This is a genomic window from Nostoc sp. CHAB 5836 (genome assembly GCF_020829445.1).
Lineage (GTDB): Bacteria > Cyanobacteriota > Cyanobacteriia > Cyanobacteriales > Nostocaceae > Nostoc.
In genome coordinates this window covers 1-42,536 of record NZ_JAIVFV010000050.1, presented here as the reverse complement: position 1 = coordinate 42,536, position 42,536 = coordinate 1, and the positions used below count along the sequence as shown (strand labels likewise).

Annotated in this window: 39 protein-coding genes; 15 read left to right on the top strand and 24 right to left on the bottom strand. The window is 42.4% G+C overall.

Features of this window, described 5'->3' with window-relative positions; genetic code table 11:
- Positions 1–96: transposase (locus LC605_RS12645; RefSeq protein WP_369010353.1), on the bottom strand; the 96-nt coding region annotated here is incomplete at its 3' end.
- Between the two features lie 110 nt (positions 97–206).
- Here LC605_RS12645 and LC605_RS12640 point away from each other — a divergent pair.
- Positions 207–650 (top strand): transposase, encoded by a 444-nt coding sequence (locus LC605_RS12640; protein WP_229547885.1) that lies wholly within the window; start codon positions 207–209, stop codon positions 648–650.
- A 306-nt stretch (positions 651–956) separates the two neighbouring features.
- Here the strand turns inward: LC605_RS12640 and LC605_RS12635 are convergent, their stop codons facing one another.
- Positions 957–1,586: a hypothetical protein gene (locus tag LC605_RS12635; protein WP_229547884.1), complete on the bottom strand. Its 630-nt coding sequence runs from the start codon at positions 1,584–1,586 to the stop codon at positions 957–959.
- A gap of 279 nt (positions 1,587–1,865) precedes the next feature.
- Between LC605_RS12635 and argB the strand changes: the two genes are divergently transcribed.
- From argB to LC605_RS12620, 3 genes are all read left to right on the top strand, one after another.
- Positions 1,866–2,762 carry an acetylglutamate kinase gene (gene argB, locus LC605_RS12630; protein ID WP_229547883.1) on the top strand — a complete coding sequence of 299 codons (897 nt, stop codon included), beginning with the start codon at positions 1,866–1,868 and terminating at the stop codon, positions 2,760–2,762.
- Positions 2,763–2,844: 82 nt separating this feature from the next.
- Positions 2,845–3,387, top strand: coding sequence for a tetratricopeptide repeat protein (locus LC605_RS12625; RefSeq protein WP_229547882.1), 543 nt, complete (start codon positions 2,845–2,847; stop codon positions 3,385–3,387).
- 41 nt (positions 3,388–3,428) lie between these two features.
- The gene (locus LC605_RS12620) at positions 3,429–4,331 is read left to right on the top strand and encodes a DUF3153 domain-containing protein (RefSeq protein ID WP_229547881.1); all 903 of its coding nucleotides are present in this window, start codon (positions 3,429–3,431) and stop codon (positions 4,329–4,331) included.
- Between the two features lie 68 nt (positions 4,332–4,399).
- Here the strand turns inward: LC605_RS12620 and LC605_RS12615 are convergent, their stop codons facing one another.
- Positions 4,400–4,540 (bottom strand): hypothetical protein, encoded by a 141-nt coding sequence (locus LC605_RS12615; RefSeq protein ID WP_229547880.1) that lies wholly within the window; start codon positions 4,538–4,540, stop codon positions 4,400–4,402.
- Positions 4,541–4,599: 59 nt separating this feature from the next.
- Positions 4,600–5,244 carry a pyridoxamine 5'-phosphate oxidase gene (gene pdxH / locus LC605_RS12610; RefSeq protein ID WP_229547879.1) on the bottom strand — a complete coding sequence of 215 codons (645 nt, stop codon included), beginning with the start codon at positions 5,242–5,244 and terminating at the stop codon, positions 4,600–4,602.
- A 687-nt stretch (positions 5,245–5,931) separates the two neighbouring features.
- Here pdxH and LC605_RS12605 point away from each other — a divergent pair.
- A complete protein-coding gene (locus LC605_RS12605; protein ID WP_229547878.1) occupies positions 5,932–6,741 on the top strand; it encodes a segregation/condensation protein A in 810 nt (269 codons plus the stop codon).
- Positions 6,742–6,971: 230 nt separating this feature from the next.
- On the top strand, positions 6,972–8,141 hold the full coding sequence (locus LC605_RS12600) for a sugar phosphate nucleotidyltransferase (protein ID WP_229547877.1): 1,170 nt from the start codon (positions 6,972–6,974) through the stop codon (positions 8,139–8,141).
- Between the two features lie 107 nt (positions 8,142–8,248).
- On the opposite strand, the gene speA is transcribed toward LC605_RS12600, so the two are convergent.
- Positions 8,249–10,261, bottom strand: coding sequence for a biosynthetic arginine decarboxylase (gene speA / locus LC605_RS12595; RefSeq protein ID WP_229547876.1), 2,013 nt, complete (start codon positions 10,259–10,261; stop codon positions 8,249–8,251).
- A gap of 275 nt (positions 10,262–10,536) precedes the next feature.
- Here speA and ndk point away from each other — a divergent pair, with 275 nt between their 5' ends.
- Complete coding sequence (gene ndk / locus LC605_RS12590) at positions 10,537–10,986, top strand: nucleoside-diphosphate kinase (RefSeq protein ID WP_229547887.1); 450 nt, start codon at positions 10,537–10,539, stop codon at positions 10,984–10,986.
- Between the two features lie 229 nt (positions 10,987–11,215).
- Here the strand turns inward: ndk and LC605_RS12585 are convergent, their stop codons facing one another.
- From LC605_RS12585 to hemE, 4 genes are all read right to left on the bottom strand, one after another.
- Entirely contained in the window at positions 11,216–11,938 is a 723-nt protein-coding gene (locus tag LC605_RS12585; protein WP_229547875.1) for a TerC family protein, read from the bottom strand.
- A gap of 111 nt (positions 11,939–12,049) precedes the next feature.
- Positions 12,050–12,199 carry a hypothetical protein gene (locus tag LC605_RS12580; RefSeq protein ID WP_229547874.1) on the bottom strand — a complete coding sequence of 50 codons (150 nt, stop codon included), beginning with the start codon at positions 12,197–12,199 and terminating at the stop codon, positions 12,050–12,052.
- A 366-nt stretch (positions 12,200–12,565) separates the two neighbouring features.
- On the bottom strand, positions 12,566–13,522 hold the full coding sequence (locus LC605_RS12575; RefSeq protein ID WP_229547873.1) for an NAD(P)-dependent oxidoreductase: 957 nt from the start codon (positions 13,520–13,522) through the stop codon (positions 12,566–12,568).
- A gap of 357 nt (positions 13,523–13,879) precedes the next feature.
- Positions 13,880–14,941, bottom strand: a complete 1,062-nt coding sequence (gene hemE, locus LC605_RS12570) for a uroporphyrinogen decarboxylase (RefSeq protein WP_229547872.1) — start codon at positions 14,939–14,941, stop codon at positions 13,880–13,882.
- Positions 14,942–15,211: 270 nt separating this feature from the next.
- On the opposite strand from hemE, the gene LC605_RS12565 reads away from it, so the two are divergent.
- Positions 15,212–15,949 (top strand): hypothetical protein, encoded by a 738-nt coding sequence (locus tag LC605_RS12565; protein WP_229547871.1) that lies wholly within the window; start codon positions 15,212–15,214, stop codon positions 15,947–15,949.
- A 281-nt stretch (positions 15,950–16,230) separates the two neighbouring features.
- On the opposite strand, the gene LC605_RS12560 is transcribed toward LC605_RS12565, so the two are convergent.
- The 3 genes from LC605_RS12560 to LC605_RS12550 form a co-directional block, all read right to left on the bottom strand.
- The gene (locus LC605_RS12560) at positions 16,231–17,547 is read right to left on the bottom strand and encodes an ABC transporter substrate-binding protein (RefSeq protein WP_229547870.1); all 1,317 of its coding nucleotides are present in this window, start codon (positions 17,545–17,547) and stop codon (positions 16,231–16,233) included.
- 139 nt (positions 17,548–17,686) lie between these two features.
- Entirely contained in the window at positions 17,687–18,844 is a 1,158-nt protein-coding gene (locus LC605_RS12555; RefSeq protein ID WP_229547869.1) for a glycosyltransferase, read from the bottom strand.
- A 37-nt stretch (positions 18,845–18,881) separates the two neighbouring features.
- Positions 18,882–19,541, bottom strand: coding sequence for a glycosyltransferase family A protein (locus LC605_RS12550; protein WP_229547868.1), 660 nt, complete (start codon positions 19,539–19,541; stop codon positions 18,882–18,884).
- A gap of 1,082 nt (positions 19,542–20,623) precedes the next feature.
- Here LC605_RS12550 and LC605_RS12545 point away from each other — a divergent pair.
- Positions 20,624–21,430 carry a class I SAM-dependent methyltransferase gene (locus LC605_RS12545; protein WP_229547867.1) on the top strand — a complete coding sequence of 269 codons (807 nt, stop codon included), beginning with the start codon at positions 20,624–20,626 and terminating at the stop codon, positions 21,428–21,430.
- Between the two features lie 107 nt (positions 21,431–21,537).
- On the top strand, positions 21,538–22,311 hold the full coding sequence (locus LC605_RS12540) for a putative sugar O-methyltransferase (RefSeq protein WP_229547866.1): 774 nt from the start codon (positions 21,538–21,540) through the stop codon (positions 22,309–22,311).
- 533 nt (positions 22,312–22,844) lie between these two features.
- Here the strand turns inward: LC605_RS12540 and LC605_RS12535 are convergent.
- The 3 genes from LC605_RS12535 to LC605_RS12525 all read right to left on the bottom strand — a co-directional run bounded on the left by LC605_RS12535 (position 22,845) and on the right by LC605_RS12525 (position 26,186).
- Positions 22,845–23,750: an LD-carboxypeptidase gene (locus tag LC605_RS12535; RefSeq protein ID WP_229547865.1), complete on the bottom strand. Its 906-nt coding sequence runs from the start codon at positions 23,748–23,750 to the stop codon at positions 22,845–22,847.
- A 293-nt stretch (positions 23,751–24,043) separates the two neighbouring features.
- Complete coding sequence (gene dacB / locus LC605_RS12530; RefSeq protein WP_229547864.1) at positions 24,044–25,507, bottom strand: D-alanyl-D-alanine carboxypeptidase/D-alanyl-D-alanine-endopeptidase; 1,464 nt, start codon at positions 25,505–25,507, stop codon at positions 24,044–24,046.
- Between the two features lie 220 nt (positions 25,508–25,727).
- Positions 25,728–26,186, bottom strand: coding sequence for a tellurite resistance TerB family protein (locus LC605_RS12525; RefSeq protein ID WP_229547863.1), 459 nt, complete (start codon positions 26,184–26,186; stop codon positions 25,728–25,730).
- A gap of 329 nt (positions 26,187–26,515) precedes the next feature.
- Between LC605_RS12525 and surE the strand changes: the two genes are divergently transcribed.
- Positions 26,516–27,196 carry a 5'/3'-nucleotidase SurE gene (gene surE, locus LC605_RS12520; RefSeq protein ID WP_229547862.1) on the top strand — a complete coding sequence of 227 codons (681 nt, stop codon included), beginning with the start codon at positions 26,516–26,518 and terminating at the stop codon, positions 27,194–27,196.
- A 156-nt stretch (positions 27,197–27,352) separates the two neighbouring features.
- Positions 27,353–27,736: a DUF4346 domain-containing protein gene (locus LC605_RS12515; protein WP_229547861.1), complete on the top strand. Its 384-nt coding sequence runs from the start codon at positions 27,353–27,355 to the stop codon at positions 27,734–27,736.
- A gap of 68 nt (positions 27,737–27,804) precedes the next feature.
- Here LC605_RS12515 and LC605_RS12510 read toward each other — a convergent pair whose 3' ends face one another.
- From LC605_RS12510 to LC605_RS12495, 4 genes are all read right to left on the bottom strand, one after another.
- The gene (locus LC605_RS12510) at positions 27,805–28,542 is read right to left on the bottom strand and encodes a photosystem II repair protein Psb32 (protein WP_229547860.1); all 738 of its coding nucleotides are present in this window, start codon (positions 28,540–28,542) and stop codon (positions 27,805–27,807) included.
- 752 nt (positions 28,543–29,294) lie between these two features.
- The gene (gene ilvB / locus LC605_RS12505) at positions 29,295–31,208 is read right to left on the bottom strand and encodes a biosynthetic-type acetolactate synthase large subunit (RefSeq protein WP_229547859.1); all 1,914 of its coding nucleotides are present in this window, start codon (positions 31,206–31,208) and stop codon (positions 29,295–29,297) included.
- Positions 31,209–31,340: 132 nt separating this feature from the next.
- Entirely contained in the window at positions 31,341–32,603 is a 1,263-nt protein-coding gene (locus tag LC605_RS12500) for an MFS transporter (RefSeq protein ID WP_229547858.1), read from the bottom strand.
- An 85-nt stretch (positions 32,604–32,688) separates the two neighbouring features.
- The gene (locus LC605_RS12495; protein ID WP_229547857.1) at positions 32,689–33,327 is read right to left on the bottom strand and encodes a hypothetical protein; all 639 of its coding nucleotides are present in this window, start codon (positions 33,325–33,327) and stop codon (positions 32,689–32,691) included.
- 65 nt (positions 33,328–33,392) lie between these two features.
- Between LC605_RS12495 and LC605_RS12490 the strand changes: the two genes are divergently transcribed.
- Positions 33,393–34,046, top strand: coding sequence for a PAP/fibrillin family protein (locus LC605_RS12490; protein ID WP_229547886.1), 654 nt, complete (start codon positions 33,393–33,395; stop codon positions 34,044–34,046).
- A gap of 112 nt (positions 34,047–34,158) precedes the next feature.
- On the opposite strand, the gene LC605_RS12485 is transcribed toward LC605_RS12490, so the two are convergent.
- Positions 34,159–34,461, bottom strand: coding sequence for a hypothetical protein (locus tag LC605_RS12485; protein ID WP_229547856.1), 303 nt, complete (start codon positions 34,459–34,461; stop codon positions 34,159–34,161).
- A 799-nt stretch (positions 34,462–35,260) separates the two neighbouring features.
- Between LC605_RS12485 and LC605_RS12480 the strand changes: the two genes are divergently transcribed.
- Entirely contained in the window at positions 35,261–36,373 is a 1,113-nt protein-coding gene (locus LC605_RS12480; protein ID WP_229547855.1) for a ferrochelatase, read from the top strand.
- 444 nt (positions 36,374–36,817) lie between these two features.
- On the opposite strand, the gene LC605_RS12475 is transcribed toward LC605_RS12480, so the two are convergent.
- Positions 36,818–37,363 carry an NADPH-dependent FMN reductase gene (locus tag LC605_RS12475; RefSeq protein WP_229547854.1) on the bottom strand — a complete coding sequence of 182 codons (546 nt, stop codon included), beginning with the start codon at positions 37,361–37,363 and terminating at the stop codon, positions 36,818–36,820.
- Positions 37,364–37,688: 325 nt separating this feature from the next.
- Here LC605_RS12475 and ftsH point away from each other — a divergent pair, with 325 nt between their 5' ends.
- The gene (gene ftsH / locus LC605_RS12470) at positions 37,689–39,590 is read left to right on the top strand and encodes an ATP-dependent zinc metalloprotease FtsH (protein ID WP_229547853.1); all 1,902 of its coding nucleotides are present in this window, start codon (positions 37,689–37,691) and stop codon (positions 39,588–39,590) included.
- 482 nt (positions 39,591–40,072) lie between these two features.
- Here the strand turns inward: ftsH and LC605_RS12465 are convergent, their stop codons facing one another.
- From LC605_RS12465 to LC605_RS12455, 3 genes are all read right to left on the bottom strand, one after another.
- Positions 40,073–40,897, bottom strand: a complete 825-nt coding sequence (locus tag LC605_RS12465; protein WP_229547852.1) for a glycosyltransferase family 2 protein — start codon at positions 40,895–40,897, stop codon at positions 40,073–40,075.
- A gap of 40 nt (positions 40,898–40,937) precedes the next feature.
- A complete protein-coding gene (locus LC605_RS12460; protein WP_229547851.1) occupies positions 40,938–42,242 on the bottom strand; it encodes an NAD(P)/FAD-dependent oxidoreductase in 1,305 nt (434 codons plus the stop codon).
- A gap of 90 nt (positions 42,243–42,332) precedes the next feature.
- A partial coding sequence (locus LC605_RS12455; protein WP_229547850.1) for an EamA family transporter occupies positions 42,333–42,536 on the bottom strand: 204 nt, incomplete at its 5' end.

Sequence of the window (42,536 nt, the reverse complement as noted above, 5' to 3'; positions counted from 1 at the left end):
TTCACGCTTGCGACCACCGGGTTTTGGTTCTGGAATCATGTCACTCAGAAATTCATATTGGGCGAGGGTCAGATTGCTGGGGTATGCTTTACTCATGTCGCTCTCTCGGTGCTGTCTATTATCTATTCACAGCGTATACCCAGAGAGCTTTTTTACCATCTCTCCGACTTTTCAAACAACCTCTTAGATCTGGTCTTGGCACTCTAGTGATTGGGTGGAACGAAGGCTTTAAGGAAGCTGCCAACATGGGTAGAGTGAACAACCAAAAGTTTGTTCAAATGCCTTTGGGTAAGCTCAAAGACCGATTAAAACAACTGTGTAATTTACACGGAATTAGATTTCAGGAAACCGAAGAAGCCTACACTTCCAAATCGAGCTATTTAGATGGAGACTCCCTACCCAAATACGGTGAGAAACCTATTGGTTGGAAAGCATCTGGAAAGCGAATTGAACGTGGTTTGTATCGGTCGGCCAATGGTTCAATTCTAAACGCCGATTTGAACGCTAGCGCGAATATTTTACGAAAAGTAGCCAGCAATCTAAGCATTGACTTAGGCTTACTGGGTAGGCGGTGTTTGACGACCGCAGCGAGAGTTAGACTTTGGATTCTTCCGAATTCTTCTTTGTCCGCAGAATCTCAGTCCCTTTAGGGCTGAGAGTGTCAATCCCTAGCTTCAGCCGAATGATTTCAATTCTAGAGGTTTGAAGGAGCGATCGCTTCCACAGCTATTGAACATGGTAAGTAGGTCGGCGCAATTAAAGATAACTGGTAATGGCTGTCATTTGTCCTTTGTCATTCGTCCTTGGCAAGGGTTTCAAGCCCGTTTACGTTTCGTCACATAGTTTGATTTATTTTCACCGACTTACTTAGGTTAATTTGGGCAATTGATGCCTACAGCCAGAGGGTGTCACGGGACTTTGCTGTATGTTCCGTGTTGTCTCAATTGTGAGCAAACTCATGCGCCATTTACCAAAGTACTGTAGTCCAAAGAGCTATCTGCAAAGAGAAATTTCTCTCCGGTATTAATACTGCCACCGTTAGTGATACCAGTTCCCTTACCGCCGTATGCGACGCCTGAGGAGTTGTAGGTGCGAATGTCGGTGAAGCCGTTGCCACCGATACCGGTGCCAGTGATCGTGTTTTCTCCATCTCCGGTATTAATACTGCCACTGTTAGTGATACCAGTTCCAGTACCGCCGTTTACGACGGGTAAGGCGTTGTAGCCGAAGCCGCGGACGCCGTTGCCGCCATTGCCTGTGGCGGTGATCGTGTCGTTTCCTGAGCCTGTATTCAGAGTGCCATTATTAGCGATGCCAGTGCCAGTACCGCCGTCGCCGCCGTATTCGTCGTCGCCAACGTTACCACCAGTACTACTACCACTGCCCTTAATGGTGTCGTTTCCTGAGCGTGTATCAATGGAACCTGGACTTAAAATCTTAATTCCAATTGCCCCTGGACTTAAAATCTCAATACCTGAATTTAAAATCTCAATTTCAATTCCGAAAGATGTATTTAACTCTTCCCCGACTATATTGTCCGCACTGTCAGTGCCGATGAAATTGGGTGGAACGTTTACTCTAGGCATGGTCAAAATCCTCCTTCATTAGATTTATAACGTCAGCACGAATTCAATTGATCACTCTCTCAAAAAAATTCCCCGAATCCTTTCTCTAAATGTCCTACTACAGCCAGAATGCTGGGATCTTTGACAAACTGCGTCGCCACCTGTTGAGCTAAACTGGGATCATTGTCATCGCTTTGCCCCTGGAGCCTCTTTTGACCAATGCCCCTTCTGTTATTGTTGCAGGTTCCAAAGTCTTCTACACTGACTGAAATAGGTTTTAATTTTCAACGGCGGCTCCTCATGACGGTCAACGATTCTGAATACATCAGGCAAGCTGAAGCCACTCGTGTACGTGTACTCAGCGAAGCACTACCTTATATCCAACAATTCGCCGGTCGCACTGTTGTTGTCAAATATGGTGGCGCAGCAATGAAAGATAGCACACTCAAAGACAAAGTTATCCGCGATATTGTATTCTTATCATGCGTGGGCTTGCGTCCAATTGTAGTACACGGCGGTGGCCCAGAAATTAACAGTTGGTTAGATAAGCTGGGCATCGAACCACAATTTAAAAATGGTCTGCGAGTCACTGATACCTCCACAATGGATGTGGTGGAAATGGTTTTAGTTGGTCGAGTTAACAAAGAAATTGTCGCCCTAATTAATCAAGCTGGTGGATTGGCGGTCGGGCTTTGCGGTAAAGACGGTAATCTATTTACAGCCCGTCCCCAAGGTCAAGAAGGCATCGGTTTTGTGGGGGAAGTCAGCAATGTCAATATCAAGATTTTAGACACCCTCGCTAGCAATGGCTATATTCCGGTAGTGTCTAGCGTCGCCGCAGATGAGACAGGGCAAGCTTATAATATTAACGCCGATACTGTAGCGGGAGAAATCGCTGCTGCATTAGGAGCAGAAAAGTTAATTTTACTGACCGACACCAGTGGAATTTTAAAAGATTACAAAGACCCATCTACTTTGATTCCGAAAGTAGATATCCGCGAAGCCCGCGAGCTGATTGCTGATGGTATAGTCAGTGGTGGGATGATTCCCAAAGTGAATTGCTGTGTGCGATCGCTTGCTCAAGGAGTCCGTGCAGCACACATCATTGATGGTCGCATTCCTCATGCCCTGTTACTAGAAATCTTTACTGATGTTGGGATTGGGACGATGATTCTTGGTTCGCAGCTTACCTTGTAGAGGAAATTAAAAGTTTAGAAAAGATTCCAAAAAAATTGCTGGCATTGGCAAAATTAAAACAGTGCTGATTTGTGTATAAGACGTGAGTGCAGAAAGTTTAGAAATTGCTAAAACCCGTTACCAGAATGGGAAAGTTGCCTTTGAAAATGGGCAATACCGCGAAGCTATAGAAAATTTAGAAAAGGCTAGCGCCCTGTTAGCTGGTAATTCTCGCCTTGGGGGCGAAGTAGAAATTTATCTGGTGACAGCTTATGAAGCCGTTGGACGTAGCGATGATGCGATCGCTCTTTGCGAAAGACTCAAACGCCATCCCCATTTTGAAACCAGCAAACAAGCGCGACGGATGCTTTACATCTTAAAAGCACCAAAGCTAAAAAGACCCAGCGAATGGATGACCGAAATCCCCGATTTGGCCGCATTAGCCGATAATGAACTCAAAATTTCTGTAGCTGCTAAATCTACTAAATCTTCTGGCGAACAAAAGCCTAAACCTCCAGAGCCAGAATTCGTTGACCTCAGTCAGGTCAATACCAGAGATAATCGCTTTATCTGGGTGGCGCTAATTGCCATTGCCTTAACCATCTCCTACTTGGTTTGGTTGAGTTTTTCAGGAATCCCTGGCTGATGCCAATTTTGGATTGTTGACTTTTGGGGAGACTTATAGTTATGAATTCTTCAATTTTCGGAAAGATTTTCCTGTGGTTAATCAGACCATTTAGTTTTGCGTTGACGAAGAAGAAATTTCCCTCACCACTGAATGGTCGAAATCGAATGAACCGCGTCTTTCCCATCGGAAATCCTATTTTGTGGGTAGTTTTGTTAACATCTCTGCTACTGACTGGCTGTGTTAAGTACGATGTGGGAATTAACTTTGACAACTCAAATAGTGGCGAACTAGTACAGCATATTAAGTTGGGAGAACGACTAACCAGCTTTAGTGGCGATTCTGTGTATGAATGGTTAAATAGCATAGAACGCCGTGCCCGTCAACTTGAAGGTAAAGCGCAACGAGTTTCCCAAGAAGAAATCATCGTCACAATTCCTTTTAGTAATGGTAGGGAATTGCAAGAGAAGTTCAACGAATTTTTTAATTCGCGTGTGAATCAACCCTCTGAGTCTGTGCAGAGCGAATCTAACTCAGAACTGCCGAAAATTGAATCAAATGTCCTCTTGGAGCAGAATTATTTTTTACTTTTAGTCCGAAATCGGTTGATTTATGATTTGGATTTGCGATCGCTGTCTCTAATTGCCAGCAAAGGTAACGTCTTGAGTAATGCTGGTTCAATTCTCGATTTAGAATTTAGCTTGAAGACTCCTTGGGGAGCCAAAAATATTCAACTAACTGAAACGGCAATACAGCCAGAAAAGAATGGCAATCAACTACTGTGGAAACTCCAGCCTGGTGAGCTAAACCACATAGAAGCTGTTTTTTGGCTTCCTAGTCCCCTTGGTATTGGTACATTGTTAATTGTCCTGTTTGTCTGGGGAGGATTGTACTTAAGATACAATTTCATGCCAGATCCCAGAATTCAGTTTCCTCCCAAAGCAGCCACAGTTCAAGAACAATAGACTATTCATCTCGAAAAAAGTAAAAGCAAAAATCCTCGCTAATCAGGAGATATTTGGTGGTAAATATTCTACATATTGATTCCAGCCCTCATGGTGAACGAGCCAGGGGGAGATGAGGGAGCAGGGGGAGATGAGGGAGCAGGGGGAGATGAGGGAGCAGGGGGAGATGAGGGAGCAGGGGGAGATGAGGGAAGTAAATTCTTCCTCATCCCCCTCATCCCCCTCATCCCCCTCATCCCCCTCATCCCCCTCATCCCCCTCATCCCCCTCAAGGTGACAACCGCTCAATATTCCAAGTGCCATTATCTAAACGGGTATAGAGCAAGCGATCGTGTAACCTACTAGGGCGTCCTTGCCAAAACTCAATTTCTGTGGGAATCACTCGTAAGCCTCCCCAATGAGGCGGTCGGGGAATCTCCTGATTTTCATATTTACTCTGGAATTCCTGCAAGCGTCTTTCAAGAACCTCTCGGCTTCCTATCACCTCACTTTGATTGGATATCCACGCACCCAGGCGACTGTTGGCAGGGCGAGTGTGAAAATATCGGTCAGACTCAGTTTGGGAAACTTTTTCCACATACCCCGAAATTCGGACTTGACGCTCCAGTTCTGCCCACCAGAAGACTAAAGCCGCCTGGGGATTTTCTGCCAGTTCTTGTCCTTTGTGACTGTTGTAGTTGGTAAAGAAGGCAAAGCCCCGTTCATCAAAATCCTTAAGCAGCACCATTCTGGCTGAAGGCTTACCGTCTGGGGTGGCGGTAGCAATGGTCATGGCATTTGGTTCCGGAAGTTCTGCTGCTAGAGCCTGAGAAAACCATTTTTTAAATTGGATAAAAGGATTGAGGTCTACTTCAAGTTCGCTCAAACCTTCCAAGGTGTAGTCTTTGCGAAGGTCAGCTATGGTTTTGTCCATTTTGATTTGGTTCCTTGCTATCAGATACGCTTATACATATCTTTGTTAAAAATATCTATGATGATCAGATTAATGATCAGCCCCATCAAGAATTTTACCAAGCCCCTTCTCTACGAGAGGGTGCGCCAACGGGGCGGGAACTCTTATAGCGGTTCTCGCTTGGATGCAGTACAGTTTTGACCTCTCTCCAAACCTCTCTCCTAAGAGGAGAGAGGCTTTGAGTCTTACTCCCCTTCCCTTGTAGGGAAGGGGCTGGGGGTTAGGTCTGTATTCCATGCAATTGAGAAGCGCATATTTCCAGGTGCCGTACTCTCAGCTTTAACGCACCCGACAATTTAAGGTTTACTTTATAAATGGTCTCTTAGGCTGCACTTCGACTTACCTCGACTCCGCTCGGCACAAGTCGCTCAGTGACCACGCCAAGGAGACGCACTCGCGTTCACTACAAACTCCAAATAATATGACAGTTGCGTAAGTCCTAATCTAAAATTGGCACGGTCAAAAGTTGCACAATCTGATCTCACAATTCACAATGGGGATTGATTACAAATTTCAGAGGATACTGCCAGCAGGCAATTCCTGATTCAAAGAAGTGCAAGCAAATGTATAAAGTACACGCTTTGCCAATAGTCAATGAGTTTAGTGTTGAATTTACTTGATTCTGATTAATTAATTTAGAACCCGTTGATGGAAGCTTCCGAGCTATTAGAAACAATCACACTCTTGATTTATCAAGCCCAGCAGGGAGAAATTGATCCTTGGGATGTCCAAGTGATTGAGGTGATTGACCGTTACTTAGAACTAATGGCACCGGAGTCAATCGGAAGAGGCTATGAAGCGGACTTGTCTCAATCTGGACAGGCTTTTTTGTCAGCATCAATGCTGGTATTGTTCAAAGCTAATACCTTGATGCAATTGTCAACAGTAGGGGATGCAGAAGAGGATGTAAATAATGATTCCTTGTTTTTAAGTGAAGACGGTGTATCACATCAGGGTCATCGTCTACCATTAGAACGGCAATTGCGTCGTCGTCCAGCGGCAATGCCGCCACCAAAGCGCCGGGTGACTCTGCAAGAGTTAATCGAGCAATTGCAGATTATGGCGAACCAACTGAAACTGGTAGAAAAAGTCAGCAAACCAATCCGTCCCAGGCGTCAACCTAGCGTCCAAAGTATGCGGGAGGCGCTAGAGTTAGCTCACCAAGAAAATCTGACAGAAGTCGCTAGGCAACTGGAGCAGGTGTTGAAGATGTCGGCAAGAGAGCTAAATTTAGAACAACTTGTAGAGTTATGGACTCAGACAAAGCTTCTCAATCAAAATGACTCTGGACATGAGTCTGAACACAGTCAACTAGTTAGCGTTTTCTGGGCGCTACTATTACTCTCGGCTCAATCGAAAGTAGAGCTATTTCAAGAAGAGTTTTACCATGAGATTAAAATTCGTTTACTTACAGATTCAGCCAATATCTGCAAACCCTTTGAACACCCAATGAACTGAGGAAGCCAAAAGTAGCTCTACAGATAATTTACAGATTTGTGCTTCAGTCCCAAAATCCGAGTAAATTGAAAAGATAAGCGATCGCTTGTCATCCAAGTATAACTATGGTTGTAATAACCACTAAATTCCTGTTATCCCTGTTTGGGGACAACTTAGAGCAGAAATAAAAACTGATGATAAAGTATCACTCGATGAAAGTAAACTGGCTTGTGGTTGAGGAATAAATTTTTATGAAAGCGATGATTCTCGCGGCTGGTAAGGGTACTCGCGTGCGTCCGATTACCTATACAATTCCCAAACCGATGATTCCCATCCTGCAAAAGCCAGTGATGGAGTTCTTGCTGGAACTGTTACGCCAACATGGATTTGACCAAATTATGGTCAACGTTAGTCATTTGGCTGAGGAAATAGAAAACTATTTCCGTGACGGTCAGCGATTTGGGGTGCAGATTGCCTATTCGTTTGAAGGGAAAATTGGTGACGACGGTAAATTAGAGGGAGAAGCAATCGGTTCAGCTGGAGGGATGCGCCGCATCCAAGACTTCTCGCCGTTTTTTGATGATACCTTTGTGGTTTTGTGCGGTGATGCATTGATTGACTTGGATTTAACTGCGGCAGTTAAATGGCATAAAGCTAAAGGTGCGATCGCTACTATTATCACGAAATCTGTCCCCAAGGAAGAAGTTTCTAGCTACGGTGTGGTTGTCACTGACGAAGATGGTCGCATCGAAGCTTTCCAAGAAAAGCCTTCAATTGAAGAAGCCCTCAGCACCAATATCAACACAGGTATTTACATCTTTGAGCCAGAGGTTTTTAATTATATCCCCTCTGGTGTCGAATATGACATTGGTAGCCAATTGTTTCCCAAATTGGTAGAAATCAAAGCTCCCTTCTACGCCATCCCTATGGACTTTGAATGGGTAGATATTGGTAAAGTACCAGACTATTGGCGGGCAATTCGCGGTGTGCTGCTAGGTGAAATCAAAAATGTGCAAATCCCCGGTCATGAAGTTGCCCCTGGCATCTACACTGGCTTAAATGTCGCCATCAATTGGGACAAAGTGGATATCACAGGCCCAGTTTACATTGGCGGCATGACGAGAATCGAAGATGGAGCTAAAATTGTCGGCCCTGCGATGATTGGCCCCAATTGTTGGATATGTAGTGGTGCAACAGTAGAAAACAGCGTGATTTTTGAATGGTCACGCTTGGGCCCCGGAGTCAGGTTAGTCGATAAGCTGGTATTTGGACGTTATTGCGTGGATAAAACTGGCGCCGCGATCGATGTTCAAGCTGCTGCTTTAGACTGGCTGATTACCGATGCTCGTCAGACAGTGCCATCACAGACCCCTGTTGAGCGACAAGCGATAGAGGAATTGTTGGGGACAAGCGCAAATTAAAGTTAGGAGTTGGGAGTTGGGAGTTGGGAGTTGGGAGTTGGGAGTTGGGAGTTTGTATTTCACTCTTCACTCCTAACTCTTCACTCCTAACTCTTCACTCCTAACTCCTAACTATTTAAGTACGTATATCTTCGGAGACTCTGCTCGTAGGTTTGCAGCAGTCGCTGAGATTCTGCTAGGGTGATGCGCTTTTCTTCTAATGCTTTCTCACAACGCTGGCGAATGTTTTCCACCATATCTTCGGAGTCATACTGGACGTAGCTGACTACTTCGCTCATGGTGTCACCTTTGACAACGTGTTCAATCTGGTAGCCTTTGGGCGTCAATTGGATGTGAACGGCGTTAGTGTCGCCAAACAGGTTGTGCAAATTGCCCATAATTTCCTGGTAAGCTCCATTCAAGAACATCCCCAAATAATAGGGTTCTCCGGGCTTATAGGTATGTAGTTCTAAAACTGACTTGACATCGCGCAGGTCTATAAAGCGATCGATTTTGCCGTCACTGTCGCAGGTAAGGTCTGCTAAAATTCCCCGCCGCGTTGGTTCTTCATCCAAGCGGTGGATTGGCATGATCGGGAATAGCTGGTCGATCGCCCAGCAATCTGGTGCCGATTGAAATACTGACATATTCACGTAGTAGATGGAAGCCATGATTTTTTCTAGGTCTTCCAGTTCATCAGGTACGTATTCTTGCTGTCTAGTGATGTTAAGAATTTTTTGACAACAAGCCCAGTAGAGGCGTTCGGCCTTGGCTCGTTCTCTGAGGCGTAAAATTCCTAAGTTAAAGCGGCTGATGGCTTCTTCTTTGAATTGTGCAGCGTCGTGGTAGAATTCTTGATAGTTCTCTTGATTGATGGATTGGTAAGTTTCCCAAAGATAATTAATAATTGGCGATTCTCCCTCTTGCGGTGGCTCTGGGATGTCGAGGGGAACATCGCTAGTGCTGAGAACATCAAAAATCAGCAGCGACTGATGGGAAGCCAGCGCTCGTCCACTTTCACTAATCAGTGTTGGTACGGTAATCTGCCCCTCTGCACAGGTATCTTTTAACTCTGCCACGATGTCGTTGGCATAGTTCTGCATATTGTAATTTTTCGATGCGTAGAAGTTGGTTTGGGAGCCATCATAATCTACGCCCAAGCCGCCACCAACATCAAGGTATTTCATATCCGCCCCCAGCATCGCCAATTCGACGTAAATGCGGCTGGCTTCTTGGATAGCATCTTTAATCACATTGATGGCAGAGATTTGTGAGCCAATGTGGAAGTGCATTAACTGCAAAGAATCGAGCAGGTTAGCTTCTCGTAACTTGTCAACAGCCTCGATGACCTCAGGCATTGTCAAACCAAATTTAGCGCGATCGCCACTAGAGGCTCCCCAACGTCCCATACCTTGGGTACTGAGTTTAGCACGAACACCTAATATCGGCTTAATACCTAACTGGCGATTGGCATCAATCACCAAATCAACCTCTTCAATCTGTTCTAAGACGATGATTGGTGTTTGCCCTAGTCTTTGGGCTAGCATTGCCGTTTCGATGTATTCTCGGTCTTTGTAGCCGTTGCAAACTAACAATGCTCCTGGTGTATCCAACACAGCCAGAGCAATCATTAATTCTGGCTTGGAACCGGCTTCTAAACCAAATTGATGAGGCTTGCCAAATTTCACTAAATCCTCAATCAGATGCCGTTCTTGGTTACACTTGACGGGAAAGACGCCACGGTAGACACCAGGGTAGTTGTAGCGGGCGATCGCTTTGGCAAAACAAGCGTTCAACCGTTCAATTCGGTCTTCCAAAATATCAGAAAAGCGAATCAACATGGGAAGCCCCAAGTTGCGCTGTTTCATGGCATTGACCAATTCAAACAAGTCTAGCGAACCCCCGCGATCGCCCTTGGGTGCTACGGTAACGTGACCAGCAGCGCTAATGGAAAAATAGGGTTGTCCCCAACCTTCAATGCGGTATAGTGCTTCACTATCCTCAATTTTCCAGGAGCGAGGTAAATCTCCTGTGGTAGGACTAGGTGGTAACAGTTTTTTGTGCTTATGATTTTTCACTTCTTTGTGTCCATTGGACGGTAGTACCACCTCGTCAGATGTAGCAGTTGAATCAACACCCATTTCTTCCTAACCTCTGTTTTTCACCCACAAATTAACAATTTAACGCATTCATTTGGGAACGTATATGCGCCTAAAGATAATTTCTAAGATAAACTCTGATTGGTCAAGAGTCATTGGTCAAGAGTCATTGGTCATTGGTCATTGGTCATTGGTCACTTGTACTGAGCGAAGTCGAAGTATTGGTCATTAGCAAAGGACAAAGGACAAATGACAAAGGACAAGCGACAAATGACAAAGGACTAAATAAAAAATTCATTAAGTTTTGGGAGATAGCAATGGAACGCACATTCTTAGCAATTAAGCCTGATGGAGTACAACGGGGACTGGTGGGGGAAATTATCCGTCGCTTTGAAACTAAAGGTTTTACCCTAGTTGGTTTAAAGTTCCTAAAAGTTAGTCGGGAATTGGCCCAACAACACTATGGTGTTCACCGGGAACGTCCCTTTTTTGGTGGTCTAGTGGAATTTATCACTTCTAGCCCAGTGGTGGCGATGGTATGGGAAGGTGATGGTGTCATTGCATCTGCCAGAAAGATTATTGGTGCGACAAACCCCTTAACAGCAGAGCCGGGAACGATTCGCGGCGATTTTGGGCTGAATATTGGTCGCAACTTAATCCACGGTTCTGATGCTCCAGAAACCGCGCAACAGGAAATAGCCTTATGGTTTAAGGATGAAGAATTGGTCAGTTGGCAACCACATTTAACGCCTTGGTTGCACGAGTAATAGGGAGTTAGGAGTTAGGAGTAGAACTTACGCAAGTGTCACAAAAAATAAAAGCTTTTAGTTTGTAGTAAGGGCTACCCTACGGAAACGCTCCGCGAACAGCCCTGATGAAAGAGGACTAAAGTCCTCACTACAAACTAAAAATAATATGCCAGTTACGTAAGTCCTAAAAAGTTAAGAGTCAGGAGTTAAAGATTCATTTAATAACTCCTCACTCCTCACTCCTCAATTACTTAGAGACTTCGCTCTTTTCTGGTTCTACCTGGGGCAATTCAGTGCCAACACGCTTGGAAAATCCCCAGCCTAAAATTAGGAAGATGGCAGCAATCATTATCCATTCTGGTGGAACTAAACTATCGTTCACCACTTTTAACAACAAGCGCAAGCCTACAAACGCTACAGTTATGTAGCCTGCATCCTCTAGGTTTTCATATTCGTCTAGCCAACGGATAAACAATCCCGCCATGAATCGCAGCGTAATAATACCAATTGTTGCACCCGTCAGCACTAGCCATTTTTCTTGAGAAACTGCGATCGCAGTTGTCACGCTATCCAAAGAAAATGCCAAATCTGTAAATGCAATCACGGGTATAGCTTGCAACAACGAATTAAAACGCGGCCCGTGATGGTGATCGTCTTCACTTTGTTGAGAGCTAAAGTGCTGGAATACCAACCACAGTAGGTAAGCAGCGCCCAATAATTCAAATTGCCAGAATTGTTGCACCCAAGTGGCAGTTAAAATTAGGGTGATTCGTAGCACATAGGCAACGACTAAACCAAAGTTGAGGGCCTTACGCTCAAGTTCTTTGTCTTCTAGCCCTTGAGCGATCGCAGCCAGGGCGATCGCGTTATCGGCAGATAACACCGCCTCTAAAAATATCAGGATCAGCAGAACTATGGGGGCTTCAACGCTGAAATGAAAGTTGAGGTAATCAAAAATTCGGTCTAGCATTCCGGGTTTCTCAAACAGAAAAAATTAAAATTTCACAAAAACAGAGATTTTAGTCTTAAAAAGCGCAATAAATTGCTACTTTAATTCAGCTTAACGTGGTTATGGTGCATTTTAAAGAGAGTTGAATGTATGCGATCGCCGTGCCATAAAGATATTTTTGGTATGATTCAATACACTAAAAGTTTTAACATCTGACTCAATGCGATCGCAATGGACTGCTGTGATTTCGCATCTAGAATTAGAATATGTTGGGTTTAGCAACGTGCTAAACCTCTACGACAGATGAAGTTTAAGTAGGGTGCGTTGCAATACTGCGTAGGTTTTGGCAAAAAAATAAAAAATGTGTAGGTTGGGGAGCCACTGCGCCCTTGCGGGTTAAGAGACTTGTTCGCTTTTAGCGTTCCCGCAGGGTAGCACGTGGCGTTTGAGGAACGAAACCCAACCGAAGAGCGGGGTTTGTTGGGTTTCGCATTGCGCTCAACCCAACCTACAAATATTAAAAACCTACGCAGTATTGGGTAGTAACGAGTCCCCTAAATCCCCAACTAAATCTGACTTTCCGCATTTAGCCCTGATTATTATCTTTCCAGAATTGCGATCGCTGAATTGTTAAGAGTGTCAAATACCTTAGTTCACACCTTCAACACCACTAATTTTTAAAACATCACTCATGGTTGCACAATAATTTGGCAAGCCAAAACTATCGGGATTGATGAATTTTTCATAGGTGAAATGCCGATAGTTCATGCAAAATCTGTCCCAAGCGGCCATCTGAATTCTGAACAGAACAATAATCAAATTAGCCAATGCTATAGATATGGGAATACGAAAGTAAATCTTTTTGCCTAAATAAGCACAAACTTCTTCCACTGCTTGATTAGCAGTTAACTCTACCTGACCTAAAACAAGCCGACGTGGTTGATCGTTTTCCGGAGGACGATCAATTAAATATCGTACTACAGTGGCAATATCTCGTGCGTGGATAAAGTGAAAACTACCATCTGCTTCTAAAAAGCGAATCAAATTGATATATTTCGTCACTTCTGTAATACCAGATGTGACAGCAGAATAAGGTTTATTCGCATCACCGCCCAATACTAAAGTGGGAAATACTGTCGTAATTTTGGGTGCGATCGCTAATTTTTCTTTTTTCTGTAAGCACTCATATTTAGAACGGATATAATCTGTCCCAATTTCTCCAGCTTCTTTTAATGGTTGATTGTAGCGATCCAAAACGCTAGCTGTCGAAAAATAAATTACCTGCTGACAACGTTCTGGATCTAGGAGTTGAAGCAACTCTATAGTCTTGACGACATTAATATCAAATGTCTCATCACCACCCCAAGCTGTGGCTGTGAGTACCGCCGTATCAATTGTGGATAGCAAATCGGCAAACTGGTGAATATTTTGCATATCACCTTGTAAAACGTTGAGGCCTAAACGCGCATTGGTATCAACTTGCAGTTTGCTTGGGTTCCTAACTAGTAGATACAGTTCGTAATCTGTTTCCTTAATTAAGGCTTCTGTTAAATAATGACCTATACAACCACTTGCACCAGTCAATAAAATCCGTTTCTGGCTCATACTAAGATTTTAATAAGTTAGCAGTTAGGAGTTAGCAGTTAGGAGTTAGCAGTTAGGAGTTAGCAGTTAAAAGTTAGGAGTTAGGAGTTGGGAGTTGGGGGTTAGGGGTTAGGAGTTAGGAGTTAGGAGTTGGGAGTTGGGAGTTGGGAGTTGGGAGTTGGGAGTTGGGAGTTAAGAATTAAGAATTAAGTTAAAAGTTCCCAATCAGGAATCATTAATAAAGTTAGGAGTTAGAAGTGAGGAGTTAAGAATAAAAGATAACTTTGCACCTCGCAACTGATAACTTTATAGTTTATAACTCCAAACTCCTAACTCCAAACTCCTAACTCCAAACTCCTAACTCCAAACTCCTAACTCTCAAGCCTTAACTCCTGCAAGATTAAGTTCTTTTGCGGTTTCAAAGAAGAAAGCGACATTTTCTTCGGGAGTTTCTGGTAGGACACCGTGACCGAGATTGAGAATGTGACCCCAATTACCAGCTTTGCGAACGGTATCGAGAATGCGATCGCGGATAAACTGTTTAGAGCCGAATAACACGCCTGGGTCAAGATTTCCTTGAACTTTGACTTGCTTACCCAATCTGGCTCGTGCGTCTGCCATATCCACAGCCCAGTCTACACTGACAATATCCGCGCCAGATTGTGCCATTCTTTCCAATACACCCGCACTACCACTAACTAACAAAATCAAAGGTGTATCGGGGTGGGTTTGCTTGACTTGTTGGAAAACTCTCTGCTGATAGGGGAGAGCAAAGGTGTCATAATCTTGAGGACTCAATTGACCCGCCCAAGAATCGAACATTTGCACAACTTGAGCGCCAGAGTCAATTTGGTAGCGGGCATAGATAGCGATCGCATCTGCTAATTTAGCTAATAGTTGATGCAATATGGTCGGATCGGAAAATGCCATGTTTTTGATGATGGAATAGGTTTTAGAACCTTTTCCCTCCACTGCATAAGCTGCTAAAGTCCACGGCGCACCCACAAAGCCCAACACCGTTGATTTATCGCCGACTTCCGAACGCAACGCTTGCAAAATTGTTTTGATAAATGGTAGATCTGCTTCTGGTTGTAAAGGACGCAAGCTATCAATTTGTTCTTGAGTCCGGAGGGGTGAGTGAATGATTGGCCCTTTACCTTCGGCAATATCCATGTCAATACCCAAACCAGGTAATGGGGTGACAATATCAGAAAATAAAATTACTCCATCTGGCTGGAAAGCTCTCCACGGTTGCAAGGAAACTTCAATTGCTACATCTGGAATTTCCGAGCGATCGCGAAACGAAGGATACTTATCTCTTAAGTCTCGATATGCTTTCATGTATCGTCCCGCTTGTCGCATCATCCATACAGGGGGACGATCTACTACTTCACCACGAGCCGCCCGTAAGAGATGAGGAGTCGTTGAATAAACACCCATTTATCACTTCATCCTAAGTCACAATTTTTATGCCACTGTTTAGCTTATCATTCTGGGATTACGCTTTTTTAGCAGGTTTGGAGTAAAAGGGGAGTGGGAAGTAGAGAGTAGCGGCTAGAGAGTGAGGAGTGAGGATTACGAAATAGGATAAAACAAGAATCAATATTGAACCGGGGATTGCGCATTAGCCATTAGACATGATTATTCTTCTTATCCCCTCATCTCCCTCATCCCCCTCATCTCCCTCATCCCCCACATCCCCCACTCCCTATGCAAACTGACTCTAACACTCCCGATCATGTTGCATCTGCTAATAATGAGCCTAACCCAGGAAAGTTTTTGATTCCGCGATCGCAGCGACAGAGGTTCTTTGTTCAGTTTACCTTAATGACCCTGATCGGATGGGTTGTGGGTGGCGTTGCTAGTATCGCCTTAGAGAAAATTATTCTTCAAAGTCTCTCAGCTAGCGTTGCTATGCAACCACAAACATGGAACACTTTGGTTAGAAGTCTCAGTAACGTTGTATTTGCGGTGATTTTCGCTGCTGACCAGAGCCTTGTTCTTTACCGATATTTACCGGGTTGGCAATGGCTATTTGCTACTAGCATCGGTTGGCTGATTGCCAACAGCGTTTCTACAGCTTGGATTAACTACATTTCAATTATTGCCTCATCATTTCCTGAAGATACTTTGATTTTAGGAATTTTGTCTGCGATCGCATATATTATTTCTGGTATTTGGCTAGGTATTTGCCAATGGCTGGTATTGAAGCGATATACAGCAGACATTTGGTGGTGGAATTTTTTACCCTCAATCTCTTTTTTCTTAATCACTATTTTGGTTTGGTTACTTTTTCTGATCCAAAATTTGATTCCAGAAACCTACCGTACTCCCATCTTATATTGGAGTGGACAAGGACTTACAGCAGTGATTTTGGGAGCCATCCCAGCAATTGGCTTGTGTACATTGAAAAGAAATTTACATCCCAAAACTGAAGTTTCTCCCTGAATTTTGTCGATATATTCCATTTACTAAGTAGAGCGACGCAAATAAAGCTAACTGGCTAAGTACAATATTTCATAAATTCGTAGCGAATTCTCTTTGCGTTCCTACCCTGCGGGAAGGCGAAGCGCCTATGCGCTTCCCTTTGCGTTTAAATTTCAACCCTCAATTCACCACGAATTAATGCTGCATCTGTACTAAGACTGTCATTTGTCCTTCTTCATTTATAAGGGTTTAAAGTGTATTTACGTTTCGTAATATAGTTTGGTTTATTCTTGCCGACTTACTTAATCATGCCAAATCAACTCTAAACGCTCTTGTGCTGTCTTGAGGGCTTTTTCAGCAGACTCTCCTAGCAATGTCGCTTCTATAGCTCGACCAAGACTGTCAGAAAGACGGCTATATCCAGCAATAATCGGTTGAGAACGTGCCACAGATAGTTGGTCAAAAAACACTTTTAACACTGGTTTATCGGTGAGAAATTGTTGATAAGCTTTGCTTTGAGCTGACTTGAGCGTAACTGGCAAAAAACCCGTCCCCATACTCCATTCTATTTGGAATTCCTCACTCAAAACATATTCCAAAAATTTGAATGCTGCTTGCTCTCTCGCTGGTGTGGTCTTCATCACAAAAAAATTTCCAGTACCTGTGACTGTAGCAGCTTTGACACCTGCGGGTATGGGTAACACCTGATGATCAACCTCAGATTTCATGATTAACGTCCAAGGGCCTGTGATCTGCATTGCAACACGACCTGTAAGAAAAGCTTCCTCTTCATAACCTTGTTCTGGGGCAGAAAGCATTACGGAACCATCTTTGATCAATTCTTCCCAAAATTTTAAGGCGGCGATCGCACCTACATTTGTTAAATTGGGGCGATTATTGGTTACAATTTCACCTCCGGCACTATATAAAAACGGCAACCAACTAATCACAGTCCATCCACCTTTTCCTAAAGGCAGTAATATGCCATACTGTTCGGGGCGGCGATCGCCATTGCGGTCTATAGTTAATTTTTTGGCAACTTGTCTCAACTCATCCCAGGTTTTGGGTATTTCTGTGATTCCCGCAGCTTCAAAAAGTTTAGGACGGTAAAAAATCCCAATATTACTGGTGTGCATTGGCACTGACCAAATGTGACCGTCCAACTGCATTTCTGACAATAAGTTAGGTCTAATGTCTGACTTGAGCGGCGATTTATCCAACCAATCTTCTAAAGGTCGAAGTGCGCCTAATTCCACAAATTGACCTGTAAATTCACTGTGGAATGACACGATATCTGGGGGCACATTCGCAACAACTGATGTTAATATTTTTGGTAAATTAGGTTCCGGTTCAAAGATAGACTCAACCTGAATATCAGGATGAGTTTGATTAAATTTATCGACTAATTTTTCAAAAATATCTCGATGTGCAGGGGGATTAATCGATTGCCAAAGTGTCAGATGAATTACTCCATTGTCCTTTGGTCTAATTTGCTGACAACTCGATAAAAACATCAGAGACAAACTCAGAATAATTCCTATAAGCGAAAGTTGCCGAGCAGAATTGATCAAAGAATGCCAAATATCTCTAATTTTGGGAGCTATCAAATTAATATTCATGCAAATTGTTTATAAGTCAATACGCTTGGCTTTGTGGATAATTGTAGGTTGGGTTGAACTTTAGTGAAACCCAACAAACCCCGCTCTTCGGTTGGGTTTCGTTCCTCAACCCAACCTACGCAATACAAGGTTTTTGACGCTAACTGAACAGTCCTTGAGAAACAACTTGCTGAATTAAACTTTCTAACTGATTTCCACAGCTAGTCTCACTAAAAAATTGTGCAATTTGCTCAGAGCGATCAATCTTCTGCTGAGGAGTTTTTACATGGTCAATGATAGCTTCTGCTAATGCATCAACATCACTTGGTGGTACTATCGTTCCACATTTCAGGATTTCAGAAATCTCACGAGGGCCAACTGGACAATCACTAGCAATAAACGTTACCCCACTGGCTACAGCTTCTACAAGAACCAGTGGTAAGCCTTCAAAATGAGAAGCAAGTATAACTGCCCTAGACAGTGAGAAGTAAGCCCTAGGATTGGGGACAGATCCTGCAAAAAGAACAATATTATTAATAGCTAAAGAATTTGCCAAAACTTGTATTTCTGTCTCTAATTCACCGTCTCCTAGCAAAATCAGCCGGATATTTAAGTTATTTTCACTAGCTTTAGCAAATGCTTTGAGTAAGGTTTTATGGTCTTTTTGATGATGAAATCTGGAAGCACATACAAAGGTAATTAACTGAGAGTTGTTTAACCAGGAATTGGCTGTAGGATTAAGAGGCTCGTTATTTGTATCATCTATGGCTGGATTGTAGGATATTACTATTCGATGGGGATTTAAACCAAAGTTTGAGAATCTTTCATAAAGAGCTTTGCAAACAAAAACTAGTCCATTAGCTTGTTGAATAGCACGCAGATCAATCCACCTAGAAATACTTGTAGATAAGTTTTGGATTAATCCAGTAATGGAATCTGTTTGACGTTCAATCTGCGATTCAGAAATGTAATCACTATGAATATAACTAATATATGGAACAGATAAACTTCCCAGAATAAATTGAGATAAATAAAAGAGCTTAGTGATAAATACAGTATGACAAATAATAATATCTGGTTTCTGTTCAGCAATGATCTTATTTAATTGTATCGCTACCCATATTTGGTGTATTGCTCCGCCAATATAAAATAAAGTTCCGGCAATTTTCATCACAATGACTCTATGGGCTGATTTAAAAGATAAGATCCATCGTGAATCTAAATCAGTCAGGATCACAGCAGAAACCTCATAGCCAGCCTTGACCTGAGAAGAAATTAGCGAATTCGCAACTTTTGGCGCTCCACCAATGTTATTCAAAACTATATGACAAATATGCATAACCGAATTAAAGTTTTTAGGTTAATGAGCGCTGTTCCAAGACATTCTTGGTAATGCTTGTTTCTGCTCTTGTATAAACGTAGGTTTGTGGTTCTGTGACTTTTTGAGTTTTGAAAATTTTCTCTGCCCGTTTCCAAAAGTCTGTATCTTCTCCATAGGAAATATTATTAAATCCCTGCAAATCAAAAAATACTCTCCTCTTCCCAAAAAATGTAGGGCCTAAAACACATTCGCGTAAATTAATTATTTGATCTGATTTAAAATAATCGGCGACAAAAATCTCTTCATCAGAGAAAAATCCTCCTTCAATCAAGTCAATTTCTGGATGAGATTGCATACATTGAAGTCGAGACTCTAGATGGTTGGGTCTGTATGTATCATCGCTGTCAAGAAAGGTGATATATTTGCCAAATGATGCTTGAATCCCAGCATTTTTAGAGTACCCTAATTTTTTATTTTGGTGTTTCAAATAACGAATATTCTGGAAGTTTTGCACATAAGAATTGACAATTTCAAAAGTATTATCTTGGCTACCATCATCAACTATAATTAGTTCCCAATCTTTCAACGTTTGATTGATAACACTATTAATGCTATTATCTAGATATTCGGCGCGATCGTAAGTACACATTACAACTGATATTTCTGGAATTGGATCAAATTTTATTGGACTCATAATGGATTGCCAGGAAATTTAAGTATTAGTAGCGAAAAAAGGGCTGTTAGTACACATTAAAAATGCAGCCATCAAATTAATAACCCATCCTCAAATGACCACGAGCAAATCAACAGACATCTGGTAAAAATTAAATATGCGTTACCCAGAACCCTTGTAGAGATGTAGCAGTGCTACGTCTCTCTACATTCTTTTTCACTCCTATGTCTAACTTACTAAAGCAAGGTTCACACCTGACTCATCAATATCATATTTTTGACCATCTAATTTGCAAAACTGTACGTATATACTGTGACCAGTGACAATCTTTCTTAATCCAGCTTTTAAAAAGTATCCATAAAAAGGAATTGTATACCGATTAAAAATAATTTTTCCTAAAGGTGAAATACTGCAAATATGATTGCCGTATGAATGCAAATAAGTATTCATCGTTAATTAGTGTATCTGCTGCTATAGTTTTTAACCAAGTAATATCGGTTTTACCTGTCAAAGGGCTTTGAATATTCATACTAAAAAAACATCAGCTAAATTATTCATTTGGATGATCCGCAAGTAATAAAAGTCTTTTTCAAAACCTGAGTTTTGTTGCCAATGCTAATCTTACAAAATGTGGGTGCTGCCAAAACTACCTCTGGCACAGATGATACCACGGGAATCGGGATCTTGCTATCCTGATGCTAGGTGGTAGTGGTGGTTTTGGTCTGCTCTTGCTAGATAACCATGCGATCGCCAAACTTACACCTCGTGCGTAAATACCTCTAGTAGGCATAATTCCCCTAAAAATTGTGGGATCACCCTCCTTGGAGCATTGTATCAATTCTGAAAATTATAGGACTCATATTTGATTTTTGAAAATATACGTGGGGTGTGTTAACGCAGAAAGTACGGCACCATTCTTAAGGGTTTGGTGCGTTACGCGAAACGCTAACGCACCCTACAAATACCTAATTTTGTTCAAAAATCAAATCGGATTCCTGTATGATTTTCCTCAGTATTAACTATTCAACCATAATATGGTACTATGTTGCGTTGGTAAAACTGACAAAATTCGTAGATGACAAATTCTTTAGAGAAGAACAGATATGACTGAAACTAATGAAATTATTAAAAATGTCTCACTGTCAACTTGGGACTATATTTCACCTGGTTTGGAGATAATTCATCCTGATTCCTCCTTCCCCAATATGATTATTGGAGAGGCTAATAGTTCTTATTGGAATTATTTACGTGCAGAGATTCTCCATCGCTGGTACGTCGATAGACAAAAGCCATCTGTAGGGTTCCTTAATCGAGATGAAGCACATATTTTATATAATACAGCACTCCAATTTGCCGGAAAAAAAGCTTTAGAAATTGGTTGTTGGCGGGGTTGGTCTGCTTGTCATCTGGCATTAGCAGGAGTGCAATTAGATGTAATTGATCCTATTTTAGCTGAAGAAGATATTTATGAAAGTGTAACTAGTTCTCTGCGACTTGCTAATGTTCTCGACTCAATTAATCTAGTAGCCGGTTATAGCCCACAAAAGGTAGAGGAATTAGCTAAACAATTACAACGCAAGTGGTCATTGATTTTCATTGATGGCGATCATCAAGCACCAGCCCCTCTCAATGATACGATTATCTGCGAACAATTGGCTGAGGCGGATGCTTTAATTTTATTCCATGATTTAAATTCTCCTGATGTCACACAAGGCTTAGACTATTTAAAGCAAAAAGGCTGGAACACAATCATCTACCAAACTATGCAAATTATGGGAGCTGCTTGGCGCGGAAATGTTGAACCAGTAAAACATCAGCCAGATCCGAAAATTAATTGGAATTTACCAGAGCATTTAGCAGATTATTCTGTAAGTGGATTAGAAAATCAAGTGATACGCCAAAGGCGATAGCGCCACGGAGAGCGAGTCTGCGTTACGCGCTGCTTTAACGCATCCGGCAATTTTAGGTTTACTTTATAAATGGTCTCTAAATAGATTAAATCAAGGCATAGGTGAGCATGAACAAAAAATATGAGACTTTCCAGACCAGCATTACTGATAATTTTGACTATCCTGAATTCTGTTTAAAAGCTAGTTTAGATTCTTCAATATTCAGAGATTTTCGTCGGAATGAAATATACAATTCGGCATTAGAACACGACTCTTTTGAGCAAGGTCAAGAGTATCTGGAAGCAATTAAAAAATCTCCCTCTAATGTGTTGAGTAAGATTGATGAATTTCGGAAGAATGATCGGATTGGCAATCCTAGAGTTTTTGATTACGAGGGTATTGGTACAATAGTCCCAGCTACCTTACGCTACATTAAAATACTCTCCGATTTGGAATCTGAGTTTGGCAGTCTAGATAACTTTAATATATGTGAACTTGGCGTTGGTTATGGAGGAATGTGCCGAATTATCAGCAGTTATTTCAATGTTAAAAGCTATCGTTTAGTTGATCTAAAACCAGTGCTATTACTAGCTCAGAAGTATTTAGATCATTACATATTAAACACCACACTAAGCTACAAGACAATGAATGAATTGCCAAAAGAAAATTATGATCTTGTAATTAGCAATTATGCTTTTACAGAGATGAGGCGAGAAATCCAAGATGTTTATTTAGAAAAGGTCGTGCTTTCTGCGAAGAAAGGCTACATTACATACAATGAAATCAATCCAGAAGATTTTAATTCTTATACAAAAGAAGAATTGATTAAAATTATTCCCAACATCAAAGTAATAGAAGAGGTTGGCATACTACATCATAAAGATTGTATTCTTGTTTGGTAATACCTATATGAGAAGTTTGACTTAAGTAGATCGGCGCAATTAAAGTTAACTGGCTAAGGCTGTCATTTGTCATTTGTCATTTGTCATTTGTCATTAGTAAGGGTTTTGAGATTATTTATGTTTCGTAACATACTTGAGTTTTTTTGCACCAACGTACTTATCTTATTGTATGGAAATGCCTTAAAACTCAATACGGTTCACAAAAGGGCTGAAACTCTTTTTTTTACGAACCACAGAGGCGCAGAGAACACAGAGAGAAGAGAGAAGAGAGAAGGAGGAAATGCTTAACCCAAGTGTATTGCCTTAAAACTCACATTTTGCACCATTCTCTATTAGCCAACTAGACCGGACAAAACTTGCAGTGCAAGACTAAGTACAATATTTCATAAATTCGTAGCGAATTCTCTTTGCGTTCCTTTGCGCTTCCCTTTGCGCCCCTTTGCGTTTAAATTTCAACCCTCAATTGGCCACGATTTTACGCAAAACTGTACTAAGAGCATTAGTGAGAGGTGAAGATAAAATCATTTTTTAACTTAATGTGGATGCGCGATCGCCAATATTCCCGCATCCCCATCTAAAGTTACCTCTACACCCACTGGTAAGGCTGCATTGGGACTATCATGGCCAAAAGGCAAATCAGAGACAACAGGAATGCCCAAATCGCCCAAGCGATCGCGCAATACTTCTTCTACACTAAAACTAGATATAGTTGGCGGCGCTTCACACCGAGTAAAACCCCCCAAAGCAATACCACAAACTTTAGACAAAGCACCACTCAAACGCCACTGCGTCAGCATCCTGTCAATGCGATAAGGTGCTTCCGTAACATCCTCCAACGCCAGAATTACACCATCTAGAGGTGGCTGGATTGGTGTACCCAAAAGGTGAGTAGCCACCGTCAGATTACCTGGTAACAAAGTCCCATTTACCACACCACCACCCCAACCGCAACCTTTGAGAGGGCTGAAAGAACGACCTTCCACCCAATCGAATAATCGCTTAATTGACCAATCTGGCTCATCTGCCAAAGTCGTCATTACCGGGCCGTGAACGCCGGAAATTCCTGCTGTATAAAGGCTCCATAATAAAGCTGTGATATCAGAAAAGCCTATAAGCCACTTGGGAAGGACTGAGTTTAGTTGCCAATTCCAATCTTCTAAGATGCGGGTGCTGCCAAAACCGCCTCTGGCACAAAGGATACCACGACAATGGGGATCTTGCCATGCTGCCGCTAGCTGGTGACGACGGTTTTCGTCTGTTCCTGCTAAATAACCCCATTTGTCATCTATGTGGGGACTGATTTCTAATTGGTAGCCGCGCGATCGCCAAATTTCTATACTCCGTTCAAATGCCTCAAATTCTCGCAAAGCACCACTAGGGGCAATTACTCGTAGTAAGTCTCCAGGTTTTAGAGGCGGTGGTAAGATTTTGGATGGCATGAAAAAACTTAAGGGTGAAAAGTTTTAAACGTATTGGACGACTAGAAGTCGCTACTACACAAAGCTTAGTCTACCTCCGTGGACTAATATAAAATCAAGAATTTCCTAACCTGCGGAGGCAGGTTTTGTCTGTATAGCCGCGAATTCTATTCGCCAGGGCTTATCGTAAATTAAAGGGTTTAAGACCCCTACATCTATATGTAGCACCCATTTCAGTCGGGGTTTAAATCCCCTTATGTAATGTCTTTAATTTTGAATTTTGAATGCGTGAATAATGAAATTGTTAAATCAGATTAACAACGCTGCAACTGTGTTAACAATAAAACAACTTGATCAATTGCCTGTCGCACAACAGTTGCAGACTGATCCGATTGATTCACAATAATACTAAAAACTAGCGGCTCATACTTCGGCGCATTCAGATATCCAGATAGAGAAACTACACCTGTTAAAGTACCCGTTTTTGCTTGCACAATGCCCTCAGCAGGTGTATCTTGAAAGCGATTTTTCAAGGTTCCACTTTTACCCGCCACGGGTAAAGATGCGCGATATATATATGCTGTTGATGTTCTTGCTATTGCCCGCAAAGTTTGTACAAAAGCTTCTGGTGTCACTAAGTTACGACGTGATAAACCCGAACCATCCACTAAAATATAATTTGCTGGTTCAACTCCCAATTTCGTTAAGCTTGCTTTGACAACTTCTAAACCTACATCAGCACTAGTCTGATTTTTAACTCTGAGTTTTTTCACAGCTAATGCTCTCAGCAGTGCCTCAGCATAAAGATTATTACTATTCTGAAGAGTTTCCATTAATAATTCAGATAAAGGTGGCGACTCTACAAATGCTATTTCCTCTTGATTAACACCACCATTTACTACTAATATTTGTCCCAAGGTAATTTTTTCTGTCGCCAAAGCAGCACGGAAGCGCCGTAAAAAGTAATAATTCGGGTCAACCACAGGCAAATCTATTAAAGACGGTTCAGAATTCGTTGTTAGTTGTCCTTGAATTCGTAATCCTGTTCCTGATAATTCGCGAGTAATATTAATGTAGCTTGGTTGATTTTGGGCAACAGTTACTGACTGATTAATTATCCGCCACTGTTTCGCCTCACCAGCATCAGTCCATACCACTTGTAAAGATTTCCCTACAGCCTGGGGTACAAGTTTTAAGCTAAAAATATTTTGATTCAGAATAAAGCTATTGACTGGTGCGCCATAGTCTGACTGCACATCTTCCCATTCCCAGGTGGGGTTAACAATATCTCCTTGAATATAACTGTCATCAGCTATCAATCGCTGAATTTGAGTAATGCCTTTCTGTTTTAGCTGCTGTGCCAATTTTTGCAGTTGAGTATCACTTAAGCTGGGATCTCCCCTACCGACAACACGTAAAACACCATTGCCATTGTGATAAATAGAAGTGCGAATCCGAAAATTAGCACCCAATTCTTGCAATGCAGCTGCTGTTGTTAGCAATTTGAGATTAGACGCGGGAGTAAAATATTTCTGAGCATCCCGACTGTAAAGAGTTTCCCCCGTTGACACGGGTTGTACTAAAATTCCCCAGCGCCCCCGACTGAATAAAGGGCGATTGATTACAGCATCTATAGCTGTTCCCAATTGGGTAGAGCAAATTGATTTTGTGGTAGTTGTTGGTGCAACTGGGGTTTGCGCTTTAGCTGCTAGCTGGGTAACACTAGTTTGAGTACCCACAAACAGCAGCATCAAGCCAAGAGAAATTTTCCTACTCATCAGATAGTTCTTAAAACTACTTGATGATAATACCTTGGTGTGGCATTTTTTTAACGTCAATTCGGCGAAGGTTGGGTTGAGCAATGCGTTACCCAACAAAGAGAAAGAAAATGTTGGGTTTCGTTCCTCAACCCAACCTACGAATATTCTTAACCGAACAGTATTGATATGCCAGTTGCGTAAGTCCTAATTCAATTGCTTGAAAAGCCCTGTAACACTCTTATTCTTCTTCCTCTTCCTGTTCCCCAAACACTCCATCTATAAGTTCTTGTGCCCGCTCGTCTGAAATATTCAAGGCTTCCTGAAGCTCAGAGATATAATCCTGTTCACTTTCGGGTACTTCTTCATCAATTCCCACTACTAAGATAGCGGTGATGTATGCAGCTTCGCGATAACCTCTATTCGGTAAGGATTCGATGGACTGGGCGATTAAATCTTCCGGTTCTTCTTCTTCAATCAAGCTGACGGCTTTTTCGGTTAATTCTTCAAAGTCTTCCTCAGAATAATTTTCAAATAAGCCAACCCGACCGAGAAATTCACTCAAAGCATATTCTTCTATTGAAGATATTCCTTCACTATCAGAAGCTGCGGAAAGCAGTCCAATAACTGTGATTGCAACTTCTGGTTCTAGAGTAACTGAATTAACACTACCGCCTTTGAGTAACTTGCGTTTAGACATAATTATCCTTTAAAAGTTACGTGGTATTTCAGGAAGTAATACCTTACGGTTCATCACGCTCCCTAAATTTAGGATTCCCAAAAGAATCCAGAGAAATACATTGACACGAATCTTTTTTTTCAGATTACTTTTTGTCTCTAGGATAGTATTGGTATTGGCGCTTAGTTATTAGCCAACCTATGCCAATAAAAACAGGAGTTACGCAAAAACTCTCTGCAACTCTTATTTCTTGGCGTACTTGGCGTACTTCTCCCTTGGCGCTAGCCTCTCCCTTTGGGAGAGGGGGAGACGCTGCGCGATGGCGGTTCGTTTTTTCATGATTTTGCGTAATGACTATAATTTTAACTAACGACGACGGCATTGATGCCCCAGGTATCCGAGCGCTGCTCAAAGCTGTAAACGGCAAAAATGCGATTATTGCTGCGCCTGCGGATCATCAGTCTGGCTGTGGACATCAAGTTACTACCACTCGTGCCATTAACCTCCAGCGACGTTCTGAGACTGAGTATGCGATCGCAGGTACTCCTGCCGATTGTGTAAGAATTGCCATAACACAAATTAACGCAGATGTCAAATTTGTACTTTCAGGTATTAACGCTGGGGGTAACTTGGGAGTTGATGCTTACATTTCTGGCACAGTGGCTGCTGTGCGGGAAGCTGCAATGCATGGTATTCCTGGAGTTGCCATTTCCCACTATCGCAAAGCCAAGCAAAATTTTGATTGGGATCTAGCTGCCAAATTCACAGCTGAAGTTTTAGCGGACTTACTCAAGCGTCCCTTAGAACCGGGAAGCTTCTGGAATGTGAACTTACCGCATCTGCAACCAGGAGAACCAGATCCTGATGTGGTGTTTTGCCAACCCTGTAGCAAACCTTTGCCTATAAACTATCGAATTGAAGGCGATAATTTTTATTATGTAGGCGAATATGGCAAACGCGATCGCACTCCTGGTAGCGATGTGGATGTATGTTTTTCCGGCAATATCGCGGTAACTCAGTTAAAGGTTTGACATTAGCCAATAACTGTACCATGAAGTGTCTTTCAAACATCCTCTAAAGCATTCACCAAAATACTAAAGATATGAATAATACTAAAGAAGATAGGAATTACACTTGATATAGAGTGTAAAAACCTTGAAGAAAGAAATTTTCTTTTGATAATGCTTATGGATTTAATCGTTGAAAATTTAGCCGCAATTGATGATCAACTTTCCCAGCGTCATATTGACCTTGATCCCGGTGGATATTTCATTATTTACTTGGATCGAGAAGCAAGGTTAATTTATGCCAAGCATTTTACAAATGTGATTGATGAGCGTGGTTTAGCTGTAGATCCAGATACGGGGAAGGTAATTCCGGCGCGAGAAAAGGTAGAACGAACTTACACCACAGTTTTTAGCGCCAGGACGGCGAAAGAACTTTGCGTGAAGATTTTTGAAGAAACTCAGCCCCCTCCTGTAACTCAATTAAATCATGCAGCTTATTTGGGTCGAGAATTTGTTCGGGCTGAGGTGGCTTTAGTCGCAGAACAAGAGTATGTTCAGGATTAAGCCAATTTTAGATTTTTAATTTTGGATTGAAGGAAAAATCTCAAATCTAAAATTGAACAACTCTCCCATTACCCATTAGATGAAGGCTGATTTATCTGATAGATATAGTAAGTCGCCATTGGGATAACGGTGGCGGCAATTAACAATCCTACTACCCAAGCAGTGGCGTTACCTTGGTTGGTTTCTTCTGCTTTCTTGTAAGTGCCTTCTACCTGCACATTGTCAGTGATTTGGGGTGGACCTGGGTCGGCTTTGCCAGAGAGGACGGCGACAAGGCGATCGCTTGCATCGAGGAATGCTTGGTTGTATTTGTTACCATTGCGCAACGGCACACTTACTGTTTCAGTCGCTACACTCTCGGCAATAGAGTCTGTGAGCAAAGGCTTGACTTGATCCCCAGTAATAATGGCAGTACCATTGGTAACTGTATCAATAACCAATAAGGTTTGATTAGCTTGGGCTGCTTTTGTCGGAAACCATTTTTCAAACAGCTCTTTGGTAAAGCTTTCTGGTGTTTCACCGTAGTCGAGGCGGCGGACAGTCACAATTCTGACTTCCTTATCTGTTTGTTTTGCCAAATTCTCCAAAGCGCTGCTAATTTTACCTTCATTCAGGCGGCTGATGACCTCACCTTGATCCAAAACCCAGGTGTCATTCCCTGCTGTGAGATTGGGTATTTGATACACACCTGTGGCAAAAGCAGGTGCGGCAAACAGCGAGGCTGTTAAAATAAGCGTCACCAAAGGTAGAATTACCTGGATGAGGTGTTTTTGACTGCTAAATACTTGTTTGAGGAGCTGTTTCATCGTGAGATCCTTAAGACAGACTTGCACCAAAAATACTACAGAATTACTGCAAAAATCACCTCTTTTCCGGTTTTCTCGAGTATGGAATTTTTACTACTGCCAGCAGATATATATTGTACGGGATTTTTGATTGCCCAAATCTGTTGTGAGGGTGGCTATAAGCACTAACCTGAAGCTAACACCCTTGCTAATTACCAGGGCTATTTCATTTTCATCTAGCCCGCCTCAGAATTAATTCTGAGTCTAATAGCGAAAGTCGTCTAAAAACCAATACACTTGGGTTAAGCATTTCCTCCTTCTCTTTCTCTCTGTGTTCTCTGTGCCTCTGTGGTAGCCTGCGGCAAGCCGCTTTGCGTCTACGTAAAAAAAAGAGTTTCAGCCCTTTTGTGAACCGTATTGCGTTAAAACGGACTTTAGCTATGAGCCAGGAACTTCACTTCCGGGTGGTTTATGTCTAGGCTGAAATAGCCCTGGCTAGTTACAAGAAATACCGCCCATTTTGGGAATGAACCCAAATCTTTAGGGCGGAATTTGCAAACCATCTAGAAATGATATCCTATGATCAATATTTTTGGCAGAATCTAGTATATTTTTTCATATATGCAAATAGCTAAAACCCCGCCCACGAGGGGACGGGGTTTTACACACGATCTATAAATAAATTTATTCGCTCTGAACTCCTTGATTGCTGGCAAATTCCAGCATCTTGCTCCCTTTTTCCCTACCTCTTTGGTCGGAATTATCAAAAAGCGTTACAACTTAGTCCCACACTCAGCGCAGAAGTTGTGGCTGGGAGCATTTTTTGCACCACAGTGGCTACAATACACTGGCTCTGCTGCCGCTTTCGGCGCTTGCTTCTGCAAGCCGACCATTTGAGCGTTGCTTTTGCCAGGAGCCACCATTGGGTAGCAATTTTCGTCTCTGGTTACGTGAGCATTCAAGATCACCGGGCCTTTGTGTGCCAGCATTTCGGCGATCGCATCTTTTAATTCACTGCGATCGCTGATTACCATGCCTTTAATGCCATAGGCTTGTGCCAATAACTCTACGTCTGGCATCCCTACTTCCATGTTTGAGCATGAGTAACGCTCCCCATAGAAGGCTTGCTGCCACTGACGCACCATCCCTTGCCAGCCGTTATTAATAATTATTGTCTTGACATTTATCCCATACTGTGCAAGCGTACCAAGTTCCTGTAAACACATTTGGAAACTAGCATCACCGCTAATACAGATGACTTCTTCATCAGGAAAGGCCACTTTAGCGCCCATTGCCGCAGGTAAGCCAAAACCCATCGTTCCCAAACCAGCGCTAGAAATCCAGCGCCTCGGCCCATTTTTCAGGAATTGTGCTGCCCACATTTGATGTTGTCCGACATCTGTGGTGTAGAAAGCGTGGGGCGCTTGATTGCTTACTTCTACAATCACTTCTTGGGGTGAAATGCTGTCGGCATGGTGCGGCACTATGAGAGGATACTCTTCGCGCCAACGGTTAACTAGATTCAACCACTCTTGGTTTTGATTTGGTGTAGCCTTGACGCCTGTTTCTTTGCACCGACGCAACAAGTCTACTAACACGTTCCGCACATCGCCGACGATGGGCACTTCCGGAACGCGGTTTTTGCCGACTTCTGCGGGATCGATGTCTATGTGAATTACTTTGGCGCGGGAGGCGAATTCGTCTAACTTGCCTGTAACGCGATCGTCAAATCTAGCACCAACGCAAATCAGCAAGTCGCAATCACTAACGGCAAAGTTAGCGTAAGCTGTGCCGTGCATCCCCAACATTCCCAAAGCTAGGGGATGATGTTCGTCAAAAGCACCGATCCCCATTAAGGTTGTGGTGACAGGGATATTGAATAATTCAGCTAGTTGTTTGATTTCTTCATGGGCACCAGCTGCGATCGCACCACCACCGACATACAATAGCGGCCGGCGACTTTCAGTAATTAACTGAATCGCGGCATTAATCTGCCGGGGATTTCCCTTGACCGTGGGACGATAACCGCGTAATTTTACTGAACCTGGTTTTACAGGTACATAGTCAAATTCTTCTAAAGCCACATCTTTCGGCACATCAATCAATACTGGCCCCGGTCGCCCAGTGCTAGCGATGTGGAAAGCTTCGGCAACAATTCGCGCCATATCTTTGGGATCACGCACTACATAGGAGTGCTTGACGATCGGTAGGGTAATGCCGTAAATATCAGTTTCCTGAAACGCATCTGTCCCAATGGACGGCCGTGCTACCTGTCCTGTAACCACAATCATTGGGATCGAATCCATGTAGGCTGTGGCGATACCTGTCACCAAGTTGGTTGCTCCTGGGCCAGAAGTGCCAAAGCATATTCCTACCTTCCCAGTTGCACGAGCATAACCATCAGCAGCGTGGGCTGCCCCTTGTTCGTGTCTTACCAGGATATGCTTAATAGCACCAGTTGCTTCCACCTTGTACAGGTCATCATAAATTGGCAGAATCGCCCCACCAGGATAACCAAAAATAAACTCAACGCCGTGGCGTTGAAGGCTCTCAAGCAGAGCAAAACCGCCAGATGCACGTTTGGGAACGGCTGGCGGGTTAGAAGTACGGGACTGTTTGTGATTCTCGATTTGTGGGAGACTGATCTGGGAAGGCGATTCTCCTGCGGAGACACTTTGTGAGCGCACGGTCAAACCTCAGACTATAGCTAAAGTTAATACTGAATTCTGTATTTAGGATTTCATTTTAATTGAAAACTTCAATCAAATTCGGATAATTTTATATATTAAATATAATCCTAGAGTATTAGCCTACATTAATTAAATTACATCTTGCAAGACTTTGCGGGTATTTTGCCAAGCCCAAACGCCCACAACTACCACAACAATACTCATTCCCACAAGCACAATTCGCAAGCCCAGAGCATCAGTTAATGGCCCAGTAATGGCCAAAGGTAACGCCAGAGCGATGTTGACGGCATGATTTTGAAAGCCAAATACTTTACCGTGCATGGTAGGTGGTGTTTGCTGTTGAATTAAAGTTTGCATGGGTACACCAATTAAAGCAGCACCTATACCCAAAAATGCACATAATCCTAGCGCCAGCAACAAGTTATGGGTAAAAGTGAACACCCCTAAAACTAGTGCCATCATCAAAAATCCAATTAAAGGTACGGGCTTGTGATGAAATTTCTCACCCCAGTGACCTAAAATCGCTGCACCAAATACCATACCCACCCCTGCTGCTGCCAAGAAAAAGCCAAACTGTTTTTCTTTAAGACCAAACTCTGCGGCTAATCGAATCGTCAGCACTGTTAAGGCTGCAAACACACAATATAAAGTTGTCAGTTGCAGCATGGCATTCAAAATCAAAGGATTTTTCTTGAGATAGCGCAGACTCTCGGTGAATTCGGCCCAAGGGTGATTTGATGCTTGATGTTCTTTAGGTCGTTTGGGTTCTTTAAACTTAATCGGCTGCATGATAGCAGCCGATAATATGTATAATCCACCAACCACAATCTCTTGACCGTATTCTTCTCCCATCAAGCTTTTCGCCAAACTCAAAATCGGCTCTCCTACTGCAAAGCCAACAATTAAAGCTCCCATCATTGTGCTGCTAAACAAGGCATTGGCTGCTAACAAATTTTCTCGCTTCACCAACAAGGGAATGGCTGCTTGTTCGGCTGGTGCAAAAAACTGCGTCACCGTGGAAATGGCAAAAGTCAGAATTAACAGAATCAGGAACTCTCGTGGTAACAAGGGAAGACACAGTGTCAGTATTCCCCGCACAATATCTGAGCCGACCATAATCAGCTTTTTTGGCAAGCGGTCAACAAAGATACCACCGGCAGAGCCAAACAAAATTGCTGGTATTGTAAACGACAGCATCAAGGTTGAGTACATCGAGTTTTGTGCCAACCCAGGAAGCGGTGAGTAGTTTTCCAACAGAGCAATCATCAAAACGAAGAAGACCTTATCTGCTAACTGGGACACTAGTTGCCCAATCCACAGGAGCATAAAACCACGGTTTTTTAGCAGTGCGCCAAACCCATTATTAACAGCAGCTGGTTCAGTTGGAAACATTAGATACTTGGGGTAGATGGGAGCGGGGAGTGGGGAGTCGGGGTAACTAATGATAAATGGCTAACTCCTCACTCTTAACTCCTGTTTACTTACTCCATTGTCCGGAATAATTAGCTTCATAGTGCTTTAACAGCATATGCAAAAATTCAGCTGCTGTCAGACGACTATTTGGTGGAACAATCTCAATGGATGAATCTACCCAACAGCCTTGTACAGTTTGGGGCCCAGACACAGAGCGGCTTGTCGTTAGACATTGCCACATGGACAAATGAGCAACTGCTGGCTCTGCATAAAAGTTATTTTGCCCACAACCTAGCAAACAGGAACTCCAATGGGTAAAATAATCATGACTCATGCGATGAATAGGAAAATTACCTTGTAGTGGTACTCCCCATCCATCTATAGCAATAAACGCTTGGACACGACCACCCAAAAGTTGCCATAAATACGCCGCCCCTATTGCCCCGACTACGCCAGCACTAAAGCTAATGAATATAATTGGCGATTTTAGCTGATTGCCTAGGCGTTGGTTGCCGCCGTAGGCATCGCGCAAAAACTGCAAAATATGAAATGCTGATAAAACTAAAACATCTTCACCAGGAAAAACAAGTATATTTGCGGAATTGGGAGCGATCGCGTCATGAGAAACTAAATTTAATAATCCGACTCTAAAGCTTTCAGTTAATTCTGGCTCATGAATTCCAGGACAAATAATGATATTCATAACTCCAACTTACTACAACGGTCTAGAAAAATTTGAATCTGGCAAGTATGGAAAATATTCAATCCTTGAACAATCGACTCTTATTAAAGGAAAAATTACTTGCCCAGCTTGAGGAGATTCAAACTAAAAGTGATGGCTCTCCTGTTACGGATTTGAAGCTAGACAAAACTTTAGCCCAAGAAATTGAACAATTGACGACCCAACTAGAAAGCTTCAATCCCAATCCCAAGCCACTGCTCAATGCTACTTCTTTACTAGAGGGAGCTTGGCAATTACAATACTCCACTGCTAGAGAAATCCGTTCTTTAGACTCCCTGCCGTTGGGATTAAAGCTGGGTAAAGTATATCAGGTAATTAATATTGCCAATAAATTGTTTTTTAATTTAGCTAAAGTTAAACATCCTCTTGGGCTAATATCGGGATATGTAAAAGTAACAGCTAGCTTTGAAGTAGCAACAGTTGATTCATTACTTCCACCAAATCAACGTATTAACGTTTATTTTGACAAACGCTACCTATCAATTGAAAAGATTGTCGGTATTGATACCCCCCAACTGAACCCATTTAAGGTTGTTCCAGCTAACAATCCTACTGGCAGAATTGCTACCCTGGACATTACTTACTTAGATGAAACCTTAAGAATTGGACGTGGAGGCGATGGAAGTTTATTCATTCTTAGTAAATCCAATGATTTACCTGACAACAGAGCAATCATCTGAGTGCGATCGCTCTCTGGAAACAGAGCGATCGCAAGATTTATAACTGGAAGTGGCAGAGATAGCTGTTCGGCAGTGGATAGGTAAAGGGAATGAGGTGCGATCGCCCCTGACATCAAAGAGCGAAAGAGCCAAGTGTATCAATACCCACAGTTTTTGACGCGATAACAGCAATCAGCACGCCAAAACCCAGCGCTCTCCGAAAATAATTAACGCCTTGAAATAATTCTAGCCACGCCCAAGTAAATAAAGAGCCAAAAGCAAGTGCGTCTAACCCTGTATTCGCAACGCCTGTTGTCAAAACTAATTTGAGCAAACTAGCTGCTATCCAAACAATAAGCGGTAAGTTTGGCATCTGAGCTAAAACAATTTTGCCATCGCTGTCACGGAAGATTTTATCGAATAATGTATTTTTCATCACTTTAAATTGCAACAATCAGCCAAAATTATTAACTTACAAAAACTACCATTCGCATTACAACATGGCTGTTTCTCCCTGATCAACCACCATTATGCTGATATTAGAGCGGCAAAGCATATTCATATTGGACTGTTTAAAATTCATACCTTAATAGTCATTGTCAGCCACACAAACTCCTTTACATTTAATGCCGTTTGTAGCTGTGCGCTGACAATGAGGACATAGAACTTTTTCGTTTTCTGTTTCTTGATTGATATTTATATTAGTGCTTGCAGTAAACAAGTCTTTTTCGGTCTGGATTTTTCTAGTCATAAGGGTGGAGGGATTTTTTGCGGTTTACATTAGACCAGGACTTACGCCAAAACTCTCTGCAACTCTTAGTTTCTTGGCGTACTTGGCGTACTTCTCCCTTGGCGCTAGCCTCTCCCTTTGGGAGAAGGGGAGACGCTACGCGATGGCGGTTCGTTTTTTCATGATTTTGCGTAAGTCCTATTTTAATTTGGTGGCTCTCCCGATTGTGGGGTCTGAATCCTCAACTGAGGTAAAACATCAAAGCCTTCTGCCTGCTGCCTCCTTCTGCCCTCAGCATAGCTGCCTTACCCCAACCAGGATCACCAAAAGTTGCCAAGAATCCAAAAATCAAAGCGGACTGCTATATATCTTTTGATGTATTATTTTGATTTTTCCACTTATCTTATCCCCCTGGATGGGATAATAAGTTACAAGTAGGGAAAATGTGCAAACTATTCCCTAACTTTATATTTCTCTGCACTCTGATTATATTGAGGAAATCATTGTGGTTGCCACGCCGGAAAAAACACAACACACCCACGAGCAATTATCAGGTAAAGACCGTGTAGCCGTACTGCTTATGGGCTACGGCGAAGTCGAAAGCTATGAAGATTTCGCCAACTATAACGAACAGGCTTTAAATCTCCTGACAGCAAAATTTGCACCGGTGCCAACCTGGATTTATCCCCCCCTGGCAAAGCTTTTGGCGCTATTTGACCGCCATGAGTGGGGACACACACACCACGATTTTATCTCCCCACACAATGCCATCTTTGAACAGCAGCGTGCTGGGATTGAAAAGCATTTACAAGAAAAATGGGGTGAGAATGTCCAAGTTTTCAAAGCTTTCAACTTTTGCGCCCCTTTCCTACCCAATCAAGTCCTGGCAGAAATCAAAAACCAAGGCTTCGATAAGCTATTAATTTACCCCCTGCTGGTTGTTGATTCTATCTTTACCAGTGGCATTGCGATCGAGCAAGTTAACAATGCTCTTGTGGAGTTAACTGATGGTGAAGAACACTGGGTCAAAGCACAGCGCTACATTCCTTCTTTCTTCAACGAACCAGCCTACATCAATTTAATGGCTCATCTGGTTGAGGAGAAAATTGCTGAGTTAGCCGCAGCTTATCTACCTTCTCAAATCGGTATTGTGCTAATGAATCACGGTTGTCCCCACAAAGCCAAAGGATTTACTTCTGGGATTACCGAAAGTCAAGGGCTGTTCGATTTGGTACGAGATCAGTTGATTAATCGCTATCCCTTAATCTCGGTGGGTTGGCTCAATCATGATACACCCCTAATTGATTGGACACAGCCAAATGCAGAGCAAGCTGCAAATAACCTGATTCAATTAGGTGCAAAAGTGGTGATATTTATGCCTATTGGCTTTGCTACAGAAAACCACGAAACTTTATTGGATGTACACCATATCATCCATGCTCTGGAAAAACAGCATCCTGGTACGAACTACGTGCAAATGGCTTGCGTCAACGACCATCCAGAATTCTTGGCAATGGCGGCCCAATGGGCTGATGCTCATATTGCACAGTTGTTGTCAGAGCAAACTTTGGCAGTTAATCCCCAACTAGCTGGGCATCATCACCACCACCATCATTAAATAATTCGTAATTCGTAATTCGTAATTCGTAATTAAGAGGGTATAGAGCAAGCACTGATTACAACTACGAATTACGTTAGCGTAGCCGTAGCGAGTCTACCATTGGTGTCAACTTAACGTAAAACGGGCGGTTAGAAACCGCGTCTACACAAACAAAACCCACCGACCTGGGTAGCAAAACGTTCTAGATCGCCCTAAATCCACGCCACTTGCTTCAGTTGGGGAGACCGCTGTCCCCGCAGTGGCTCCCCATTGCCAATTAGTTAAAAAGGCTTCCTCATAACCCTCTTTTACCCCCTTAAAAAGGGGGTCGCCCCACGCAGGGGGGATCTTAACTGTTTCACAAAGGTTTCAGCCTCAGCTTGAGTGCTGCCAAAAAATGGATAAAGTCGAGTTTAGAAAACAAGGACTAAAGTCCTTACTACGAACCTACATACCCTACCACTAATTTACGCCCCGCAGCTTGCGAGTGTTATCAACTAAACTCTGAGCAAATTGGTCAAATCTTTGAGAGAGTTTCTCATCTACTAGCTTGCCTTCAGGACTGAAAGCACCCCAAGCTTGTCCGATCGCAATTTGTTCGGGAATTACCCAACCATGTACCCAACGGATAATTAGCCGTAGGTCATTTAAAGCATTACTATTAGACTGACCACCCAAGACACTAATCAATCCTGTCACTTTATCAGATAGTTGGTCAAAACTCATCAAATCTAAGGCATTTTTCAGCACTCCACTAACGCCACCATGATACTCAGGTGTCGCTAAAATTATCCCATCAGCCTGACTGACTGTATCTTGCAACCTCTGAACGTCTGGATATTCTGCATACTCCTTTGCGCCAGTGCAAAACGGTAGCTGCAACTGCCGTAAATCGAGAATTTCTACCTCTGCACCCACAGCTTCAACCCTTTGCACTGCTACTTGTAAAGCTAGCTGGGTATAGGAGTTGGGTCTTAAACTACCACCAATGCCAACAATTTTTACCATAATTAACCCACAAACTATTAACTAAGTACTATCACCAGATTTATTTGAAAAACGGAATCGTTATGACTATGATTATTTTAGCGATTTGTGTCATAATGTGTCAAATTAAAATCTACCGGAAAATTTTATAAATAAGGGGTTATGAGCGAGAAGAATTGTGCAGGTTGCCCAACTTAATGGAATAGCCGCAAGAAACTTGGGAATGCTTTTGTGTGGAAGCTAGACTAGATAAGAAAAGTGTAATTTCCAGTTATGACAATTTTTGCTAGAAGAATAGGCATAAAAGCGTAGCTCAACTTGTGCCAGCAGACAAAGGGTAATTATTATGACAAATTTGGGAAAAAAAGCATTGATAAAAGGGCAGTCGTCAAAGCGTGGTGCTTGGGTTAGTGCCATCGCAGCTAGTTTGATGATGTTGCCAGGTATTTTTGGGGGTACTCCTGCCTTGGCGCAGCAAAAAGAAAAGTGCGAGGAATCCAAACCCCTAAGTTATGGCTGTCTGATTAAGAAAACTGAGAAAGGGCAAGTCGAAAAAGTAGAGTTGGATGAAACTGAACAGATAGCAAAGGTCTATCTAAAGGGGCAAAAGCCAGATGCTCCACCTCTACAGGTAAGACTTTTGGCGCAAAACACAGAGCTGATTAATAAATTCAAAGAAAAAAACGTTGATTTTGCTGAGGTTTCCTCTGCTAACAGTCGAGCTGTTGTTGGGTTGTTGATCAATTTGATGTGGATTTTGCCACTGGTGGCTTTAATGCTATTGTTCCTGCGTCGCTCTACTAATGCTTCTAGCCAAGCAATGAATTTCGGTAAATCCAAAGCTCGCTTCCAAATGGAGGCAAAAACTGGAGTCAAATTTGAAGATGTCGCCGGGGTTGAAGAAGCTAAAGAAGACCTCGAAGAAGTTGTTACTTTCCTAAAACAGCCAGAAAGATTTACTGCTGTAGGCGCACGTATTCCCAAAGGAGTGTTGTTAATTGGCCCCCCTGGTACTGGTAAAACTTTACTAGCAAAAGCGATCGCCGGGGAAGCAGGTGTACCATTCTTCAGTATTTCCGGTTCAGAATTCGTGGAAATGTTTGTTGGTGTGGGTGCATCTCGTGTGCGTGACCTCTTCAAAAAAGCCAAAGAGAATGCCCCTTGCCTAATATTTATCGATGAAATTGACGCCGTAGGTAGACAACGGGGTGCTGGGATTGGTGGCGGTAACGACGAGCGCGAACAAACCCTCAATCAACTCCTCACCGAAATGGATGGTTTTGAAGGAAATACAGGTATTATTATTATTGCTGCCACTAACCGCCCAGATGTTCTAGATGCAGCGTTGCTCAGACCAGGACGCTTTGACAGACAAGTGATGGTGGATGCACCGGATCTCAAAGGGCGACTGGAAATTTTGAAAGTCCACGCCCGGAATAAGAAAATTGACCCTAGCGTATCATTAGAAGCGATCGCTCGCCGCACTCCTGGTTTTACTGGCGCAGACTTAGCCAACTTACTCAACGAAGCTGCCATTCTCACTGCCAGGAGGCGTAAAGAAGCTGTCACCCTTTTAGAAATTGATGCTGCTGTAGATCGAGTTGTTGCAGGTATGGAAGGTACTGCCTTAGTAGACAGCAAGAGCAAGCGCTTAATTGCCTATCATGAAGTTGGACACGCTTTAGTGGGTACGCTGCTCAAAGAGCATGACCCTGTGCAGAAAGTTACATTAATTCCACGGGGACAAGCACTGGGATTAACTTGGTTTACTCCTAACGAAGAACAGGGGTTAATTTCCCGTTCCCAACTCAAAGCCAGAATTACTGCTACTTTGGGTGGTCGCGCCGCCGAGGAAATCGTTTTTGGGAAGCCAGAAGTGACCACAGGTGCAAGCAATGATTTGCAGCAGGTGACAGGGATGGCGCGGCAAATGGTGACACGCTTCGGGATGTCAGAATTAGGCCCATTGTCCTTAGAAAATCAGAGTGCTGAGGTATTTTTAGGACGCGACTGGATGAATAAATCAGACTATTCTGAGGAAATTGCTGCCAAAATTGATTCACAAGTCCGCGAAATTGTCAACAATTGTTACATCAAGGCTAAAGAACTGTTGCAAGAAAACCGCATAGTTTTGGAGCGTTTAGTAGACTTGCTGGCAGAACAGGAAACAATTGAAGGCGATTTATTCCGCAAAATTGTTGCTGATAATGTTCAGGTAGCCGATGCAAAATTGGCTGTCCCTCATTAGGAAAGGTTTAAGAGGATGTTTTAAAAGTCTTTTTATCGGTAGCAAAACGTTCTGGATCCCCCTAAATCCATGCCACTTGCTCATGGGGGAAACCCCCATCGCCCTTGGCGTCTCCCCTTGGGAGAAGACCGCAGTGGCTCCCCTTAAAAAAGGGGGACTTTGATTATTCCCCCTTTTTAAGGGGGGTTAGGGGGCAATACTGCTCGGTTAAGCCCAAAAACCTTAACCCGTGTAGGTTGGGTTGAGGAACGAAACCCAACATTTGGGGGGCTTTGTTGGGTTTCGCAGAGCCTCAACCCAACCTACGATTTTCCAAAACCTACGCAGTATTGGGTTAGGGGGGATCTAAAAGTGCAAAGATACAGCCAACCACTTTTAAAACATCCTCTTAGAAGAAGTGGTAGAGCCATAGCAATGTTACTGATGACAGATGCGGTTCAAATACATGATTTCTGGTGTAATCCAGACTCTCCTTTTCAGGTTTATTTCCGATTTGTTATTTTCAATGGAACTCTTGTTGTTTCTTGCTTACTGAAAGTCTGACCTAAATTGGAAGTTGGTGCTGTCGATAATAGATTCTTATACAGAAGCTTTAGGGTTCGAGTAATAGTTTTAATAATTTTCATTTTGCTGGCAGTTGGCTTTTGGTCATATCTCAAAACCATTGGAATTTCTACGATTTTTGGTTTGAGTACTTTGGCTTTCAGCACTAAATCTATCATACAAGCAAAACCACTTTCAGTAAATAGATTGTCTCCATAATACATATCCAGTTTACTGACGAAAGTACGGTTATACAGCCTATAACCACAAGTGTAATCTCTTACACCTGGTACACGGGCTGCAATTCTAAAAAGCCAGCTGGCTCCGTAACTCATTATCTCTCTAAATTTGGATAAACCTATGACTTTAGACCCTTTTCGATATCTAGATGCGATCGCAATATCATAGCTGCCAGCTATCATGGTGTCATACATCTTGATTAATAGTTCTGGTGGTTGAGTGTTGTCACAATCCATCGCGGCTAAAAAATCACCTTCTTTAGAAATTTCTAAGAAAGTCGTGAAACCTGTTTTAATTGCTTGACCTAAACCACCATTTTGGGAGTGTTGGACTAACTTCAGTGATATCCCCAGTGATTGCGATTCTTCTATAGCAGTCTGGGCAGTTTTATCACTACTACCATCATCAACAAGAATCAGTTGCATCTTCATATTAGAGATTTGCTCCAATGTCTGAAACCTTTTGAACAAGGGACGAATTGATTCTTGCTCGTTGTATGCCGGTAAAAGAACAAAAAGACTCACAATTACCTCCTGTGATTTTTAAAATATCATTACTCAATTTTCAACAATTCAGTAATGTTGATTTTTTGAGAAATTCATCAACCTGTCGCACAACTGCGTTGTTGTTAACGCTATCATTGACTAACTGTGAGGTATTGACGACAAAAAAATCATCGTTTTCAGTACTCACTTTTGGAACAATACTTGAATAATCTAAAACTTGTAGTGGCTGTACTTTAATCGCTCGATTAATGTGTGCTGCTACAATATCATCTGCTTTGAGTTCTGGAAACATTAAACGTATACCCTGGAAAAATACTTGGCGCAATTCATCATCTGGCTGTTTTAACAACGGGTCAGTGGAAAGTATATATTTTGGTAAGAATGTCATGTGATATCCTGCTGTCTCTTGCAAAGAAACTAGGTTGCTCATACCGATGACCCCGGTAAAAGGAATATTTTTATCGGCAATATTTACTACGTAATAAGGAACTAGAGCCTTGCGAGTAATAAGTACCATACAAATTACACCCAGGTATTCTACTGTTTTACCAGTGTCGGAAACTTTCATCAGATCCTTGGCAGCAATCTGTTGCAAAATATTAACTGGCCCAGTAAAGATGACTTTATCAAAATGTTCCTTTTGACCCTGATATTCTACCCACATTCCACCCTCTGGATGAGGTGCGATATATTCTACCGAAACACCTTTGTGGATATGGCCTCCTACCGCATAAATTAATTTTTCTATATGGTCAAAAACAGTTTTGTAACCGCCCGATACATAACCAAGTTGTTCTTTATTTAATGAAGAATCCCGCGCTGAAAATAATCGTTTAATATAAGCCCAAATAAAAACTGCTGATATTCGCTGATAGTTCTCTCCTAATTTGGATAGAAGCAATGGTTTCCAAAGCTTCTCGTATGTGTTTTTACCTCCAAGTTTCAATAGCCAATCTTCAACTAAAATCTTTTCTAAGCGTCGCCAGTTATTAAGGCGTGAACCATACAGTAGAGTAAAAGCTAATCTGATTTTACCTACAAGTCCAAACAGAGGAAAGCGCAGAAATTCTATACTGTTACTAATAGAATAAAATTTTTTCTGATCATAGAAACCTGTTAAACTTCGATGCCAATGTAGCTTATCTCCAAGACCAATATCTTTAATAAAATTTATTAAATATCTATCAGAAGGTAGAATAACGTGATAAAAGCGATCCCAGGTAAATAAACCGTAATCATGATAGGTGGTAAGTCCACCAAGCTGCTTGTTGCTATCGAATACAGTGACTGTATGTCCTTGATGTGAAAGACGTTGGGCTAATACTAGCCCAGTTATACCTCCACCAATGATGCCTATATTCATAAATTTAGACTTATTTTTCTAGGGATGTTTTTGAGTTTTATATTCAGAGGCTTTTTATATTAATAAGCTCAGGAATTACATTTTGAGCTATTAATGTACAACCAGAATTACGCCAGTTATGATAATGGAAATTCCTACCCACTGACTAAATAGAACCTGCTCTTTGAGAAGATAATGAGAAGCAATCGGTATAAGTGCATACATTAATCCTAGAACTGGAAATGCTTGACTCAGAGGAATTGTCTGCAATACATAAAGCCACAATATAGTCATAAATGTGTAGCAGATAAACCA

Coding starts and splice junctions, on each gene's coding strand:
- LC605_RS12635 (WP_229547884.1), bottom strand. CDS start 1,586: ATGCCTAGAGTAAACGTTCCACCCAATTTCATCGGCACTGACAGTGCG.
- argB (WP_229547883.1), top strand. CDS start 1,866: ATGACGGTCAACGATTCTGAATACATCAGGCAAGCTGAAGCCACTCGT.
- LC605_RS12620 (WP_229547881.1), top strand. CDS start 3,429: ATGAATTCTTCAATTTTCGGAAAGATTTTCCTGTGGTTAATCAGACCA.
- LC605_RS12615 (WP_229547880.1), bottom strand. CDS start 4,540: ATGAGGAAGAATTTACTTCCCTCATCTCCCCCTGCTCCCTCATCTCCC.
- pdxH (WP_229547879.1), bottom strand. CDS start 5,244: ATGGACAAAACCATAGCTGACCTTCGCAAAGACTACACCTTGGAAGGT.
- LC605_RS12605 (WP_229547878.1), top strand. CDS start 5,932: ATGGAAGCTTCCGAGCTATTAGAAACAATCACACTCTTGATTTATCAA.
- LC605_RS12600 (WP_229547877.1), top strand. CDS start 6,972: ATGAAAGCGATGATTCTCGCGGCTGGTAAGGGTACTCGCGTGCGTCCG.
- speA (WP_229547876.1), bottom strand. CDS start 10,261: ATGGGTGTTGATTCAACTGCTACATCTGACGAGGTGGTACTACCGTCC.
- ndk (WP_229547887.1), top strand. CDS start 10,537: ATGGAACGCACATTCTTAGCAATTAAGCCTGATGGAGTACAACGGGGA.
- LC605_RS12585 (WP_229547875.1), bottom strand. CDS start 11,938: ATGCTAGACCGAATTTTTGATTACCTCAACTTTCATTTCAGCGTTGAA.
- LC605_RS12575 (WP_229547873.1), bottom strand. CDS start 13,522: ATGAGCCAGAAACGGATTTTATTGACTGGTGCAAGTGGTTGTATAGGT.
- hemE (WP_229547872.1), bottom strand. CDS start 14,941: ATGGGTGTTTATTCAACGACTCCTCATCTCTTACGGGCGGCTCGTGGT.
- LC605_RS12565 (WP_229547871.1), top strand. CDS start 15,212: ATGCAAACTGACTCTAACACTCCCGATCATGTTGCATCTGCTAATAAT.
- LC605_RS12560 (WP_229547870.1), bottom strand. CDS start 17,547: ATGAATATTAATTTGATAGCTCCCAAAATTAGAGATATTTGGCATTCT.
- LC605_RS12550 (WP_229547868.1), bottom strand. CDS start 19,541: ATGAGTCCAATAAAATTTGATCCAATTCCAGAAATATCAGTTGTAATG.
- LC605_RS12545 (WP_229547867.1), top strand. CDS start 20,624: ATGACTGAAACTAATGAAATTATTAAAAATGTCTCACTGTCAACTTGG.
- LC605_RS12540 (WP_229547866.1), top strand. CDS start 21,538: ATGAACAAAAAATATGAGACTTTCCAGACCAGCATTACTGATAATTTT.
- LC605_RS12535 (WP_229547865.1), bottom strand. CDS start 23,750: ATGCCATCCAAAATCTTACCACCGCCTCTAAAACCTGGAGACTTACTA.
- dacB (WP_229547864.1), bottom strand. CDS start 25,507: ATGAGTAGGAAAATTTCTCTTGGCTTGATGCTGCTGTTTGTGGGTACT.
- LC605_RS12525 (WP_229547863.1), bottom strand. CDS start 26,186: ATGTCTAAACGCAAGTTACTCAAAGGCGGTAGTGTTAATTCAGTTACT.
- surE (WP_229547862.1), top strand. CDS start 26,516: ATGACTATAATTTTAACTAACGACGACGGCATTGATGCCCCAGGTATC.
- LC605_RS12515 (WP_229547861.1), top strand. CDS start 27,353: ATGGATTTAATCGTTGAAAATTTAGCCGCAATTGATGATCAACTTTCC.
- LC605_RS12510 (WP_229547860.1), bottom strand. CDS start 28,542: ATGAAACAGCTCCTCAAACAAGTATTTAGCAGTCAAAAACACCTCATC.
- LC605_RS12500 (WP_229547858.1), bottom strand. CDS start 32,603: ATGTTTCCAACTGAACCAGCTGCTGTTAATAATGGGTTTGGCGCACTG.
- LC605_RS12495 (WP_229547857.1), bottom strand. CDS start 33,327: ATGAATATCATTATTTGTCCTGGAATTCATGAGCCAGAATTAACTGAA.
- LC605_RS12485 (WP_229547856.1), bottom strand. CDS start 34,461: ATGAAAAATACATTATTCGATAAAATCTTCCGTGACAGCGATGGCAAA.
- LC605_RS12475 (WP_229547854.1), bottom strand. CDS start 37,363: ATGGTAAAAATTGTTGGCATTGGTGGTAGTTTAAGACCCAACTCCTAT.
- ftsH (WP_229547853.1), top strand. CDS start 37,689: ATGACAAATTTGGGAAAAAAAGCATTGATAAAAGGGCAGTCGTCAAAG.
- LC605_RS12460 (WP_229547851.1), bottom strand. CDS start 42,242: ATGAATATAGGCATCATTGGTGGAGGTATAACTGGGCTAGTATTAGCC.